General features: G+C 72.6%; 46 protein-coding genes and 3 pseudogenes (1 of these 49 running past the window's edge). 25 read left to right on the top strand and 24 right to left on the bottom strand.

The window, feature by feature from the left end:
• Positions 1-272: 272 nt before the first annotated feature.
• Entirely contained in the window at positions 273-623 is a 351-nt protein-coding gene (locus tag ACGFZP_RS31550) for a hypothetical protein (protein ID WP_392939513.1), read from the bottom strand.
• 298 nt (positions 624-921) lie between these two features.
• Here ACGFZP_RS31550 and ACGFZP_RS31545 point away from each other — a divergent pair, with 298 nt between their 5' ends.
• The 3 genes from ACGFZP_RS31545 to ACGFZP_RS31535 all read left to right on the top strand — a co-directional run bounded on the left by ACGFZP_RS31545 (position 922) and on the right by ACGFZP_RS31535 (position 6,365).
• Positions 922-1,308, top strand: coding sequence for a transposase (locus tag ACGFZP_RS31545; RefSeq protein WP_392939512.1), 387 nt, complete (start codon positions 922-924; stop codon positions 1,306-1,308).
• A 297-nt stretch (positions 1,309-1,605) separates the two neighbouring features.
• On the top strand, positions 1,606-5,874 hold the full coding sequence (locus tag ACGFZP_RS31540; protein ID WP_392939510.1) for a trypsin-like peptidase domain-containing protein: 4,269 nt from the start codon (positions 1,606-1,608) through the stop codon (positions 5,872-5,874).
• Between the two features lie 107 nt (positions 5,875-5,981).
• Positions 5,982-6,365 carry a CU044_2847 family protein gene (locus ACGFZP_RS31535; RefSeq protein ID WP_392939508.1) on the top strand — a complete coding sequence of 128 codons (384 nt, stop codon included), beginning with the start codon at positions 5,982-5,984 and terminating at the stop codon, positions 6,363-6,365.
• Positions 6,366-6,695: 330 nt separating this feature from the next.
• On the opposite strand, the gene ACGFZP_RS31530 is transcribed toward ACGFZP_RS31535, so the two are convergent.
• The 3 genes from ACGFZP_RS31530 to ACGFZP_RS31520 form a co-directional block, all read right to left on the bottom strand.
• Positions 6,696-7,781: a hypothetical protein gene (locus tag ACGFZP_RS31530; RefSeq protein WP_392939507.1), complete on the bottom strand. Its 1,086-nt coding sequence runs from the start codon at positions 7,779-7,781 to the stop codon at positions 6,696-6,698.
• A gap of 124 nt (positions 7,782-7,905) precedes the next feature.
• Positions 7,906-10,023 (bottom strand): polymorphic toxin-type HINT domain-containing protein, encoded by a 2,118-nt coding sequence (locus ACGFZP_RS31525; protein ID WP_392939505.1) that lies wholly within the window; start codon positions 10,021-10,023, stop codon positions 7,906-7,908.
• Positions 10,020-10,784, bottom strand: coding sequence for a sensor domain-containing protein (locus ACGFZP_RS31520; RefSeq protein ID WP_392939504.1), 765 nt, complete (start codon positions 10,782-10,784; stop codon positions 10,020-10,022). The genes ACGFZP_RS31525 and ACGFZP_RS31520 overlap by 4 nt, the downstream gene beginning before the upstream one ends.
• A gap of 244 nt (positions 10,785-11,028) precedes the next feature.
• Here ACGFZP_RS31520 and ACGFZP_RS31515 point away from each other — a divergent pair, with 244 nt between their 5' ends.
• Complete coding sequence (locus ACGFZP_RS31515) at positions 11,029-11,310, top strand: hypothetical protein (protein WP_392939502.1); 282 nt, start codon at positions 11,029-11,031, stop codon at positions 11,308-11,310.
• A gap of 343 nt (positions 11,311-11,653) precedes the next feature.
• On the opposite strand, the gene ACGFZP_RS31510 is transcribed toward ACGFZP_RS31515, so the two are convergent.
• Together ACGFZP_RS31510 and ACGFZP_RS31505 are read right to left on the bottom strand one after the other, a co-directional pair.
• The gene (locus ACGFZP_RS31510; RefSeq protein ID WP_392939501.1) at positions 11,654-12,334 is read right to left on the bottom strand and encodes a response regulator; all 681 of its coding nucleotides are present in this window, start codon (positions 12,332-12,334) and stop codon (positions 11,654-11,656) included.
• Positions 12,331-13,521: a sensor histidine kinase gene (locus ACGFZP_RS31505; protein WP_392939499.1), complete on the bottom strand. Its 1,191-nt coding sequence runs from the start codon at positions 13,519-13,521 to the stop codon at positions 12,331-12,333. The genes ACGFZP_RS31510 and ACGFZP_RS31505 overlap by 4 nt, the downstream gene beginning before the upstream one ends.
• A gap of 262 nt (positions 13,522-13,783) precedes the next feature.
• On the opposite strand from ACGFZP_RS31505, the gene ACGFZP_RS31500 reads away from it, so the two are divergent.
• The 3 genes and pseudogenes from ACGFZP_RS31500 to ACGFZP_RS31490 all read left to right on the top strand — a co-directional run bounded on the left by ACGFZP_RS31500 (position 13,784) and on the right by ACGFZP_RS31490 (position 16,391).
• A complete protein-coding gene (locus ACGFZP_RS31500) occupies positions 13,784-15,064 on the top strand; it encodes an alpha/beta hydrolase family protein (RefSeq protein ID WP_392939498.1) in 1,281 nt (426 codons plus the stop codon).
• A 530-nt stretch (positions 15,065-15,594) separates the two neighbouring features.
• A pseudogene (locus tag ACGFZP_RS31495) lies at positions 15,595-15,735 on the top strand (IS110 family transposase); the annotation flags it as partial.
• Between the two features lie 119 nt (positions 15,736-15,854).
• Positions 15,855-16,391 (top strand): DUF1707 domain-containing protein, encoded by a 537-nt coding sequence (locus tag ACGFZP_RS31490; protein WP_392939496.1) that lies wholly within the window; start codon positions 15,855-15,857, stop codon positions 16,389-16,391.
• A 13-nt stretch (positions 16,392-16,404) separates the two neighbouring features.
• On the opposite strand, the gene ACGFZP_RS31485 is transcribed toward ACGFZP_RS31490, so the two are convergent.
• A complete protein-coding gene (locus ACGFZP_RS31485) occupies positions 16,405-17,046 on the bottom strand; it encodes an HD domain-containing protein (RefSeq protein ID WP_392939494.1) in 642 nt (213 codons plus the stop codon).
• Complete coding sequence (locus ACGFZP_RS31480; RefSeq protein WP_392939492.1) at positions 17,043-17,360, bottom strand: hypothetical protein; 318 nt, start codon at positions 17,358-17,360, stop codon at positions 17,043-17,045. The genes ACGFZP_RS31485 and ACGFZP_RS31480 overlap by 4 nt, the downstream gene beginning before the upstream one ends.
• Positions 17,361-18,004: 644 nt before the next feature.
• Here ACGFZP_RS31480 and ACGFZP_RS31475 point away from each other — a divergent pair.
• The 4 genes from ACGFZP_RS31475 (at position 18,005) to ACGFZP_RS31460 (ending at position 20,793) form a co-directional block, all read left to right on the top strand.
• A complete protein-coding gene (locus ACGFZP_RS31475; RefSeq protein ID WP_392939490.1) occupies positions 18,005-18,526 on the top strand; it encodes a hypothetical protein in 522 nt (173 codons plus the stop codon).
• Positions 18,527-18,845: 319 nt separating this feature from the next.
• A complete protein-coding gene (locus tag ACGFZP_RS31470) occupies positions 18,846-19,163 on the top strand; it encodes a hypothetical protein (RefSeq protein WP_392939488.1) in 318 nt (105 codons plus the stop codon).
• A 5-nt stretch (positions 19,164-19,168) separates the two neighbouring features.
• The gene (locus ACGFZP_RS31465; protein ID WP_392939486.1) at positions 19,169-20,332 is read left to right on the top strand and encodes a DUF6973 domain-containing protein; all 1,164 of its coding nucleotides are present in this window, start codon (positions 19,169-19,171) and stop codon (positions 20,330-20,332) included.
• Positions 20,332-20,793, top strand: a complete 462-nt coding sequence (locus ACGFZP_RS31460; RefSeq protein WP_392939484.1) for a hypothetical protein — start codon at positions 20,332-20,334, stop codon at positions 20,791-20,793. The genes ACGFZP_RS31465 and ACGFZP_RS31460 overlap by 1 nt, the downstream gene beginning before the upstream one ends.
• A 171-nt stretch (positions 20,794-20,964) precedes the next feature.
• Here ACGFZP_RS31460 and ACGFZP_RS31455 read toward each other — a convergent pair whose 3' ends face one another.
• Positions 20,965-21,396, bottom strand: a complete 432-nt coding sequence (locus ACGFZP_RS31455) for a hypothetical protein (RefSeq protein ID WP_392939483.1) — start codon at positions 21,394-21,396, stop codon at positions 20,965-20,967.
• Positions 21,397-21,827: 431 nt separating this feature from the next.
• Between ACGFZP_RS31455 and ACGFZP_RS31450 the strand changes: the two are divergent.
• The 3 genes and pseudogenes from ACGFZP_RS31450 to ACGFZP_RS31440 form a co-directional block, all read left to right on the top strand.
• A pseudogene (locus ACGFZP_RS31450) lies at positions 21,828-22,001 on the top strand (trehalase-like domain-containing protein); the annotation flags it as partial.
• Positions 22,002-22,008: 7 nt separating this feature from the next.
• On the top strand, positions 22,009-22,572 hold the full coding sequence (locus ACGFZP_RS31445) for a hypothetical protein (protein WP_392939640.1): 564 nt from the start codon (positions 22,009-22,011) through the stop codon (positions 22,570-22,572).
• Between the two features lie 136 nt (positions 22,573-22,708).
• Positions 22,709-23,476: a class I SAM-dependent methyltransferase gene (locus ACGFZP_RS31440; RefSeq protein WP_392939481.1), complete on the top strand. Its 768-nt coding sequence runs from the start codon at positions 22,709-22,711 to the stop codon at positions 23,474-23,476.
• 33 nt (positions 23,477-23,509) lie between these two features.
• On the opposite strand, the pseudogene ACGFZP_RS31435 reads toward ACGFZP_RS31440, so the two are convergent.
• Positions 23,510-23,638, bottom strand: a pseudogene (locus ACGFZP_RS31435) (AAA family ATPase); the annotation flags it as partial.
• A 472-nt stretch (positions 23,639-24,110) separates the two neighbouring features.
• Between ACGFZP_RS31435 and ACGFZP_RS31430 the strand changes: the two are divergent.
• Positions 24,111-24,530 (top strand): hypothetical protein, encoded by a 420-nt coding sequence (locus tag ACGFZP_RS31430; protein ID WP_392939480.1) that lies wholly within the window; start codon positions 24,111-24,113, stop codon positions 24,528-24,530.
• Between the two features lie 154 nt (positions 24,531-24,684).
• Here the strand turns inward: ACGFZP_RS31430 and ACGFZP_RS31425 are convergent, their stop codons facing one another.
• Positions 24,685-25,683: a helix-turn-helix domain-containing protein gene (locus ACGFZP_RS31425; RefSeq protein ID WP_392939479.1), complete on the bottom strand. Its 999-nt coding sequence runs from the start codon at positions 25,681-25,683 to the stop codon at positions 24,685-24,687.
• A 466-nt stretch (positions 25,684-26,149) separates the two neighbouring features.
• On the opposite strand from ACGFZP_RS31425, the gene ACGFZP_RS31420 reads away from it, so the two are divergent.
• Entirely contained in the window at positions 26,150-26,521 is a 372-nt protein-coding gene (locus tag ACGFZP_RS31420) for a hypothetical protein (RefSeq protein WP_392939477.1), read from the top strand.
• Between the two features lie 82 nt (positions 26,522-26,603).
• Here ACGFZP_RS31420 and ACGFZP_RS31415 read toward each other — a convergent pair whose 3' ends face one another.
• The gene (locus tag ACGFZP_RS31415; protein WP_392939476.1) at positions 26,604-27,809 is read right to left on the bottom strand and encodes an FAD-dependent monooxygenase; all 1,206 of its coding nucleotides are present in this window, start codon (positions 27,807-27,809) and stop codon (positions 26,604-26,606) included.
• Between the two features lie 125 nt (positions 27,810-27,934).
• Here ACGFZP_RS31415 and ACGFZP_RS31410 point away from each other — a divergent pair, with 125 nt between their 5' ends.
• Positions 27,935-28,921 carry a TetR/AcrR family transcriptional regulator C-terminal domain-containing protein gene (locus ACGFZP_RS31410; protein ID WP_392939475.1) on the top strand — a complete coding sequence of 329 codons (987 nt, stop codon included), beginning with the start codon at positions 27,935-27,937 and terminating at the stop codon, positions 28,919-28,921.
• 441 nt (positions 28,922-29,362) lie between these two features.
• Positions 29,363-29,944, top strand: a complete 582-nt coding sequence (locus tag ACGFZP_RS31405; protein WP_392939473.1) for a hypothetical protein — start codon at positions 29,363-29,365, stop codon at positions 29,942-29,944.
• A 291-nt stretch (positions 29,945-30,235) separates the two neighbouring features.
• Here ACGFZP_RS31405 and ACGFZP_RS31400 read toward each other — a convergent pair whose 3' ends face one another.
• Positions 30,236-32,983 (bottom strand): DUF6493 family protein, encoded by a 2,748-nt coding sequence (locus tag ACGFZP_RS31400; protein ID WP_392939471.1) that lies wholly within the window; start codon positions 32,981-32,983, stop codon positions 30,236-30,238.
• 403 nt (positions 32,984-33,386) lie between these two features.
• On the opposite strand from ACGFZP_RS31400, the gene ACGFZP_RS31395 reads away from it, so the two are divergent.
• Complete coding sequence (locus ACGFZP_RS31395) at positions 33,387-33,623, top strand: hypothetical protein (RefSeq protein ID WP_392939469.1); 237 nt, start codon at positions 33,387-33,389, stop codon at positions 33,621-33,623.
• A gap of 127 nt (positions 33,624-33,750) precedes the next feature.
• Here ACGFZP_RS31395 and ACGFZP_RS31390 read toward each other — a convergent pair whose 3' ends face one another.
• The gene (locus ACGFZP_RS31390; protein WP_392939467.1) at positions 33,751-34,920 is read right to left on the bottom strand and encodes an FAD-dependent oxidoreductase; all 1,170 of its coding nucleotides are present in this window, start codon (positions 34,918-34,920) and stop codon (positions 33,751-33,753) included.
• Positions 34,921-35,157: 237 nt separating this feature from the next.
• Here ACGFZP_RS31390 and ACGFZP_RS31385 point away from each other — a divergent pair, with 237 nt between their 5' ends.
• Positions 35,158-35,763, top strand: a complete 606-nt coding sequence (locus ACGFZP_RS31385; RefSeq protein WP_392939466.1) for a TetR/AcrR family transcriptional regulator — start codon at positions 35,158-35,160, stop codon at positions 35,761-35,763.
• Between the two features lie 118 nt (positions 35,764-35,881).
• Here the strand turns inward: ACGFZP_RS31385 and ACGFZP_RS31380 are convergent, their stop codons facing one another.
• Complete coding sequence (locus ACGFZP_RS31380; RefSeq protein ID WP_392939465.1) at positions 35,882-36,487, bottom strand: TetR/AcrR family transcriptional regulator; 606 nt, start codon at positions 36,485-36,487, stop codon at positions 35,882-35,884.
• Positions 36,488-36,578: 91 nt separating this feature from the next.
• Here ACGFZP_RS31380 and ACGFZP_RS31375 point away from each other — a divergent pair, with 91 nt between their 5' ends.
• Both ACGFZP_RS31375 and ACGFZP_RS31370 read left to right on the top strand, forming a co-directional pair.
• Positions 36,579-37,703 (top strand): FAD-dependent monooxygenase, encoded by a 1,125-nt coding sequence (locus tag ACGFZP_RS31375; RefSeq protein WP_392939464.1) that lies wholly within the window; start codon positions 36,579-36,581, stop codon positions 37,701-37,703.
• A 445-nt stretch (positions 37,704-38,148) separates the two neighbouring features.
• The gene (locus ACGFZP_RS31370; protein ID WP_392939463.1) at positions 38,149-38,550 is read left to right on the top strand and encodes a hypothetical protein; all 402 of its coding nucleotides are present in this window, start codon (positions 38,149-38,151) and stop codon (positions 38,548-38,550) included.
• A gap of 107 nt (positions 38,551-38,657) precedes the next feature.
• Here the strand turns inward: ACGFZP_RS31370 and ACGFZP_RS31365 are convergent, their stop codons facing one another.
• Positions 38,658-39,893, bottom strand: a complete 1,236-nt coding sequence (locus ACGFZP_RS31365) for a lipase (protein WP_392939461.1) — start codon at positions 39,891-39,893, stop codon at positions 38,658-38,660.
• Positions 39,894-40,140: 247 nt separating this feature from the next.
• Between ACGFZP_RS31365 and ACGFZP_RS31360 the strand changes: the two genes are divergently transcribed.
• Entirely contained in the window at positions 40,141-41,394 is a 1,254-nt protein-coding gene (locus ACGFZP_RS31360; RefSeq protein ID WP_392939459.1) for a sensor histidine kinase, read from the top strand.
• A complete protein-coding gene (locus ACGFZP_RS31355) occupies positions 41,391-42,095 on the top strand; it encodes a response regulator (protein WP_392939457.1) in 705 nt (234 codons plus the stop codon). The genes ACGFZP_RS31360 and ACGFZP_RS31355 overlap by 4 nt, the downstream gene beginning before the upstream one ends.
• 256 nt (positions 42,096-42,351) lie before the next feature.
• Here the strand turns inward: ACGFZP_RS31355 and ACGFZP_RS31350 are convergent, their stop codons facing one another.
• The 4 genes from ACGFZP_RS31350 to ACGFZP_RS31335 form a co-directional block, all read right to left on the bottom strand.
• Entirely contained in the window at positions 42,352-42,990 is a 639-nt protein-coding gene (locus ACGFZP_RS31350) for a DUF6461 domain-containing protein (RefSeq protein WP_392939455.1), read from the bottom strand.
• Positions 42,991-43,304: 314 nt separating this feature from the next.
• Entirely contained in the window at positions 43,305-44,288 is a 984-nt protein-coding gene (locus ACGFZP_RS31345; RefSeq protein ID WP_392939454.1) for a GNAT family N-acetyltransferase, read from the bottom strand.
• A 486-nt stretch (positions 44,289-44,774) separates the two neighbouring features.
• On the bottom strand, positions 44,775-45,437 hold the full coding sequence (locus ACGFZP_RS31340) for a response regulator (RefSeq protein WP_392939453.1): 663 nt from the start codon (positions 45,435-45,437) through the stop codon (positions 44,775-44,777).
• Positions 45,412-46,584 (bottom strand): sensor histidine kinase, encoded by a 1,173-nt coding sequence (locus ACGFZP_RS31335; RefSeq protein WP_392939452.1) that lies wholly within the window; start codon positions 46,582-46,584, stop codon positions 45,412-45,414. Before ACGFZP_RS31335 ends, ACGFZP_RS31340 begins: the two co-directional genes overlap by 26 nt.
• Before the next feature lie 175 nt (positions 46,585-46,759).
• On the opposite strand from ACGFZP_RS31335, the gene ACGFZP_RS31330 reads away from it, so the two are divergent.
• On the top strand, positions 46,760-49,030 hold the full coding sequence (locus ACGFZP_RS31330; protein ID WP_392939451.1) for an MMPL family transporter: 2,271 nt from the start codon (positions 46,760-46,762) through the stop codon (positions 49,028-49,030).
• Positions 49,031-49,303: 273 nt separating this feature from the next.
• On the opposite strand, the gene ACGFZP_RS31325 is transcribed toward ACGFZP_RS31330, so the two are convergent.
• The 4 genes from ACGFZP_RS31325 to ACGFZP_RS31310 form a co-directional block, all read right to left on the bottom strand.
• Positions 49,304-54,328, bottom strand: a complete 5,025-nt coding sequence (locus ACGFZP_RS31325; protein ID WP_392939450.1) for a glycosyl hydrolase family 18 protein — start codon at positions 54,326-54,328, stop codon at positions 49,304-49,306.
• Between the two features lie 84 nt (positions 54,329-54,412).
• Positions 54,413-55,678 (bottom strand): sensor histidine kinase, encoded by a 1,266-nt coding sequence (locus tag ACGFZP_RS31320; RefSeq protein ID WP_392939449.1) that lies wholly within the window; start codon positions 55,676-55,678, stop codon positions 54,413-54,415.
• Positions 55,679-55,682: 4 nt separating this feature from the next.
• The gene (locus ACGFZP_RS31315) at positions 55,683-56,453 is read right to left on the bottom strand and encodes a response regulator transcription factor (protein ID WP_392939448.1); all 771 of its coding nucleotides are present in this window, start codon (positions 56,451-56,453) and stop codon (positions 55,683-55,685) included.
• A gap of 122 nt (positions 56,454-56,575) precedes the next feature.
• Positions 56,576-56,670, bottom strand: the 3' end of a protein-coding gene (locus ACGFZP_RS31310) for an endonuclease/exonuclease/phosphatase family protein (RefSeq protein WP_392939446.1). The gene runs 781 nt beyond the window's last position; only the last 95 of its 876 coding nucleotides appear in the window; the start codon falls outside the window, past its right edge; its stop codon occupies positions 56,576-56,578.

Here is a 56,670-nt window from a genome sequence, read left to right as displayed (position 1 = left end):
AGCAGTGCAACAGATCCCCGTCCAACCCCAACCTGCTTGTCAGCCGATCCCGACCGGCCCCGCATGCCAGGCGCAGAGGGGCCGGACCCTGCGGGGCGGAGGACCATCAGATCCCCCGCCCTGTCTGCTACCCAAGCCCACAACAGCATGGCGGCGGCGGACCACGACGGGGCCCCCACCTGCCCAGCAGGCCCCCAGCGGCCCTCCGGCAACCCCGACGACTGGCACGGCGCCAGGCCCAGCCCGACAAGGCTGGCAAGGGGCTGCCGGGGTCAGTAGCCCTCGCGTACCTCGAAGGCGCCACTGTCCCAGTACACGGACGGCTCGTCGGCCTCGCTCGGCCAGTCGCTCTGCAGATGGCGGCGGCCGTGTCCCAGGGCCCCGACCCGGTGCGAGCTCAGCCGCCCCGCCATCAGGTCGTCCGCCTCAGCGTCCGTGATCGGCAGCACGGTCCGGTACTGCGCGTCCCTCGAGGCGACCCAGTCGACGTACTCGGTGAAGACGCTCACGAAGGCCTGCGAACAGAGGCCGCAGCGTTGGACGGAGACGATGAAGTGCGAGTCGTCCTGAATCATCCTCTCGACCCGGACCCCGGTGCGGCTCTGGTGGTGCGCCCGCGCCACCACGGCGTCCTCCGCACAGCACGCTGCACACCCGAAACCCGCGGACTCCATCACGTCACCCCCCATGAACGCGCCCCCCTTCGCCCGTGGTCCACATGCTACTTGGGCCCCCGGGGCCGATCTCCGCGGGGCACCGGGGGCGGCACCCGCAGGACCGGACCGGCGGGCATCCCCGGACAGACCCGGAAGAGGCCGCCGGGACGGACCCGGGTGGCACGGGCACGGGCACGGGGTGCGGCATCCGCCCGCGGACCCCACTCCAGACAGGACCTGCGTCAGCGACGGACAACAGGTCACCATGACCGCCTCCTCCCGCAACAGCGTCTTCTACCAACAGTTCCTACAAGTACTCGAGGACGCCAACCCCACCGGCGAGATCGTTGTCGTCACCGACAACCTGTCCTCCCACAACAGCCTGTCCACCCGCACCTGGCTCGAGGACCATCCCCGGATACGACATGTCCTCATCCCCGTCGGCGCCTGCTGGCTCAACCTCCAGGAAGGCTGGTGGCGCATCTTCCGCAGGGCCGCCCTCGCCGGCCAGTCCTTCGCCGGCCCCGACGAGATCGACCAGGCCACCCGCCTCGCAACCACCCAGCTCAACGCACGTGCCAAGCCCTGGATCTGGGGCGGACCGCTCCCACCAACCCGCCAATGCCGACGGCGATTTGTGTACCGCCTTTGAGGAATCCAGCACTAGGGAATCCCCTGACCTGCAGTTCCTGTGGGGGTGAGAAGGCTCCTCCCTAGCTTCTGAAGATCCTTTTCCCCGGCGGGGCCCTGCCGGGGGGGGTAGCGAGGGCGGAGGGGGCGTACGGGCGTACCTCTTGCGCCCTCTTGGCGCCCTCTTGGCGCCCTGGCTCATGCCGCCACCGCTGTGCTTGCCTGCGACTGGCATGGGGCAAGTCGGGTTGTGAAGGTCGGGCGTGCCGGTGCTGCTGGTCTTGGGCATGGTTGGGGACGCTTGTATACGGGGGATTTCATGGCCGCTGTGCGGGAGAGCGATGTGTTCGGGGCGTCGCAAGTGCGGGTCTTCTCGGCTGAGGGTGAGGTGGTCGGTGCCGGGTTTCTTGTTGCCGCCGATGTGGTGTGCACCTGTGCCCACGTCGTGGCCCGGGCGCTCGGAGTACCGGACAGTGCGCGGGCGGCGCCAGGTGAGCCAGTGGATCTCGACTTCCCACTGCTGGAGGGCCGCCCCAGGACGCGGGCGACCGTGGTGTCGTGGCGGCCCGGCGGGCAGGACACCGCACTGTTGAGGCTGGAGACGGCCGTGGAGGGCACGCGGCCGGTGAAGCTGGTCGACGGGACCGGCGTATGGGGCCACACATTCCGGGCGCTGGGCTACCCGAGTGGTGCCGATCGTGGGGTGTGGGCCTCTGGCACCTTGCGGGCCGGGCAAGGCTCGGGCTGGGTGCAGATGGAGGCGCAGGAGCCGGGGCCACGGATCTCGGGAGGGTTCAGCGGGTCACCCGTGTGGGACGACGCGCAGGACGGGGTCGTCGGTATGACGGTTGCCGCGCATGTGGGCGAGCGCACCGCCTATCTGCTGCCGTCGGCCGATCTGGTCGACGAGGAGACGCTGCGGTCGCGCTGCCCGTTCCAGGGCCTCGCGCCTTTCTCGGAGGTCGACGCGGAGTTCTTTCATGGTCGCGCAAGTGACATCGCGCGTGTGTGCGCGGCTGTACGCAAGCGGCCGGTGACGCTGGTCGCGGGGCCCTCGGGGTGCGGGAAGTCCTCGCTGGTAGGGGCGGGGGTGCTGCCACGGCTGCGGTCCGGGGGGATGGGTGTTTCCGAGGTTCGGCCTGTGCCCGGTGTGCGGGCGTCCGCGGTGTTGGCGAGGGTACTGACCGACGTCTTGCAGCCGGGGCTCGGCGAGATCGAGCGGCTCGCCGGGGCGGAACAGTTGGCAAGGCTGCTGGATACCGGCGACGGTGTCCCGGCCGAGTTGCGAAGCAGGATTCTTGCCCGTAGTGGCGAGGCCGGGCACGTGCTTTTCGTCGACCAGTTCGAGGAGTACGCGGCCGCCGAAGCTGCCGCCGCCCGTGACCTGCTGGAGTTGCTCGCCGCGCTGGCGGGCAAGGAAGGAGCGGCGGTGCTGCGGGTCGTCGCGACCGCGCGGCCTGACTCGCTCGACGTGCTGGTGACAGCCGTGACGTCCGATCTGGTGAGCGACGCCGTGGAGTTCCTGGCGCCGCTTGCCGCCGAGGGCCTGGAGCAAGCGGTGGCCGGGCCGGTCGATGACATGCCGGGGCTGTGGTTCGAGCCGGGGCTGCCGGAGCGGATCGTCGCGGATGCGGGCGACGAGCCCGGACGGATGACCCTGGTCCAGTTCGCCCTGACCGAGCTGTGGGGGCGTCGCAGCCGGTCGATGTTGACCCACGCCGCGTACGACGAGCTGGGCGGGGTGGCAGGGGCGCTGGTCGGGTACGCGGACGACACGCTCGACGGGCTGACACCGTCCCGGCGAGAGCTGGCCAGGCGGCTGTTTGTGCAGCTGGCCCGGCCGGACGGGGACGCCTTCCTCCGCCGGCCCACCCGTGCCGCCGACCTGACCCCGGAGCTGATCGAACTGGCGAGGGAGCTGGCGCCGAGCAAGCTCATTGTCCTCTCCCGAGGCCCGGGCGGTGCTGAGGAGATCGTCGATCTGGCACACGAGGCGCTGACCCGGCTCTGGCCACGCCTCCAACGCTGGCTGGCCGACTCGCGGGATTTCCGCGCGTGGCAGGAGCAGTTACGGGCCGACCTGCGACGGTGGCAGGCACAGCAGAGAGAGTCGCCCCGGCTGTTGAGTGGTACCGATCTCGCGGAGGCGGAACGCCGACTGGCCGCGCAGCCTGACGACATATCCGTTGACGAGCGCGGATACGTATTGCTGAGCCGGCGCCACTCCCGGCGCGGCGCCCGTATCAGGAAGGCTGCCCTCGGAGCGCTGTCCGTCCTCACCGCGCTTGCCCTCATCCTGGCCTGGTTCACGGTGCGCAGTCTCCGGGAGACCGAGGAGCAGCTTCGGATCCAGGCCGCGGCCCTGTTGGCCCAGGCCGCCGAGGACACTCCCGGCAGCAATCCGGCGACCGCGCTCCAGCTGTCACTGGCCGCGTGGAGCATCCAGCAGACCCCGAAGACCCGCGATGCGCTGATGCACCAGTACGCGCGGGGGCAGTACCTGGTGGGCGCCTATCCGTCCGTGTGGAAGGGCCAGTTCCAGGGCATGGAGGCCACAGCGGACGGCCGTACTCTCGTGGTGGCGTCGAAGCCGTCGGGCGGCGATGTGTATACGTTCACCGTCGTCACCGGCGTCCTCGAAGGAAAGATCCGGGCCTCGGAACTCGGCGGAGTCTCCGCCGGTGGTCTGGCGACTGCGCTCAGTCCTGACGGTAGCCTTTTCGCCTTGGCCGCGAGGGACTCGGTTCGGCTGTGGCGGTTGAACGACGGGAAGGGCGGGGAGCCCGTCGTCCTGGACCGAGGGGAGCACGGGATCGCCGAAGAGCCTGGGGCGAGCCTGGACTTCAGCAGCGATGGGAAGCGCTTGCTGCTGACGACGGGCGACCTCTCCATGGACTGTTACAAATACCCCGAGCGGTGTGTCCCGTCCTTCGCCGAAGCGTGGGAGGTGCATTCCGGTGACCGGCTGCCCGTCGCGGACAGCCTCGTGGCCGGCCTCAGGCTGAGCGGTGCGGCCTTCACCACGGACTCGGACGCGGTCGCGGTGACCTATTGGGGAAAGGACGTGCGGGAGGTCGCGGTCAAGGACCTCGTCACCGGCCGCGAGCTCTACCGTCCGGATCCGCCGCCCGAAAGCGTGTCCTCTTCCGCCCCGCTTGTCCGGTCGGGAGGCGAAGTCGCGCTCTCGGCGGTTGGTGGCCGTCCGTATGCCCAGGCACTCGGCCGCACAGCCGGACCCGGCGTCGCGTTGCCAGACACCAGTGCGTACGCCTCAGTCGATGTCACGGGGAACTACGGCGTCGAGGGCACTCCTGGCATCGGGGAGGTCAAGGAGGGCGGGTACGTCGAGTCGACCCTGACCGATGTGCGCACGGGGCAGGTATATCGCACGCGCGTACCCACCGCGCGTGAGATCAGCAACGGACGCCCGGAGGTCGCGGCGGTGCCGCGGGCGGACGGCACGCTCACCGTTCTCGTACCCGTCGGCACGACGCTGATGGCACTGCGGGCCGAGCGGTCGGGCCACGAACGGTTCCGGGCCGGGGACCAAGGGAGAGACAGATTCGCGCTGTCGCCCGACGGGAACCTCGTCGCCAGGCTCCGCGACAACTCCCTTGAAGTCCTGGACGCCTCCCGCACGGTCCTGCAGTCCGTGGAGGTTCCGGCCCCGGGAAAGGCCAACGACTCGAGGGTCACATGGACCGCCGACTCGCAGGCGGTCGTGGTCTGGGAACGCGACGCCGGCCTTCAGCGCGCCTACGAGGCATCCGACCTCAGGCAGAGCGTGCCGCTCCCCCGGGAAGCCCAGAAGGGGGAGAAGGTCGAGAGCATCGTCGGAGTACAGGGGCGCGAGATCGTCCTGCTGACCGAGAACGGCACGCTGGCACGGCTCGACGCCACCCGCGGGACCGTCCTCACCCAGCCCTTCCTCGCCCACCCCGGACCCAACACCAACGGGCTCGGCAGCATCTTCGTCAAGGGCCTGCTCATGGCCCGCCCCTCACACCCGGGTCAGGTCGCCGTCGTCACCAGGGCGGGAAGCGCCCTCGGCGAAGTCCTGCTGTGGGACGTCCGCGCGCCGGAGCAGGTCGCGACATTGACGGGCCCCGCCGTAAGCGCGCCCCCTTTCGGGCAGGAGTCCGACGGCAGCTCGCTCGCCTTCAACCGCGACGGCTCGCGGCTCGCCGTGCAGAACTCCGACGGAACGGTGCGCATATGGGACGTCGACCGCCGGGAGCGGCTGCGGGAGGAGGTGCCGCGCCCGACCTTGAGCCACCTGATCGGGTTCACGCCGGACGGCGGGCTCGTTATGTACCTGAACGGACTGATCAGGGTCCACGATCTGACGAACGGATCTTTCGTCACGCTGGCGGTTGCGGAGTCGTCCACTGAGGAGATCACCGACACCACTGCCCGGCTCACATCGGACAGCCGGCTGGTGATCGACAACAAGGCAGGCCGCCGGGCCTTCGACCTCCGCCCCGAAGCCCAATTCCGTACGCTCTGCGCAGGCGCCGGACGCGACTACACGAAGGACGAACGCAAGCTCCTCCCGAAGGGAACCCCCTCCAAGCCGCCCTGCTCCTGAAGGACCCATCGCACCGCGGGCAGCTCGCCAAGCTCCAACTGCCTCGATTCTGTAACCAAGTTGCTCACCACCACCGGCCTCCGGCACCCGTTGCCACAATGCTTTCCATGACCGGTTCAGAGAACGTTCGTCTCGACGATGGCACCACGGTTCGCTTCCTACTCACGAACGCCGGCCCACCCGCCTCGAAGCGCGACGACCCGGGCGACGGCCTCGGCGCGCTCGTCCCCGTGGGCCGGCGGGGAGACGCTGTCGCTGCTATCGCCGCCGACGCGTTGCGTGGCACGCTCAGGCCGCTCGGCGCCCTGGTCCAGGAGGTCCACGCCGCCATGACGACGGTGCCCGCGCCACCTACGGAGATCACCGTCACGTTCGGCGTGCAGCTGACCCAGGACCTGAAGCTGGGCATCGTCAACGGCAACGGCCAGGCCCACCTAACCGTCACCGCCAGCTGGAGCCCGGAGCAGGCCGCCCCGACCCCGCCAGCCTGACCGCAGCGGCAAGGCATACACGGGCAGCCGCCGAACCTGCTGCGGACAACCGACGGGACCCAGCAACAGTGCACCAAGGCCACAGCTCCCGGCGGTCCAGCAGGTCGAGGGAGGGCAGGTGGAAGTGGTCCAGGTGCTCGTGGGTGGGCACGACGGCGTCCGGCCGGGGCATCAGGCCGGTGTCGACCGGGCCGCACCGGCCATCGGGCGGCCGGTGCGAGCTGACCGCGCTACGACATCGGCCAGACCACCGGCCACTGGCCTCCCTGACCGCAGTGCGGGGCCATGATCGGCGGCTGGGTGACCGGCCGTCGGCTCAGAGAGGCGAGATCACTCCTCGTACCACTGCTCTGTCCCGAGCCTGGCCTCGCTGATGGCGGTGTCACCAACACGGGCGGCACGCACCCACACACCGAGGCCGTAGATCTCCATGTCCCCGCTGCTGGGAAACCGCAGGCCGAGGTCGTTGTCCGCGAGGTACCTACCGATGTCCGATTCGACGGCGGTGACCGGCCGGCCGACGAGCGGGATGCCGTCGAGGAGGACCTGGGGGCCGGATCGCCCAAGGGCGGTGACCGCAGCAAGGAGTGGGCCGCGTCCTTGCTCCCACCCCAGGTAGTGCGCGCGGACGCCGGCGGCCGCGAACCACTCATCGGTCAGCCGCTCCTCCGCAGGGTCGCCTTGGGCCGCCCAGGGGGTGCCTGCGGGGAAGGGGTGGTAGGTGCGGCGCGAAGATGCCGTCTCCCCGCCCAGGGCAGCCGACACCTGCTCCGGCGTCATCTCGAACCGCAGCGGCCCCACCCGCTCCAGCGGCACGCACTGCCACCGCGGCCGGTCCCGCTCCGGCCGTACCGTCCACGGCCCCGGTTCGGGGTCGGGGCGCCGGGAGTTGCTGCGCCAACTGGCCACGTTCGCGTCGCCGTACGGGTCCTCGGCCAGGCCGGGCCCGGTCACCAGCAGGTCGGTGATCATGGCATCCTGCCGCTGCTGGAAGCCCTCGGCATCCGGCAGCCACTGCTGGACCGCACCCACCGAGACCCCCCACGCCGGCACGTCCTGCTCCCCTTCGGCGTTCGGCACTTCCGTCACCCCGCACCGCAGCGCCAGGCGGCTGATGTCCGCGCGCACATCGGAAGGCGCCCGGCCGACCAGCACCACACTCTCCAGCCGCACCAGCGGCCCACGGTTCGCGTCGATCCCCACGGCCACCAGCTGCTCCTGCGGCCCGAAGATCGTGCTCACGCCGTGCTGGCGGTACCGGTTCCACCGCCGCAGGCCGCCGCTGAGGACACCGCCCGCGGCGTCCTCGCCCATTGCCACGTGAACCTGCTCAGGGGACATCCCGAACCGCAGCGGCCCCACCCCCACCAGCGGCTCCAGCACCCAGCTCGCCCGGCCGCCGACTCCGAAACCCATCCCGACCCCCATGCTGCGTCCGGTCACCGGCACAATCGGCCGGCAAGGAACACCAACCTAGCGATGACCTGGGACACTGGGTGCGGCTGCGGATCGGCGGCACAGGTGGAAGGCGCCCCGACAGTCAGCAGTTCCTCTTGCCCTTGATCGGGTCAGACTTAGCCAACTGGCCGGCCTTGTCGAGGTACCTCACCAGCAGCGTCTGGCCACTGCAGAGAATGTACGGGACGACAACTTCGCAGGACGCGCGGCCTTCGCACACTCCGTCCCGATTGTTGATGATCACCTCGGCGTTCGTGACGGTCTTGTTGTTCTGAGCCATCTTCCACGCGACCTTGGCCTCGACGTGGTCTGCACTCGGGTAGACGGGTGTCGCCTTTGGGTTGCGGAGTGCGGGTGCTCCTGACTCGGTGCTCTTGAGCCAGTCGCTGATCTTGGTGACCAGCTCCTTGTCCTGCCCCATGGTCGAACCGCTGTAAACGAGTCCGTCCCAACGCTCGGCGGCTCCGTTCTCGGTCCTGATCACGGGCTGGCCCGTGGTGTAGCCGTCGTCGTTGGGCCTGACGCGGAGCTGGCGGACGATCTCCCAGGTCTGCTTGTCGCAGTCCGCCGGGTCGGCGTTGTGCACCAGGACCGGGGTGTCACCTGCCAGCACGAAGTAGGTGTGCAGGCCCTCGACGGTGAGGTTGTACGCCGGCGCGAGACCGGTCCAATGCCGGATCGAGGCGACCTGGACGGTGGCGCCGGACTCGGTGCGCAGCGTGTCGCCGACGCGCACCGCCGCCGCGTCGGTCCAGGCCCGGGTGGTGTCGACCCAGAAGGGGTGGTGGTCGGTCGCGGTGATCACGCCGGTGGTGCCATCGTCGTGGCGGATCGTCAGTTCGGTGAGGTCGCGGTCGTCGGGGGTGCGGATGGTGCCGGTCACAGCCCGGGGGCCGGCGACGTCAGCGGTGGGGTCGGCTGCGGTGACGAGGTCGCCGATGCGGATGCTCTCGATGGGGCGTGTGGTGCCGTCAGCGAGGAGGACCCGAGTGCCCGCGGGGAAGCTGTTGGGCGGGCAGGTGGTGAGGGACTCGACTTCGTCGATGATCTCCTTGCCGCCGGCGACGGTGGCCTGGGCGCCCTTGGCGAGGGCTGCGTTGAACTCCTCCTGGCCGCCGGCCGGCCTGGCGCGCGGGTCCCACACCTCCAATGCCTTGTAGTGGCCGTTGGGCTTGCGCACCAGGGCGTCGTACGTGGCGACGGGAGAGAGCCGGGCGCGGTCGGCGGCGGTGAGCCGGTTGACTGCGTCGGGGGCCAGGTAGGCGGTGACGGGCCGCTTGACGACCTTGACGCCGTGCTGCTTGGCGTAGGCGTCGACGGCCGCGTTCTTGCGGCCCGCCTGCCGGTGGTCACGATCATCCACCGGCGCGCCGCTGCGGTCGGCGAGACGCTGCGGCCGCGCCGCGTCGGCGCCCTGCGCCATGGACGTGGTCGTCGGCGGCGGGCCGGCCGGAGCGTTGACGAGGGCCTGGTTAGAGGACGCCATCTGCTGGAGCAGCTGCTGCCGCTGGGAAGACAGTTGCTGCATCTCCTGAAGGAGCGCCGTGGCCTGCCGGGCCAGCGCGAGCGCGTCGGCGCTGACCTTCGACGCGTCCTTGGCCAGCTCCTGCTGCTTCGCGATCATCTGCGAGCGCTCCGGCTCGAGCGCGGCCCGTTCCGCGCTGAGCTGGGCGGCTTCGCCGTCGAGCTGTGCCTTCTCCGCGCTGTAGGCGTTCGCGGCCGCGGCCTGCGCGGGCAGTTGGAATTCGTGCGGAGCGGCGTTGTGCGCGGCGATCCGGCCGTTAAGGGCCTGGGACCTGGCGTTGAGCGCGGCGATCTTGGCGTTGACGGAGGCGGCGTCCCCACTCGCAGTCGTGGACCGTTCCTGCAGCGCCTCCGATGCCTGTGTCAGGTTCTGTGTGGCGCCCAGGAGCTCGCTGGTTCGCTGCGGCAGGGCGGCGGCCTGCTGGCTGAACGCGGCGACCCGGGTGTTCAGGGCGGGGGGGTAGGCCGGACTGGGCCGCAGCGGTTCGGGGGCGGACGCGCCGGATGCCAGCGCGGCAACGCCGGGGATCGGTGGGTCGGCCGCCGGGGCCGCGGTGCTCTCGCCGGTTGCGAGTGCCGGCACGAGCACGGTGAGGAGTGCCAGGCACAGACCACGTCCCACGGCGGCCCTCACCTGGGCGCTGACCGGGCGACGCACCGCGCCGCGCCCGGTCACTGGGTCACCTTCGCGCCGAGCCGGTCGGCGATCTTCGCCACGGCCGAGGTGCCGTCACCCCCTTCGCACAGTGCCACCTGTACCAGGGCCCGGCCGGTGGCCCGGGCCTGGCGATAGCACGCCCAGCCGTCCCCGGCATCCTGGACCGACGTCCAGATGACCGTTTCCGGAGCGACGGTGTCGGTCTTGTAGGTCCACTTCGAGGTCTGGCCGTCCGCCTCGGTCCGCTGGGCGGCCGGACAGTTCTTGAGCCCGTCTGCCAGCACGCGCAGCGCGGCCCCGGCGGCCTGCGCCTCCGGGTAGATGCCGATGACCTGGGTCGCCGTGTAGTCACCCGTTCCATCCGCATCGCCGTACGTCGCCGAGACGAAGGTTGTCCAGGCCTGCCCGTAGACGGCCTTGGTGGCCGGCCCCACTGCGGCCGCGCACGTCGACGGCTCGGCTCCGGGAGCGGCGGCCGGCTCGCCGACTCGTGCGCCGGCCACGAGCGTGGTCCCTGCCAGCGCGCTGACCTCGTCAGGGGAGAGCAGGTCCGCCTGGACCGTTCCGGCAGCCACGTGCGGCGACGTGTCCACCGCATCCGGCTCACGGAGCCAGAGCCAGCCCGCCAATGCCGCGAACCCGACGCAGAAGACGGAGACCAACGCCAGCAGCAACCACGGCACTCGCGGCGAGCGCAGCGGCGCACGCGGCCCCGGTGCCGTGGGCTCCTCCGGGCCGGACGACGGCGGCGCAAGGGTGTAGTCGGAGTTCTCTGTCACGCTGAGCTCCCCCAATGACGCGACTCGGGTTGCGTTCTGTGAACGCCTCGGACACCAACCGTCACCTACGCCGTCTTGCAGGGCAAGACCATCCAGCCCGACTTGAGGATCTGCAGAGCATTCTCGAAGTGGCAACTAGCAAGAAGTGAAAGAACTTTGCCGGGGTATGGGCAGTCATCGTTCGCCGTCCCACTCCAGCTGGTCCTCCCAGAGCCCGAGCGCGTCGGTGAACAGGTTGTCCGGCGTGGACTTCACCTCTGGCGGGACGGACGGCCCGCGTCTTGACGCCGCTGCCGTGGCTCAGCTCGATCTCGGCAGCAATGCCTGGGGATCTTCGACCGGGGCAGCCAACGCCCAGAGCGCGGCTGAGCTGTTCTTCCGCGCCGGCTGGCGGGTCCGGCGATCGAGCTGGACCGAGGTTCAGGTCGAGAACGAGTCCGCGGAACTTGAGCTGGTTCCGCAGGAGCCTGTCCTGTCCAGCGGGTTCGTGGATCCCGATCGCATCACTGACCTGCTGGGGGATTGAACGCGATGGGCTTGTCCTTCAGCGTCGAGTTCGAAGACCGCGAAGGGCGAGAGCACATCTTTCGCTTGGCCGACCGGCCCGGCTGACAGGCTCAGCCGCGGTGGGCCCGGTTCTCCTGCGCCAGGAGCTCGCGTCGTTGGCGGGTCCGGTAGGAGTTGTGGTCCGAGGCGGTGTCAGGGAGTGTCGCCCGCCCGTGCCCCTGGGGTGGGCAGGCAGCAGACGACCTGAACGCGGCCAAGGACCTCCACGGGCGCCACCAGCGCCGAGTACGCCACGGTCGACGCCGTCTGGACCGCCGTCAACGTCGCTGAGCCGCCGGCCCGCGCCCGACGGCCGCCCGCGCCTACCCCGGCCCGACCAGCCCGCACTCGTACGCGAAGATCACCGCCTGCACCCGGTCCCGCAGACCCAGCTTGGCCATGACCCGGCCGAGATGCTTCTTCACCGTGGGCTCCGCGAGACCGAGGGCGGCGGCGAGTTCCGTGTTGGTCAGGCCGCGGGCGGCCCCCAGCAGGACCTCCCGCTCGCGCGCGGTCAGCACGCGCAGCCGCTCCGCGTCGCCCCCGCCGCCGTCGCCGCCGTCGCCCCCGGCGGCGGGGAGCCGGTGCGCGAAGCGGTCCAGCAGCCGCCGGGTCACCCGGGGGGAGACCACGGCGTCCCCCCGGGCCACGTCGCGGATCGCCCCCAGCAGTTCCTCCGGCCGGCTGTTCTTCAGCAGGAAGCCGGAGGCCCCGGCACGCAGCGCCTCGAAGGCGTACGCGTCCAGGTCGAAGGTCGTGAGCACCAGCACCCGCGTCCCGGGCGCCTCGCGCAGCAGCAGCCGGGTCGCCTCGATGCCGTCGGTTCCCGGCATCCGCACGTCCATCAGCACCACGTCCGGCCGCAGCCGCCGCGCCAGCTCCACCGCCGCCGCCCCGTCGGCCGCCTCCCCGACCGGCTCCATGTCCGGCTCGGCGCGCAGGATCATGCCGAACGCCAGCCGCAGCAGCTCCTCGTCGTCCACCAGCAGCACCCGGACGCTCACGGCGCGCCCCCGGGATCCAGCCGTACGAAGACCCGCCAGCCGTCGCCCGGCCGCGGGCCCGCCTCCAGCACCCCGCCGAAGGCCGCGGCGCGTTCCCGCATCCCCGTGAGACCCAGCCCGGACCCGGCGGATCCCGTCCGCCCGGTCCCTCCGGCCCGCCCGTCGTCGGTCACCTCGACCGTGACCGCCCCCGGCGCGCAGAACACCCGCACCTCGGCGCGCGCCCCCTCCGGCGCGTGGCGCAGGACGTTGGTCAGCGACTCCTGGACCAGCCGGTGCACTGTCAGCTGCGCCGCGGCCGGCACCCCGGCGGCCTCACCGTCCACCCGCAGCCGGGTCACAAGGCCCGCCGCCTCCATCCGCTCGCACAGCGCCCCGAGCTGCCCGATCCCCGGCGGCAACCGCCGGTCGTCCCTTGGCCCAGCGTCGGGACCGGCGTCGGTACCGGCGTCCTGGAGCAGGCCCAGCGCCCGCCGCATGTCGGTCAGTGCCTGCCGCCCGGTCTCCGCGATCCGGGCCGTCACGGCGGAGGCGTCGGCCGGCCGCGCGTGCCCGAGCGCGTCCGCCAGCGCCACCACCACCGACAGGCCGTGCGTCGCGCTGTCGTGCAACTCCCTCGCGATCCGCGCGCGTTCCTCCTCCACCGCCCGACGCTCCCGCTCGTCGCGGTCCCGTTCCAGCCGCGCCAGCCGCTCCGCCCGCGCGGCCCGCCGGATCCGGGCGTTCGCCCCGAGCAGCGCGCTCGCGGCGACCGCCGCCGTCATCGCGGCGGCCGAGGCGAGGAAACGTCCCTCGGGCGCCCAGCGCGCCGCCGCCAGCACCGCCCCGGCCACCGCCACCAGACCCGCCGCCCACGCCGACCGGTACGGCGCCCGCGCGGTCACCGTCCCGAGGGCGACCAGCAACGCCGCGTCGGCCGGCAGCTGAACACCCAGCAGCCACTGCGCGAGCGCCGCGGCGGTGATCACGCCGAACGCGGACCGGGGCGCCCGCCGCCGCCACACCAACGGGAGCACCAGAGCGGCCTGCAGCGCGAAGCCCGTACCGTCCGCCACCCGCCCCGGCCCGAGCGTCAGCAGGAACAGGGCCGCCGCGAGCGCGGCGTCCGCCGCCAGGGGCGGCACCCGCCCCTGCAGCCAGGCGAGGGCGCCCGGCGGGCCCGTCCGTACCGCGCCGGTCTCGGTCATCGTGTCCGTCCTCGCGTCCGCGTCGTCCGGCGTCCTCGCCGGAGCCCCACGGTAGGGCCCCCGCGCCCGCGAAGGCGTCCGCCCACCGGCGGAGACCGGGGAGACCCCGGGACACCGGTGCCTCCTCCGTGCGAAGGAGCGGGCGCGCCCTGGGGCGACCCGCAACCACCGGCGGGATCGTCCCCCGGCAGGGCGCCCCGCACCCCCGGTGGCGAAACCCTGGTGGAGACCCCGCAGCCGTACCCGCCCGAGGAGCCCGCCCATGCCCCCGACCCGCCGCGCCCTGCTCGGCACGCTCGGCGCCGCCGTGCTCGCCACCGTGGCCGCCGCCCCCGGACACCGCCCGGCCGCCCCCGCTCCGGGAAGCCGCCCCGCCGCCCCGGCCGGGGGTGCCGGCCCCGCGCCCTCCCCCGGCACCCCCGTCCCGCTGCGGCTGCCCGCACCCACCGGGCCCTGGCCCGTCGGCACCGTCGCGCTGCACCTGGTCGACGACAGCCGCCCCGACCCCCTCCTGCCCGCCAAGCCCTACCGGGAGCTCATGGCCGGCCTCTGGTACCCGGCGGAACCCGGCGCCGGCCACCCGACGGCCCCCTGGCTGCCCCCGGCCGCGGCGGCCGACTGGGACGCGCACTCCGCGCCGGCCCTCGGTGTCCCCGCCGGCGCCGCCGACTGGCGGGGGATCAGGACCCACGCCCGCACCGGCGCGCCCGTCGCCCGCCGTGCCGGCCGGCTGCCCGTGGTGCTGTTCTCCTCCGGCGACGGCGGCTCGCGCGCCCTCGGCACCACCCTGGTCGAGGAGTTGGCGAGCCGCGGCCACCTCGTCGTCGCCCTCGACTCCACGTACGAGGCCGAACAGGTCGAGTTCCCCGGCGGCCGGGTCGAACGCGCCCTCCCGCTCCCCGACGACCTCACCCCGGAGGTCATCGCCGCCCTCCTCGCCGGGCACTCCCGGGCCCGCCTCGCCGACGCCCGCTTCGTCCTCGGCGCACTCGACCGGCTCGCCCGCGGGGACCGCCCCGACACCGGCACCGCCCCACTCCCGGACGGGCTCGCCGAAGCCGCCGACCCGGCCAGGACCGGCGTGCTCGGGCAGTCCCTCGGCGGCTCCGTCGCCGCCCAGCTCGCCCACGACGAGCCCCGCGTCCGCGCGGCGGCCGACCTCGACGGCGCCCTCCTCGGACCCGTCGCCGACAGCGGCCTCGCCAAGCCCCTCCTGCTGATGGCCTCCGGTACGAAGACCCTGCGCACCGAACCGAGCTGGGCCTCCTGCTGGGCGGCGTCCACCGGCCCCCGGCACGCTCTGCGGCTGCGGAACGCCGCCCACGGCTCGTACACCGACCTCCAGGTCCTCCTGCCCCAGCTCGTCCACGGCCTCCCGGTCCCCGACGCGGCCGGACTCATCGGCACCGTCGACCCCCGGCGCTCCCTGGCCGCCCAGCGCACCGCCGTCGCCGCCTTCTTCGCGCGGTACCTGACGGGGCGGCCCACCGGCTTCCTCGACCGGCCCGGCGACGACTGGCCGGAGCTGGAGGTGCTGCGCTGAACCGGCCCGCCCGGCACCCCTCATCGCGCCGGGCGGCACGGCCGTGCCGCCCGTGGCGGACGCGGGGCGGGCCCGGACACGGAGCCGACACGACCGGAGAACGGACGGGCCCCTGTGCCCTCCCGCGAGCCGGCGGTGGGCGGCGTCGGTGGTCCGACGGGCCCGGAGGGCGGCCTCGCAGGCGCATTCGGCGACGTCACGGCGGGGCGGTGGCACTCACGGCGCAGCGCGTGCTTGAGGGTGGTGTCGTGGTCGGGGTCGTAGCGCGCCGCACGGGTGGCGGCCTTGTGACGGGGCCATCTGTAGCGCGGCGATGTCGTCTGCGGGGCCTGCCCGCGCCGGCGGCGTGCGGGTGGAGCAGGTAGGGGCGATCGTGGTGATCAGCGCAGCGGTTGCCGAGGATGGAGAATCTGATGCGTCGTACGGTCGTGCTCGGGTGGGGTTTGCCGCTGGTTGTGCTGGCCGCGGGGCGTTCGAGCGGGCAGTCGGTGGTCACATCGCCGCAGAGTAGTTCGGTGACATCGCCGGTGTCCGGGACGAAGTCCAGCATCACCCGCCGATGGGTCAAGAACGACCGGCTCAACCACGCCGGCTATCTATGGGCATTCTCCGCACTCACCGCCTCACCCGGCGCCAAAGCGCACTACCGACGCCGACGCGACGCCGGAGACGAACTCACCGGCTGGCTTTGTTCACGAGAACGGGTTCTGGCGCAGCCACCTGAGCCAGAACCCGTTCTCGTGAACAAAGCCACCACGCCGAAATCCCCTGGCTTGCTAGCGTGGCTGCCATGTCGAGGGATCTGCCCGAACTGCGGGCGTCACACGAGGATCGTGACCGCGTCGTAGACGCCCTACGGCTCGCCGGAGGTGATGGCCGGCTCACCTCCGAGGAGCTCGACGCCAGGGTGGAGCGCGCGCTGTCGGCGCGGACGCAGGGCGAGTTGGCCGCACTGGTGGCCGACCTGCCAGCCGCACTCGAGACGAACGACGTCCTCGTGGTCGAGCAATCCGGCGGCAAGTGGTCGCGGGCCGGGCGCTGGACGGTGCCGAACCGCATCGCGCTGCGAACGAAGATCTGCCGGGTCACCTTCGACTTCACCGAGGCGGTGATCACTTCGAGGACGCTGCGAATCGAGGCGGACATGAAGCTCGGCAAGCTGGTCATCGTCGGCGGACCCGGCATCGTGATCGACACCAACGGGCTCAATCTCAGGTTCTCCAAGGCCAAGCTGCTCCGCTCGGGCCGTGTCGCCGCCGACTCCCGGCTCCGCATCGAGATCACCGGAACGCTCAACAACGCGAAGGTCATCGAGCAGTGGCCATGAGCCCGGCCATCTGTCAGCGGGGAGCCCCGCTCGTATCGAGTTCGCCGCAACTGTCGCTTTCCTGCCCTCTGGTGGACGCCTCTGACGTGGTGCACAGCACCGCGTCCGGGGCCACATTCAGGCACCAGCCGCAGGGCACTGCGTACGGAGGCCTGCACCGTTGCGGAGCGCTGGGAGCGTAGTCGTTCGATCTCTTGGTGCTGGACGGCGATCCGGGAGAGAGCGAGCTGTTTGAAGTCGGTGTCCAGGGACCAGCCGCAGGCGGGGCATTCGGCCCGGCCCTCCCAGCCGATCTCGGGCCCGTCGTTCTGGTCGCAGTCCGGCCTCGGTGAGTACCTCGCGGACGGCGACCTGGTCGGCGGTGACCGTGCGGGGACCGGCGGCGGTGACGTAGCGGCGGGTGAGGGGGGTCAGGTCGCCGATGCGGGCTTCGTGGAGGTCGTGGAGGGCGCACAGCAGTGCGGTTTCGGGCGGGGTCTGCGCCCTCCGTCGCCGCCAGGATGATGCCGATGACGGTGGTGCGGTGGCTGTGTTCGGCGACGGTCTCAGCGCCTCGGATGCCGTCGTAGCTCCATCCGGTGCGGTGGATGTCGCGGAGGGTGCCGGTCTCGAAGATCAGAGCTGCCGTGCCGGCGGCGTCCTGGTCGGGGTTCATGTGGTCCTCTGTTCGTTGGCGGTTGCGAGGGCGGCGGGCCGGGGTCCCGTCAGATGCCCGTCCACGACGGCGAGCAGGGTCGCCTGCCCGTGCTGCTGGGCGACGGCGTGCTGGCCGCTGTCGAACGCGGACCAGGCCACGACCCGGGCGAGTTCGGCGGTGGCGGAGAACAGCTCGCGGCCGATCTCGTCGGTGTAGGTGCCTTCCAGGAGTGGGATGGCCTGGTGGGTGAGGCACTGGGATACGGAGCTGGAGCGCCAGTCCCGCCGCCGAACTTCGAGTCCCAGAGCCGGGCTTGGTCGGCGGCCTCCCACAGGTCGGCGAGGTCGGTGCGGCCGACCCGCCGTCCGCCGGCAGTGTGCTCGGTGGTGCGGTCGGAGGGGGCGACGATCCAGCGGGTGACGGGGGTGGTGTAGGCGGCGGCGGTGAAGCTGCCGCCGCTCAGGAAGCTGCGTCGGTTCACTGTGCTGGAGCTCCAGTAGTCCAGGACGCCTCGGATGGCGTCGGTCCGGTCCCCGGGGAAATCCCATCCCCAGCGGGAGGCGGCGGCGCTCGGCACTGCGGCAGGACGGTGCGGACGTACGAGGCCTGCGTCCAGGGGGTGCCTCCGAAGCCGTCGCCTGCCTGGGCGTACCAGGCGTACGGGCGACTCGACGGCGGCCAAACACTTCGACGCCCCGGCCGGCTGACCCGTACGGCCCCAGGACGGTGGACCCCGCCATTCCACCTGTACCGAACGCCCTGGCAGAGCGGTGCGCCCCGGTCAGCCCGCAGGTCGGCCGGGGCGCCGGTGGCGGCCGGAATACAGCGGACCGCGCGGCACCGGCCTTGCCGGGGACCTGTGCCCCTGACAGTCTTCCGGCACGTGCCCTGCGGTGGCCGGGGCACGGGCCAGACCCCCGGTCGGCCCCGACCCGTTGACTCTGCCCGATGGACGAACCGACCAGGAGTGCCCGCCATGCCGCGTACGACATTCCATGTGCCCCCCACGCTGCTCGCCACCACGGCGACGGCTGCCCTCGTCCTCGCCACGGCCCTCACCGCGGCGACCGCCCCGGCCGCCGAAGCCGGGACCATCGCCCAGGCCCCCAAAGCCGGGACCACAGGGGCCACCGCGGCCACCTCAGGCTGGACCTGCTCCGTCCCGTCCGGCTACACGTACACCTCGTCCCGCAGCTCCTACGCCTGCTCGGGAGGCAGCAGCTACCGGACCACCGAGTTCTACGCCGAGCCGCCCGCCAACGGCCTCTGGGCCTGCACCACCATGCCCGGCTACACCCACACCGGGGTCATGAGCAACTACACATGCTCCAGCGGCGGGAGCTACACGACCAACCAGTTCCTGCTCTACAAGCCCGTGACCGGCATGTGGGCCTGCTCCGTGCCGTCCGGGTTCACGTACACGGCCACCCAGCAGAACTACACCTGCTCCGGCGGCGCCAGCTACACCACCACCCAGTTCCTGCTGCGCGCCCTGTAGACGCCGAGGGCCCCGGGCCCGAACGCGCGCTGGCTCACGAGCCCGGTCTCCAGCCCGAGGGCTACGGGTGCTGATCCGGCTGCTGCTGCGGGATCCGGGGCTGCCGCGGAACTCGGTGGCGAGTCAGCTGCGGTGCGGCCAGGCCGCGGGCGCACCCCGTGCGGCCAGGCCGGAGCCCGTGCCCGGACCGTTCAGCTCCGCCCGTGATGACGGATCGTCAAACACGTTGGCAGGTGGCCGCTTCGTGGGAACCGCGGTGTTCCGCCGTTCGTCTCCTCTGGCGCACACTCCGCAGAGCGACTCGACACGAGGAGTAACGGTGGACGTGACCGACCTGAACGGGAGTACCGTTCGCGCCGACCCGCAGGCGCTGGCGGGGGCGGGCAAGATCGCGCTGGACTTCCGGCAGATCGTGCTGGCGACCTCGGGAACGCTGGAGACCGCGGCCAACAGCGCCGCCGGCGGCCTGTCGGGCTGGCAGACCGCCTCCGCGCTGACCCGGCTGGCCCAGGTGTGGGAGAAGCAGTCGGACGCGCTCGCGGAGCGGCTCGGCCGCACCGGCGGAAACCTGGAGACCACCGCCCAGCAGTACCGTTCGACCGAGGCCGCCAACCAGGCCGCCTTCGAGGGGCGGTGAGTGCGATGCTGACCGTCGATCAGGTCCGTGACGCCAGGCTCGGCCCGCTGCGGTCGGCCGGGCAGGGCTGGTTCACCCAGTCCCGCTTCCTCGCCGCGCTGGCCGGCCGCTACCGCACCGAGGTCGCCGACGCGACGGCCCGCAGCGGCTGGGCGGGGCCGGCGGCCGATGCCGCGCGGGCCGCGATGGCCGACGACCAGCGGCAGCTGGACGCGGCCCAGCGGGAGGCGGCGGCGCTCGGCACCGCGCTGACCACCGCCGCGGCCGAGTTCGACGCCGCGCAGCGGGCCCTGGTCCAGGCCCTGGACGACGCCGCCCGCCTGGGCGTGAACGTGACTCCGGACGGCGGGGTGAACTGGCCGGAGTCCATGCGCAACGATCCCGACACGCGGTCCGGCGAGCTCCCGGAGAAGGCCCGCGAGGTGCACGGGCGGATCAACGACGCCCTGCAGAGGGCCACCGCGGCGGACCAGGCGGCCTTCCAGGACATCACCGACGACCTGGGCATCCGCGAGGACGCGTTCAACGCCACTGCCCACGACGGGCGCCGGGCCGACCCAGGCACCATCCTGGCCGGCTACCAGGTCAAGGACGATCCGCACGGCACGGTGAAGTACCCGGACGCGATCACCGCCTGGGTGCTCGGCACCGACCGGCAGAAGATCACCGCAACCGAGGCGGTCATGCTGGACGGGCTCACCCTGTTCGCCCGGATGGATTTCGCGGACATCAGGGAAAAGGCGTTCGACGTCTCGGGTGAGAAGTTCTCCCCCGTCAACGGCGCGAACGACAGTCATCGGGACGCGTTCCGGCACGCGTACTGGAATGCGCTGATGACGAAACGCTTCGGTGAGGACTGGGCCAAACGCTATGCGAGCGCGCACGAGCAGTTGCCAGGAAATCCCGGTGACCGGGAATCCATGGACCTCTTCAACAACGAGGTCGGCCGCCGGATCGCCGCGGCGAATCCGCACGCCTCGGACAAGGAGCTGGAGCGTTTGGTGGAGGAGGCCGTGCGGCGCGGTGACACGGTGGTGATCAAGCCGGAGGGCGGTGCCCTGGCCTACAGCGACCAGGTCGAGGACGGCCAGACCGGCGAGAGCAACAACAAACCGTTCGAGGGCAAGGGTCAGGACCCGGGCGGAGTGCCGTCGGAGCTGAAGTCCTGATGGCGGCCCGCCGCGTTCCGGCCCCGGTGCTCACCGGACTGCTCGCAGCCGTCCTCGCCGGGGTGCCGGTCGCCGGGTGCGCCGCGGGCGAGGATCCGGTGCAGGCCGTGATCAGTGCGGAACTGGACCGGGAGCTGAAGGCGTTGGGGCCGGCCGGCCCGGGCGAGGTGACGCTGACGTCACCGGGGGGCCTCGGCTGGGACACGGTGTACGTGTTCGGCCGTGGCACCCGGGACGAGGAGATCTCGAAGGTGGTCGGCGACCCGGTGCGCTGGGAGGAACAGGACGCCAGCCGGTCGTCGTCCGAGCTGATGGTCTTCGTGGCCGGGGGTGAGGCCGTCGGTGCCTACGAGATCGCCGTCGGGTTCGGCCGGGTCGACTACCGGCGGCCGCTGCACCGGGAGGTGCGGCTGGCGACCGCCACCGGGGCCGACGCCGCGGTCCGCGTGGTCGGTCAGTAGGGGATCGGCAGTAGGGGATCGGCAGTAGGAGATCGGCCGGTGGGGGCCGGCCGGCGCCCTTCTGTCGGGGTTCGTTCGGACGGGCTGCCGAGTCGGCGGCCCGTCCGGCCGTCGAACCCGAGCCCGGTCGACCCGGTACGGTCCCGGGTCGACCGCGTCATGGGCTCACGGTCAGGTGGCGACGACCTTGGCCGTGGTCCTGGTGCGATTGAGCTCGCCGTCGGCGATGGACGCCGAAAGGTCCACCGCGGACCTGGTCCACGCGCCGTCGGGCGAGGTGATGCTCACCGGAACGGTCGCGATCGCCTGAGCGTCGGTACAAGGGACGCGGACCGAGCCGCTGCCCGATGCGGTGGACTGTGCGGCCTGCACGGTGATGGCGGCCCACTGGAAATCCGAGTGGCACCGGTAGGTCACGGAGACGTTCAGCGTCCGGCCGGCATCCGCGACGGTGGCGCCGTTGACACCTAGCGAGATGTACGCGGCGTGCGCGGGGGCGGTCGCGAGGATCGCACCGGCCGTGGCAAGGGCGGGGACGGCCAGGAACCGGGTGAGTTTCGTGCGAACGGATGAGCGCATGAGGATCTTCTCCAGTCGTCGCATCGGACAGGGTGAGGTGAGTGCGGGGATTTCCCGCACACCCATGGTGAGGTCCCGTCCCGGTCAGGGCGCCAGGAGAGTTGGCGGACGTCTGAAATGACACGGCGATCTGGCGTGGAGTCGCCCTGGTCCCATATTCCCGGTGCCGCCGTGAACGCCGTGTATATCGGACGTCGACCGCATCCGTATATGGTTCGCCGCGCATTTCCGTCCGCCGGAAATGAGGTGCGGGAATATGCCGGTCGTCGTCGACGGGATCGCCCACGGTCGTCGTCCGGAGGCCGCGAGCCGGGCTGCCCGGATCAGGCGCGCCCTGAGTCACGCGGTCGGCGGATACTGCCCGGTTCGGCCCGTTCGCGGCGAGTTGGCCGCTTCTTCCTGCCAGGCGTGTCCGATAGCGGGTCGCGGTGCAGCCGCTCGGGGATTGGACACTGATGGACCGCTATCCCCCGATCGCCGACCACGGCCTGGTCGGCGACCTGCAGACCGCCGCCCTGGTGTCGCCCCAAGGCGTGGTGAACTGGTTCTGTTCACCGCGGTTCGACTCGCCGAGTGTGTTCGCCTCGCTGTTGGACCACGAGCAGGGCGGGTACTTTCGGCTGGCGCCGCGGAGCCGTGCCCGTAGTCGGCGTACATCGCGCGCAGCAGCCGGCCGCCGGCCTGAACGCGCTGAGGAGCGTCTCGGGGTACTCGATCCAGCAGATCATCAACCTCGGGGAGCAGCAGGTTCCCCGGGCCGCGTTCAAGAAGGCGTCGCTGAGCGACTGGTTCAACGGCAGGGCCGTGCCGGGCGACGCCGCCCGGTTCCGCCGCCTGGTCGAGCTGCTGGAAGCCCGGGCCGAAAGGTCGCCCGGGCACCACGCCAGGACGGTCCGCGACTGGGAGCAGCTGCGGAAACGGGCCCGGGACGAAAGCCGGCCCCGCCCCGCAGCGGCCCCAGCATCGCGGACCCCCGCCGCCCCGCCGCAGCAGCTCCCGCCCGCACCCGGCGACACCGCCAAAGCCGGCCGCGTCCTGGCCGCCCTGCCCCCGGGTGCGCCGTGGCTGCGCAGCCTGCGGACGAACCCGACGGACCGGGTCCACATCACGCACAGCGCCGCGTTCGACAACGCCTGCGACCGGCTGCGGGCCGAGGTCGTGGTGGCTTCGTCCACGTTCAGCAGCAGCGTTTGTCGATGAGTTTCAGCAGCAGTTGGTGATCAGCGCGCTCGCAGATGTTCACGAGAAATGACGGCACCGTCGTCAGCTGGGGCGTTCGTGCCGATCACCAGGGCGACCAGCGCATCCATGGAATCTGGCACGGTAATCTCAGGTCATGCCCGAGACGTCAGTGGCGCACTTCTATGACGAACTGGCCGACGACTACCACCTGATCTACTCAGACTGGGACGCGAGCATCCGTCGGCAGGGGGACGCCCTGGACGCACTGATCGGACAGGATCGCGCGGCGGTGCTCGACTGTTCCTGCGGCATCGGCACCCAGGCCATCGGCCTGGCGCTGCGCGGGCACCGGGTCACCGGGACCGACATCAGCCCTCGCGCCGCCGCCCGCGCTGCCTGGGAGGCTGCCCGCCGGAGCCTGAGCCTGCGCACGGCCGCCGCCGACATGCGGCGCCTCCCGTTTGCCGATGGCCAGTTCGACACTGTCGTCTGCGCCGACAACTCGCTGCCTCACCTGCTGACAGAGCAAGATGTGAACGCGGCCCTGGCTGGGATGCGCCGGGTCCTGCGCCCCGGCGGCCAGCTGCTGATCAGCACACGGCCCTACGACGACCTGCTGCGCGATCGTCCGGCGTCGGCACCTCCGCAAGTCTCCAGGGTCGCCGACGGCGGAGAGCGAACCGTCACCTTCCAGCTCTGGCACTGGCACGACGACGGGGAGCACTACGACTTGGAGCACTTCCAACTCCTTCCGGCAGGCGGAGAATGGCGCGTCCAGGTCCGCCGGACGACCTACTGGGCACTCGGCCATGACCGGCTGGCCGGCCTCGCAGCCGAGGCCGGGTTCGTCGACCCTCGGTGGCGGATGCCACAGGAGACAGGCTTCTTCCAGCCGCTGCTTGTGGCCCGCGCCGGCGGGTAGGCGGTTCCATCGCTCGGCGCGGGACGGTTGATGTCAGCCGGCCTTGGCTGCCTGCTCGGCGCGGGCTCGGGTGCTGGCGAGGCGGTAGGAGCCGGTCCCGGTTTCGATGATGGTGCCGTTGGAGGTGAGGCGGTCGACGATGGCCGCGCAGAGGCGGGGGTCGAGCCGCGGAGCCCCGCAGGGGCCGTGACGGAACATCACGGGCCCTTGCGGCGCCCGCAGCAGGCCTGGCCCGCGCTCGCCCCCTTGGTGTGGGGTGCGGGGCGTCTACGACGGCCGCACCGGGGCGAACTGCTCGACGCCCGCGAGGGTGGTGAGGACGGGACCTCCGCCCTCGGGTGAAGCGTGCCGATCTGCGCCGGGTGGTGGGTGATGGGCGATGGGCGGGTGGTGCGCTCGCGGACCGGTCCGGAGCGCCCTTGCACACCTGGCCAAGTTCTCTGCAAGGGCAGCACAGTCGGCGCGGCCCGGCAGACCTAGGGTCATGGCACGGCGAAGCCCGATCGACGCGGCGAGACGACAGGGGCGAATCCTCCCTGATCAGCCACCGGACGACGGGCCTGTCGGTCACCGACCCGTGGCCGACCCCCAGATGGTCCGCACCACCCGACTCCTCCCCCAGGAAGGCACCACTATGCGTATCCGCAAGGCGATAGCGGCTCTCTCCGTCACGGCCCTCGCGTCGCTCGGCACCATCGCGGCCGCCCCGGCTGCCCAGGCCGCCCTGACCGGCGGCTACGGCTGCTCGGGCTCCCACATATGGTCCGGGAACGTGGGCGGCGCGGGGACGGTCCACACCTACTACGACGGCTCCACCAACTGCTCGGTCTTCGTCAAGGACACCTACGCGGGCGTCAAGACGTACACCGACATCTACATCCAGAAGAGCGGCGACTCCGGATGGATCGACGGTGGCGGGGGCTACTACACCACCTACGCCGGGCCGGTCAGCATCTACGCCCCCGGCGCCTGCATCCGGGAGTGGGTCATCGAGAACAACCCCAGCGGCGACAACATCGTATACGGGCCCACTCCCTGGCACTCCTGCAGCTGACACCGTCCGGCGGCCGTCGCCGGCCCGGCCAGGCCAGGATCCGGTCGGCCGGCCGGCCGGCGGGGGCATCGGACAGGCAGCCACCGGTGAGAGGGCGGGGGGTGGTCCCGGCGGAGTGCCTCGGCCCCACGGCCGCCCCCTGCCCACGTCTCGATCACCTCGCGGGCCGGTCCTGCGGGTGGTCACCTGCCGGGTCGCAGGTGCGGTCGAGGTCGCGCCAGGCGCGCGGGGAGAGGCCGTACGCCTGTTTGAAGGCCCTGCTGAAGTGAGTCGCGTCCACGAAGCCCCAGCTGTGCCCGATCGCGGCGATCGACCGGTACCGCGCCTTCGGTCCGGCCAGTTCCCGCCGGCATTCCTCCAGACGGTTCGAGCGGATCCAGTCGCCCGGGGTGACCCCTGACCGGGCCAGCAGTGTGTAGAGGTGCCGAACCGAGACGCCGTGTGCGGAGGCGATCTGCGCTGCGGACAGGTCGCGATCGCGCAGGTGCGCCCGCATGTACCGGAGGATCCGGAGGTTGAGCGTCGCCTCCGCCGATTCGCGGGCCAAGGGCGAGTCACCGAGCCGGGAGGTGACGGCGGCGCGGATCAGATCGAGGCTGGGTTCCGTGACCGCCTGGGCGTACCGGTCCTGGTGGAGGCCCTCGGTGGCTGCCAGTTGGGAGAAGTAGGCGTAGGCGAGGGCGGCGACGGGGCTGTCGGCGCGGAACGTGACGGCGGTCATCCCCCTCAGTAGCGGTTCGGGCAGCGCGAGCGCGGCGCGCGGGAAGCGCAGGAAGTGGTGGTCGACACCGCCGTCGAAGCCGAGGGCGTACGGCACGGACGTGTCGTAGAGGGCGAACTCCCCCGGTCTCAGCACGGCCTCGCGATCGTTCTGCGTCACCACGCTGGTACCCGTCACCTGGAGGCCCAGGAAGATCTCCGGCTCGGTGTCCTCCCGCGCCAGCCGCGGTGTCCGCCGTATCGTCAGGCCGGTCGCCCGTCCCGAGCAGACACCGATGCAGCCGACCGTGTTCAGCGTGACCTGGACCGAGATGTTCTCCGGCGCGTGGTGGTGGTCGATCTCGATCCGTACGACGGACTCCCAGACCGCGGACCGGACCGCTTCCTCCCGGTCCCCCGGTGGAAAGGCTGCCGTGTCCAGGGTCGCGCTCACAGAGCAGAGCCACCCGGCGACCGCACGGGTGCGGCGCCGAGAACCGCAGGGGACGGACAGCGCGGCTCAAGGCGGCCGTCCCGGTGCTGTCTCCGCACTGAGTGTCCTCCCCCCGAAGGCCCGTTCCGTGCCCAGGATGGCAGGGCCGGTCGCGGCACGCAACGGGTTCCGACGCGGCTGGTTTCCCAGCCGGCTACCCACCGCCGCGAGGCCTGACGGAGCACCTGCCCCAGGCCCGACGGCGTGCCCTCCGACGGCCCGACTCCGCAGGGACCGCCCGCTGGGCCTACACCCGCGTCAACACCGCAGCACAGTTCCTCACCTTCACCGCAGGGCTGGGCGCGCACTCCACGACGTCGCCCAGCACCACGTCGACCAGTGGCTCACCGGCGGTGCGAGCACCCGTCGGGAGATCAGAGGCTTCCTCACCTGGACCGCCCGCCACGGACACAGCCGCGAACCCACGGTGCCGCACCGCACCTCCGCCGAACCGGTCGGCCTGAGCGAACACGGGCACCGGACCCTGCTCAAGCGGTGCCTGCACGACGACAGCCTGCCTCTGGACGTCCGGGCGGCCGGCGCCCTGATCCCGCTCTACGGGCAGCGCCTCAGCCTCCTGGTCCTGGACGAAGCGGAGCTCCGGCCGGGTGGGCAGGTCGTCCAGGTCGAGATCCTCACCCGGCGCACCCGCATCGGCGGACTCCTCGGACAGGTCCGCGACCTGGAATCCGAGCGGGCCCAGGACGCCGTCCAGCGGAACTCCCGCCCCCGGGGCGCAGCACGGGACGGGGGCGGGGGCTGTGGCGCGGCTCGACTGGTTGCCCCGATCACCAGCTGAGGCGGTCCGGTGGACGATGAAGGCCCGGGCCGCGCGGTCCGGGCCTTACTGCGTCCTCGACGGGCCCTGTCGAGGGCTGCCGTCAGACGGTACCCGCGGCCACGGCGGCCGCCGCCGGCTCGGGTGACGGCGATGCGCTGTAGTCGCGCAGCCGGATCGGGGTGGTGCGGGTGTTCTCGGGTGCCTGGGCTGCCAGCATGTCCAGGATCTCCTGGGTGGGGGCGGGCATGAAGAACCGCTCCGCGCCCTCGCGACCCAGGCTCTGGTGCTCCGTCGCGTAGCCGCGCATCTCGCGCTCGTAGGCGGCGAATGCCGTGGCGTGGTCACCACCGGAGGCGGCGAGTTCACCGGCCAGGATGTAGGCGCCGATCAGGGCCTGCGAGGTGCCGCGGCCGGAGGTCGGGCCGGCGCAGTACCCGGCGTCGCCGAGCAGCACGACCCGCCCCTTGGACCAGGTGTCCATCTCCACCTGGGCGTTGGCGTCGAAGAAGAAGTCGGGTGCCTGCGCCATCTCCTGGAGCAGGCGCGGGATCTCCCAGCCGTCGTCCGCGAAGCGTTCGGCGATGATGCGCTGCTGCCCGGCGCGGTCGTGGCGGTCGTACTCCAGGTGCTCGGCGGCGAAGTGGAAGGCGGCGCGGGCCTCGGTGTTGGCGCGGGCGGTGAAGATGTTGGCGGCCTTGCCCGGGGCGGCGTAGAGGCGGCCGGTGTTCTTCAGGCCGAGGTAGTTGTCCAGGCTGAAGATGGCGGTGTAGATACCGAGGTGGCGCACGAACTGCTCTTCGGGGCCGAAGGTGAGTGCCCGGGTGCGCGAGTGCAGACCGTCGGCGCCGACGACCAGGTCGAAGCGGCGGGCGGCGCCGCGCTCGAAGGTGACCTCGACGCCGTGCTCGTCCTCGGTCAGGCTCGCGATGGAGTCCCCGAAGACGTACTCGACGTCGTCGCGGGTGGCCTCGTACAGCATCCTGGTCAGATCGCCCTTGAGGACCTCCAGGTCGCCCGCGAAGATCACGGCCGGCAGGGTCGCGTACTGGCGGCCCTCGGCGTCCACCATGGCGGCGTCGCCCATCTCGGTGTCCAGCTCGCGGATCTGCTCCAGCAGGCCCATCCGGTCCAGCACGTCCAGGGCCTCGCCGCGGAAGTCGACCGCGTAGCCGCCCTGGCGCACCGCTTCGGCGCGCTCCACCACGGTGGGGACGAAGCCGTGGCGGCGCAGCCAGTAGGCGAGGGCGGGGCCGGCCACGCTGGCGCCGGAGATCAGCACGGTGCGGGAAGCGGTGGTGGTGGTCATCTCGGGTTCCTCTCTCAGGTCGATGCGTACAACGTATGGGCGTCAGATTCCCGTGTGAAGTGCGAAATTGAGGAAGGAATCCTAGTGCACTAGGCTTCATGTACTAGTACACCAAGGAGTGCCTCATGTCCGCAGAGCCGCCGTACGCCAAGATCGCCGCCGAGCTGCGGCACCGCATCGGGACCGGCGAGCTGCGCCCGGGTGACCGGGTGCCCTCCACGCGGGCGCTCACCCAGCGGTGGGGGGTCGCCATGGCCACGGCGACCAAGGCACTGGCCGTCCTGCGGCAGGAGGGCCTGGTCCGAGGGGTGCCTGGGGTGGGCACCGTGGTCTGCGCCGTCCCCCGTGCGTCGCGGACGGAGGGGCCGGCGACGGGCCGACGGACGGACGGACCGCCGGAGGAGTCGACTGCGCGCCGGCGCCTGGTGCGGGCGGGGATCGCGATCGCCGACGCGGAGGGGGCGGCCGCGCTCACCATGCGGCGGCTGGCCGCCGAACTCGGCACCTCGGCGATGTCGCTGTACCGGCACGTGCAGAACCGGGACCAGCTCCTCGCGTTGATGGTCGACGCGGCCTACGCACAGGCGCACCTGCCCACCCCGGCCCCGCCCGACTGGCGGTCCCGCCTGGAGCTCTCGGCCCGGGCCCAGTGGCGGCTCTACCAGGAACACCCCTGGCTGGCGGCCACGATGAACCTCGCCCGCCCGCTGCTCGCCCCGAACGGCATGCGCCATGTCGAATGGGCCCTGGCGGCGCTGGAGGGCCTCGGCCTCGACGCCGGCGCCCGGATGCACGCGGCGGTCTCGCTCTTCGGGTTCGTCCGGGGCTGCGCGGTCGACCTCGCGGCGGAGCAGGAGGCGGGTCACGCCAGTGGTGTCAGCGGCGACCAGTGGATGCAGGTCCAGGAGGCCCGGATGGCCGCGCTGCTGTCGGACGGCACCTTCCCGGCGTTCACCGCCGCCCGCACCGACCCCGGCCTGGACCTGTCCGCCGAATCCCTGTTCACCTTCGGCCTCGACCGCCACCTCGACGGCTTGGCGGCCCTGATCGCCGCCGCGGGCGACCAGTCGAACTCCGGCGAGACGGGCAGCACGGTCGTCAATCCCCAGTGAGACTGGGGAAACCTCACCGAGACAGGACAGCCCTGGCGGGCCCTACCCCGAACCTCAGTCACTTCAGTCCCTGACAGGCCCCCGACCAGCACAGACACCCAGTGCCCACACAACACAACGACAACAGGGGACAGCGGCACAGCCGGGCCGGGAGCAGCAGCCCTCGCCACCAGCCGGCCACTGCGGGGCCGCAGGCCGGACCGGCGCTCAGAGCGACGGGCGACACAGACGACACGGGTGGGGCGCACTGGCAGGCGCCGCCCGGGCCCGGTGGCCGCTGCCCAAGGCCGGGACCCGGCCACCAGGAACGGCCGCCACCACTGACCCGTACCCACCGGGCACCGCGGCAGCAGGGAAGTCGGGCCCGGCGGCGGCGTGGGCGGCGCCCGGCGACGCGATATCGGCTTCGCGGGCGCCGGCGGCGCGTGGCACCATGCCGCCATGGCGACGAGCGAGGCCCCCGCAACGGTGGACGAGGCAGTGCGTGAGCTCCGGGGGCTGGCCCACGAGTGGGTCGACGGCCGGCGCGCGGACCCGGACGTTCTGATCCAGGCCGCACTCCGCGCCCTGGTCGCCGAGGTCGACACACCGTCGCTGTGGCTCCTCGCCTGGCTGCTGAGTGGTGAGGAGGACCAGGCCTCGGAGCTGTTCGGCCAGGTGATGGACGAGCTCGGGTTCGGCTTCCACCCGCCCGAGGACTACTGGGAGGGCCGGCTGGCGCTCGCCCGCTGGTGGGCCGCCGAAATCGTCGGCGGATGGCTCGACCCCTTCGAGGGCGCCGAACTCATCATCGAGAACGTCGCGGAGGCTTACGGGCCGGCCGAGGAGTTGGCGCCCCTGGTCGACGCGCTGGACGCGCTCTGGGACCGCGGGCCGCAGACGCCTCCGGACGAAGCCGTCACGTACGTGATCCGGGCCGCCCACGAACTCGTGGCCCGCATCCCGCCCCCTTCTTCCGCCCCTTCTGACAGCACGGCGGCGCCGACAGTGCCGCGACCCGATCCGTGCAGGACCCGGCCGTAACTCCCGCGCGGTCGCCCGCCCACCGGCCCGGCCGCCTCCCCCGGATGCCGGCGCAGCCCCGTCGTTCGGGCCGCTGCCCGGCCGTGGCTTCCCAGGCGTGCAACCACAACGGCGCGGCGGGTCAGCCGATGAGGACTTCGGAGGTCCGACGGGGGTCCGGATGCCGTCGTGGCCGGACCGGCGCAGCCGGATCGCGCCGCGCACCGGCGGCGAGTCCAGGACCGGGCGGACAGCGGCGTCGGACCCGGCAGTGGCTCCGCCGGTACATCGTCGTGGGGGCGTTCGGCGTGGTCACGTCGTGAGGATCCTGGCCAGGCGTGCCGATTCCGCTCGGACGCGCTGGGGTGCGGCCGGTGCGGCCAGGGCGTCGAGGGCTGGGACGGCAGTGCGGATGCCTTCGGCTGCCGCGCACTCGGCGGCGAGTACGAGGGCGTCGGCCAGTCCGCGCCTACCGGGCTCGGCGGCGAGCTCGGTGATCACGGCCGTGAGAATGGCCCATACCGTCGGGCCCGCTCCGCTGCGCGCGGCATCGGCCAGGGCGCCCAGGATCCGGTTCGGCTTGGCCACGGACAGTCGCCAGAGTGCCGCAAGCCATTCGCCGAGTACGTCCGGCCGGAGCCGACCGCGTGCGGTCGCCGTCAGCAGGAAGTCCAGCGCGGCGGTGCGGTCCGCTGCTCGGGTGGCGCTCAGCCCGTAGGCGAGCAGGAGGTGGCTCACCGGTCCGAACTCGCCGGGGACCTCCGCGAGGCGGGGCAGCAGGGGGTTGGTTCCCCGGGGGCCGGCTGTGTCCGCCTGTTCCACCGCGACGGGGAGGACGTGCGCGGCGACGGCCTCCGGGTGCCAGGGCGCCAGCCAGGCCAGCTGGGCGAGCTCGGCGGGCGACATCCCCGGCACGCCCATGAACCGGCAGGTCTCGGTGGGGTCGGGGAGGCGGTGGAGGAGGCCGGTGATGCCCTCGGGTACCGGCGCGGCGCCGACGGCCAGCGGTGCGATGCGCGGGACTGTGGGCAGCGCCCGGCCCTGGACGCCGACCCGCTCGGGCAGCTCCAGGGGTTGGATGTGGAACCGCTGGGATGCGGGCGGTGCCGTGTCCTGGGGCAGGTCGTAGCCGAGGCCGGCGGCGGCTGCGCGGACGGACGGTAGCGCGTGCGGGGCCACCCGGAGCAGAGCCTGGGCCAGGTCCCCGGGCCAGGGACGGGCACCGGCGGCCCGGTACGCCGTGAGCCGCTCGATGAGCGCGGCCGGATCGATCGTGCCGTCGCCAGCCGTGGGCGTGGCGAGCAGGAGCGGCACCGGCGTGTCGGTGATCCCGCACGCCGCCTCGTGAACGCGCAGTGAGGGGATCACGGCGGGGGTGCCCAGGTGGGCGGGGCGGTCCAGCAGCGTGGTCGTGTACCGGCCGGACTCGTGCGTTCGTCCGGTCAGGGCGTCGAGCAGGAAGCCGAGCGCTCCTCCGATGCTGCGGAAGTCCCGGACCGGGGCCGGATTCGCGTCGCGCCGTGCGGCGAGCGGGGCCAGCGCCGTCCGAAGGGCGGCCGCGTCACGGTGGTGCTCGATGACGAGGGCGGCGAACACCGTTTCGAACTCGGCGGGGTCGGGCACCCCGGTGGCCATCACGGCGCCCAGCCGCTCGGCGAGATCGAACGGTCCGGCGGGTGCGGCCGGCAGCGCGGCAGGCCCTGTGTGTGCCGGCGCGGCGGACGCGTCCTCCTGCCGCTCGGCGGCCGGGGTCGGGATGGCCAGCAGGCGGTGGGCATCGGCCTGGAGGGCGGGGCTGAGGGTGGTGGCGGCGGCGCGCACGGCCTCAGCGGTGGAGGGGGCGGCGTGGGGCAGATGGCGGGCGGCGAGTCGCAGGGCCTGTTCCTGGATCGCGGGAGCCGGGTGGGTGAAGGCCTCTGCGACGGCGGGCAGCAGGCCGTCGGATCCGGCCGGGTCGCGGCGCAGCGCGGCGTCGACCCGGCTCAGCTGGGCGGTGGCGAGGGCTTTCTCCGGGCGGGCCAGCACCCCGGCCGTCAGTTCGGCGAACAGCTCGGCCGGCAGCCGCGCGTCCACGGAGCGCAGCGCCGCCTGGGAGACCTTGGCGGCGCCCGGCGCACCGTCGGCGGCCAGTCGGACGTGGTCGCGGGCCCGGGCGAGGATCTCTTCGGCGTCGGGGGCCAGCGCCGTGTACAGCTGGAGGAATCCGCGCAGGTTTCCGGGCCGGTCGCCGCGCAGCAGTCGGCCGAGGCAGAGGTCGATCAGTTCGGCGCGGTCGAGCAGGCCCTCGCCCGCCAGGGCGGTGAGCACCTTGGGCCACTGGTTGTCCGGCCCGGAGTTGGCGGCGTACGGGTGGGCGAACTCTGCTCCGGCGTCGGGGACTTCGAAGAGTCGGCGGACGAACTCGGCGATCCGGGGCTGCGCACGCAGCCAGGAGAGCAGCGAGTGGTGACGCGGCACCGGCTCGCGCAGACCCTGGTCGGCGAACCACTCGCCGATCTCCCGGTGGTGGTGGTGGATCAGTCCGCCCTCGCGCACCCAGCCGATCATGTAGCCGTCGGTGGTGGGGAGTTCGGTGCCGGACCAGACGGCGAGTCCGTGGGTGATGAGCCAGCGGGGGCGGTCACCGCGCGCGGGCAGCCATTCGGCGAGCCGGACCGCGAGTTCGCGGTGGAACGCCGCATCACGGTGCGGTGGGAGCAGGGCCAGCAGGAGGGTGTGCGGGTCGGGGTCGGTGGAGCCGCCGCCGGGCAGCGGCCAGGTGATGCGGAGGAGGCGGCGGGCAGTCAGCCAGTCCAGGGCCTCGGCCGGGGTGGCGGCGGAGAGGATCCCGGCGAACTGCAGGGCGGCGAGCTGGTCGTACGCGGCGGCGAACCGTCGGGCGTCGCCCGAGGAGAGCTCGCGCACCAGCTCGGTGCGGAGCTTGCGCAACGGGGTGCGCAGGTGGCGCAGCTCGGCGGCGGGCACGGGGCGAAGGCGGTCGATCACCCCTTGCGGAATCCGGGCGGCGATGAGCGCGCGCGCCTCGTCCCAGTTGATCGTCTCGCTTGTACGGTCGGTCACGACGCCCCCACCCGGTCCGGCTGATGATCGCAACCTAGCGCGCCTCACCGACAGCGCGTGGGGACGGCGGGAGCACCCGCCCCCACCTGGCGGCCAGGTCGGCGATGCGGGCGGCCCGGGTGGACACCTGGGCGTGGACGCGGCCGCCGGCCTCGGCGGCCTGGGACTGCCCTGACGAATCGGTCGAAACGGATTGTCAGGTTCCGAACAGCGCAAGAACTGTCCGGAAGATGATCGTCAGCCCGCCAGGCAGGTCCGTGACCTGCACCGCCACAGAAACACCACATCGCTTCCGGTCGGAATTGGTCTCGACCATTGCTCCGCCTTCACATTCGGAGGAGGCTCCTCGGCGAAGCGCAGGGGCACGGACCCCGGCGCTCGCCAAGTGGGAGGAAGACCACTCATGTCGCTTCGCAAGGCATTCTCCGCCGCGGCCGTGGCCGGGCTCGTGGCCGGCGGCGCCCTGATCGCCGCCCCGGCCGCCCAGGCGTCCACCTACACCTACATCGGCATCTACCCGACCGCCGCCGCCTGCCACGCGGCCGGCCAGGCGTATGTGAACAGCCACCAGGCCATCGTCTACTTCTGCGACACCACCACCGAGACCGGCCCCGCGCGGCTCTCCGCAGTCCTCTACTGAGCCGCCGGAACGCACCGGTGGTGGGCCGCACGACCGGCGGCCCACCACCGTCCGAAGAGGTGGAGGAACGGGCGCGGCGGCCGTCCTTGAAGTCGTGGTCGCCCGGCCGGCACGTTGTCGGCCGGGCTCAGCCGGTGTGAGCGGGGCGCGGGTCGGGGAGGGTGCCGGTTGGCCAGAGGCTGTCGGGGAAGGCGGCGTCGTCGGAGTCGCTGTCGGGCATGAGGGTGGTGAGCATCTGCTGGGCGGTCTTCGCGTTGTCGGCGGCGCGGGGCAGCATGACGCTCTCGTAGGCGTCGAGGGCCTCGTCGACGGTGGAGTGGTCGATGACGGCTCGGGCGAGTTCGGCGCCGTCGAGCAGCGCGAGGTTGGCGCCGACGCCGACGGGCGGCATCAGGTGGGCGGCGTCGCCGAGCAGGGTGATACCGGGGACGCGCTGCCAGGAGTGGGGCACGGGAAGGACGAACACGGGCCGGTTGACGAAACCGCCCTCGTTGTCGCGCAGGATGTCCAACAGGCTCTCGTGCCAGCCCTGGTACTGGGCGAGGAGGCGCGCGCGCACTGCCCGGGTGTCCGCGAGGTCGAGGCCGGCGTGCCAGTCCTGGGGGCCGCGGAAGTTGATGTAGGCGCGGACGTGTCCGTTGCTGTTGCGCTGCAGCACCAGGCTGCGGCGGCCCGCCTTGGCCGACATGGTGCCGCGACCGACCAGGTGGGCGATGCCGGGGTGACGGTGGTCGACGTCGTCGAAGTGGGCTTCCACCAACGTGACACCGGAGTAGGAGGGTTGGGCGTCGGAGAGCGCTGGGCGCACCCGGGACCAGGCGCCGTCGGCGCCGATGACCAGGTCGAAGTCTTCGCCCGTGCCGTCATGGTGGTGCAGGCGGGCGGTGCCACGGGGCAGTGGGGTGACGGCCCGTACGGAGTGGCTCCAGCGGACCGTGCCGGGGGCGAGGGAGTCCAGCAGGAGTGCGCGCAGCTGTCCGCGGTCGATCTCGGGCCTGCTCAGATCGTCGCTGCCGGCCTGGTCGTGGCGTATCAGGGTCGCCTGGCGGTCGTACAGGCGCCACTCCTGGCTCTCGGGCCGGGAGAGGGCGAGGAACTGGTCGAACAGGCCGGCTGCGTGCAGGGCTGTCTGGCCGGTGTCTTCGTGGATGTCGAGGGTGCCGCCCTGCGAGCGGGAGTGGGGGGCGCTCTCGCCCTCGAAGACCGTGACCGGCACGCCGTGCTGTTGCAGGACACGCGCGCAGACGAGGCCGCCGAGGCCTGCGCCGGCGATCGCAATGCGGGGGGTGGTGGACATGGGGGTCACGCTCCGTTCAACGGTCGGGGAGGGTGCTGGCGCCTGGTGGCGGCGCCCTGTTCCGGGCATGGCGGATCAGTCGTTCCGGTGTGGGGACGCGCCCCGGGGTTCCGGCAGTTGAGTGCCCGTCAGCCGCCTCCACTCACAGAAGCACAGCAGCTTCAAAAGTACAACTGCTCCGACTTTCCAGTGGATAGCCTTTGCGATCGAATCCCCGTAAGGGGGTAGGGTGGGGGCATGGCCGAGACGACGACAGGACGCCGCGAGCGCAAGAAGGCCCAGACGAGGCAGGCCCTGACGGACGCCGCAGTGCGGCTGTTCACCGAGCGCGGCTTCGACAACGTCGGCGTACGCGAGGTGGCGGAGGCGGCCGACGTCTCGCTGAGCACCCTCTTCAAGCACTTCCCCAGCAAGGAAGCCCTCGTCTTCGACCTGGACGCGGACATCGAGAGCGCCGTGGTCGCCGCCGTTCGCGACCGAGCCCCCGGTCAGCCCGTGCTGCACGCCCTGCGCGACCACATGGTGCGCACTCGGACCTCCCTGCGGACCGACGACCCCACTTTCGTCCTCGTCGAATCCACCCCCGCGCTGCGGGACCACGCCCGGCGCATGTGGTCACGCCACGAGAACACGCTGGCCGCCGCTCTCGCCGAGGCCACCGGGCTCGCCCCGGACGCCCCCGCCGTCACCGGCCTGGCCCGCTTCGCCCTGGAAGCCCCCAGCATCGCCCGCACCAGCGACGACCCGGCCCGGACCATGCGCGACCTGTTCACCCTGCTGGAACACGGCTGGGCCGCCACTCCCCTGGCGCGACAGGACGACCGCCCCGGTCGGGACGGGTGACCGCGACCTCCCGGAGGGGCTTCGCGTAGGCGAACGCCCGGTTGTACTCCACCAGCGCCGGGAGCTGCTCCGGCGAGCACCGCGTCGTCCCAGTGGCGGCGCGGCGGCGGCCGCCCCCTCACGCCCCCGGGCGCAGCCAGGGGGCGAGTGCGGTGTCCGTTGCCGTCCGGACGGCGGCGTGCAGGGCTGCGGGGGTGGCGATCCGGTCCGGGCCTTCGAGGAGTACCTGCAGGACGCCGGTGATGGCGCCGATGAACGCGCCGGTGAGCGCTGCCGCCTGCACCAGGTCGAGCCGGTCCGCGAAGGCCTCGGCCAGCCGGCGCGCGATCTCCTGCTGGGCGTCGAGCTGGATCTGCAGGGCGCGGCCGCGTACCGCCGGCACGGTGCGGGTCAGTTCGAGGCGCAGCGCGGCCAGTGGGCCGACCATGTCGTCGCCGGTGTCCGGGACGGTGCTCAGTGCGCGGAGCAGGACCTCGGCCGGGCCCTCCTCGGGGGTGCGGGAGTCGATGGCGGCGATCACGGCCTGCACGCGGGTGTCGGCCTCCGGGAACAGCAGTTCCTCCTTGCTGGCGAAGTAGCTGAAGAACGTGCGCGTGCCGATCTCCGCTGCCGCGGCGATGTCCGCCACCGTGGTCCGGTCGTAGCCCTGTCGCTCGAACAGTTCGGTCGCCGCGTCGACGAGGGCCTGGCGGGTGCGGGCACGTTTGCGGTCGCGAAGGGACATCCGGCCACCTTAGCGCGCGTGATGCGGGTCTGCGTTCGCTGCAAATCTGCATCCATTGCAGATATGCACTGAGTGCATCTATGGTGGCGGCATGACTCCTCGGAGCGTTCTCATCTCCGGGGCCGGTGTGGCCGGCCCCACCCTCGCCTACTGGCTGGCCCGCCACGGCTTCCGTCCGACCGTCGTCGAGAGGGCCGCGAACCTTCGCTCCAGCGGGAACCCGGTCGATGTCCGCGGCGCCGCGCTCCCCGTGGCCGAGGCCATGGGTGTCCTGCCTCGGCTGCACGCCACCGCCACCTCGGCCACCGGGATGCTCCTGCTGGACGCCGCCGGGCGCTCGATCGCCCGGCTCCCCCTGCCCGGCAGCCGGGCGGGCGCCGGGCAGCGGGAGGTCGAGGTCCCGCGCGGCGACCTGGCCGCCGTCCTGTACGAAGCGGCCCGGGGCGACGCCGAGTTCCTCTTCGGCGACAGCATCGCCGCGCTCCACCAGGACGGGCACGGGGTGGACGTCACCTTCGACCGGGCGGCGCCGCGCCGCTTCGACCTGGTGGTCGGCGCGGACGGGCTGCACTCCCACGTGCGGCGCCTCGCCTTCGGCCCGGAGCGCGACTTCGTCCGGCCCACCGGGATACTGGTCGCCACCCTGCCGCTCGGCGAGCCCGCGGACGACCCGAGCGAGGTGCACGTCCACAACGCCCCGGGCCGGCTGGTCTCCGTCCATCCCTCCCGGGGGTCCGCCGTGGCCGCCTTCGTCTTCCGCAGGCCGGACATCACCGCTTTCGACCACCACGACACCGGGCTGCACAAACGGATCGTCACCGAGTCCCACGCGGGTCTCGGGTGGCGGGTGCCCGGCCTGCTCGACCGGGTGGAGAGCACCGACGAGCTCTACTTCGATGCCGTCAGCACCGTCGACCTCCCCTCCTGGTCGCGGGGTCGCATCACCCTGCTGGGCGACGCCGCCTCCTGCGTCTCCCTGCTCGGGGACGGCTCCAGCCTCGCCATGGCCGGGGCCCACGCCCTGGCCGCGGCCCTTGCCGAACACCCGGCCGATCCTGGCACCGCGCTGGCCCGCTACGAGGCCGCCCACCGCGCCCGGGTGATCGCCAAGCGGCGCGGCGTCAAGCGCTCGGCAGCCCTGCTCGTCCCCGCCACCCGGCTCGGCCTCGCCACGCGCAACCTCGCCGCCCGTCTCTGGCCGGCCGGCCGTTCCTGAAGCTGCGCCCCGCTGCCCTGCGGCCGGTCACCTGCGCTGCGGTGCACCCTGGTCGGCCCGGTGGCGCGCGGGCCGGACCCCGTGGCGGCTGACGACGGGTCCGCGGCGCAATGCCGGCGGCCCGAGAGCGCTCGCGAGCCGCCGACCTGCGACGGTGCTCAGCCTGGAGCCTGGAGGGCCGCGGCAGGCCACCGGGCCAGTGGTACCGGTTCTGGGCGGGGAACGCCGCGACGGCGACCGTGAGGCGGCGACGCCGCAGGGAACCACGGCTCGCCCGCGCACGGCCGGGCGACCTCGCGCCGGTCCGCCCGGCGATCGGGATGCCGACGGCGCGGGTGCCCGCCGGCCCTGAGGGCTGCACCGATCGCGCACGGCAGTGCCGCAGGCGTTCTACCGGCCTGCAGGCAGCGGGTGTGTACTGGAGGGTGCCGCTCGAGGGGGACGTATGCCGCGAACGCCGGATCCGGGAACACCTGAGTCAGATCACGGGGAGGAGCCCTGGCTGGGCAGTGACAAGGTCTCCGAGCTGTGGCAGGTACGTGGGCACTGGCTGCCGAGCGCCGCCGCTCTTGCGGATGTCCGCGTCCGCAGGTACGGCGGGGAGAGCCGGGGCACGTGGGGGGCAGCACTGACCTTCTACGACTATCACCCCGGGGACGCGCGGCGGGCCGCGGCGGATATCGCCGAAGGCCGCGTCGACATCCCCTCGGTCTGGCGCCTCAACACTCCTGGCGGTCGGCTGGCGGAGTACGGGGGCCTGTTCGCGTTCCGTCTCGGCTGCTTGATCCTCCTGGCCCTGGTTCTCAGCGGCATGTGGATGCTGGTCCACGAACTGGCGTCCTCCTGAGTCGGCGGCGGCGGGCCCAGACCGGCCGGGCGGGGCAGAACTGCGCGGCACGACCGGAGCAGTTCGGATCCCGCCGGCGGCGGGTTGCGGGACCGCTGCTGCGGGGGTCAGCGGCGGCGGACGATCTCCGGGAAGAGCGGGGACGGGCTGTCGAGGAGCGTGGTCGGGCGGTGGCGCAGGTGGAGGTCGAAGAAGGCGGCGAGGTAGGCGCGTTGGGCCGCGACGGCGCGGGAGCCGTCGATGCTGCCGAGGAGCTGGTCCAGTTGCTCGTCGGGCCAGGTGAGAACCGGGCGGGCGGCAGGCAGCAGGACCGCGAAGTCGCTGAAGGAGAGGTGGCCGGAGCCGCTCAGGGTGAACTGTCGGCGCCAGGAGGTGAGCCGTGGCCAGAGCGCGTCCCACATCGCGTCGCGGGCGGGGCGGACGTCGGAGGCGCCGATGAGCAGCAGCGGGCGGGCCAGGCCGTCGGTGGCGGCGGTGCCGAGGACCGGGCCGTCGAGGGTGACGCCGGCGAGGACGCGCGGTTCGTCGTGCAGGGTCTGGACGGCGGTTGCGCCGCCCATGGAGTGGCCCAGCATGCCGACCGCGGTGAGGTCGAGTGCCCCGCCGAGGCCGGATGGCAGCTCCCGCCGCTCGGCGTCGGGGTTGCCGCCGGCCGCGAGGTCGGTGAGGCGGTCCAGGACGAAGCGGGTGTCGGTGGTGCGGTAGGCGACGATCTCGTCGTCGGTCATGGCGTGTACGGCGGGGGTGTTGCGGACCTCCAGCCGCCCGTCGGGACCGCCGGGGAAGAGCACTTCCCCGGCGTCGAAGGTGTGGTCGATCCCGACGACCACGTACCCGCGTGACGCGAGGTCCTCGGCCTCCGCCGTGCCGAAGGAGCGGTCGCCGCGCGAGCCGGGTGAGTACAGCACGACGGGGCGGCGGCCGGTGCGGTCGGCGGGCGCGTCCCGGAGGGAGTGGGTGAGCGGCCAGACGAGGTGCCCCGGGGTGGTACCGAGGAAGTCGGACTCCAGCTGGGCCTGCTCGGCGGTGCCGGTCCAGGGCGCGCGGGGTCGGCCGGACGAGCCGCAGCCGGCGGCCGGGTACCAGAGCTGCACCATCAGTTCCCGGGGGCGGGGGGTGGGCGCCCACAGGTCGGTGCGGTGCTGGTCCACGAGGTGCAGCGCGGTGGTTGCGACGGGGTGCGGGCCGGTGGGCGCGGGCAGGGAGAGGCGGATGGGTACGGGAGCGGTCGTGCCGGGTGGGGCGGGCGAGGCGGCCTGCACGGCCGGGGCGGTGGCGACGAGTGCGCCGGCGGTCAGCACGGCGGCGAGCGTCGCGAGGACCGGGCGGTGGCGGATGGTCATCCGGACTCCTTCGTGGGGTTCTTCGCGGGGTTCTTCGCGGGGTTCTTCGCGGGGTTCTTCGCGGGGTTCTTCGCGGGGTTCTTCGCGGGGTGCTCATGCCCCCGTCGCCCGGTCCCCGCAGAGGTGGGGGCGGGGACCGGGGTGGTTGCGCCTCCACAGTGGCCGGCCCGGCCGGCCGCCGCGTCCCGCTACGGGCATACGACCCTGGGCGGATGTCCGACGACCGACCCGTGGCTAGCCTTGCCGCGTGGAGATCGCCGAGCCGTTCGCCGCTGCCCCGCCGCCGACGCCGACCCCGTGGACCCGCCGGACGGCCCACTGGGCCCTGGCCGACGTCTTGGCCGCGCTGGCCGGTACCGCCGCGACCGGCGCCCGCGTACTTGCGGCGGTCCGCGAGTTCGACCCGCACGGGCGCGGCAATCCGCCGCCCGAGGCCGCGGCCCTTCCCGTGGCACTGCTCGCCGTTGCGGTGCTCGGCAGCGCGCTCGCGCTGCGCCGTCGGAGCCCGGCCGTGGCGTGCGGGCTCGTGGTGGCGGCCTGGGTCGGCCTGCTCGCCGCCTGTCGGCAGCCGGCGATCGGGCTGGTCGTGGGGTTCTGGGCGGTGCTGGTAGGCCTGCTGGTGGCCTACACGGCGGCGGCCCACGACCGGCGGACCGGCCGGATGGCTCTCGGCGCCGCGGCTCTCGGCTGGACGGTCACCCTGGCGGCACCGGGCGAGGTCCGGGGAAACGTCCTGCTCGCGGTGGTCGGGCAGTCGGCCGCCTGGGCGGCGGGCGACGCCGTGCGGCGCCACCGGGTGCACGCGGCTGCCGCCGCTGCGGACCGCGCGGCGCTGGAGCGTGCCGCACGGGACGGCGAACGCATGCGCCTGGCCCGGGAGGTGCACGACATCGTCGCGCACAGCCTCGGGGTGGTGAGCGTGCAGGCGGGCTTCGGCCAGTACGCGCTGGAGCACCGGCCGCAGGAAGCCGCCGCCGCGCTGGCCGCCATCCGCACGGTGAGCGCGGAAGCCCTGCGGGAGACCCGGGCGCTGCTCGCCGTCCTCCGCGAGGATGCCGGGCCGGTGCCCGCCGTCCCGCCGCCGGCGCCGGCCCTGGCGGTGTCGGACCTGGAACGGCTGGCGGCCCGGACGGCGGCGGCCGGGGTCGCCGTGGACATCCGGGTACGCGGTCCCGAACGTGAACTTCCCCCCGGCGTGGGCCTGTCGGGGTACCGGGTGGTCCAGGAGGCGCTGGCGAACGTGGTGCGCCACGCGGGCGCGGCGCGGGCCCGGGTGGAGGTGGAGTACCGGGACGGCGAGGTGTGGCTGGAGGTCACCGACGACGGCCGCGGCAGCGCCGGTCCCCGGGATCCGTCCGGCGTACCGGGCGGCGGCACCGGCCTGGCGGGCATGCGCGAGCGCGTCGCGCCGTACGGGGGGTGGTGCACCGCCGGCCCGCTGCCGGGCGGCGGGTTCCGGGTGACGGCCGGCCTGCCGCTGGCCGAGGCGGCGGGGCGGTGACCGTTCGGGTGCTGGTCGCCGACGACCAGACACTCGTCCGCGCCGGACTCGTCGGCATCCTCCGGCTCGCCCCGGGGTTCGCCGTCGCAGGGGAGGCCGCGGACGGTGCAGAAGCGGTGGAACTGGCCTGTCGGGAGCGGCCCGACGTGGTGCTGATGGACATTCGGATGCCCGGCCTGGACGGTATCGAGGCGACCCGCCGGATCACCACCGGCCCATCCGGCAGCCGGGTGCTGATCCTCACCACCTTCGAGCTGGACGAGTACGTGCGCGGCACGCTGCGCGCGGGGGCGAGCGGTTTCCTCCTGAAGGACGCGGAACCGGCCGAGCTGCTGGCCGCGACCCGTGCGGTCGCCGCGGGCGGGGCCGCGCTCGCGCCCACCGTCGCCCGCCGCCTGATCACAGACCTCCTCGCCGCCGGCCCGACCGACCGGCCGAGAACGGGGCCCTCCGCCGGCACGACCGCTTTCCCCGACCCCGCCCGGGAACGGGCCCGCACCGCCGTGGCGGCTCTCACTGCCCGGGAACGCGAGGTACTCGCCCTCGTCGGCGACGGTCTCACCAACCCGGAGATCGCCGCCCGCCTACGCATCACCGAGGGCACCGCCAAGACCCACATCTCCCGCCTGCTCCACAAGCTGGCCGCCCGCGACCGCGTCCGCCTCACCATCCTCGCCCACCGCGCCGGGCTCTCCCGCTGAGTGTCCGTCCCGCTGCCACCGCCCGCCCGCTGTACGGCCGTTGCACGGCACCGTGCTGGAGGCCTCGACAGTCGGCGCGATCGCCGGTTCTCCGCCTCGGAGACCGCCAGGAGGCACGTCCCCGGCCGACAGGGAGGGCGGAGCGTGACCACCCGCTCGGCTTGCTCGTGCGGCGGGCCGGGGACGGGCGGGGTGGAGTCCGGTCAGCGACACTCGCCCCGGACACAGACACGGACACGGACACGGACCCGGCTGGCTAGGCGAGCAGGACGGCTGGCAGCGAGGCCTCCAGCACCAGGGCCCTGGGGAGTGTCAGACCGAAGTGCCGCCCCAGCACCCCCAGGGCGGTCCGGTGCACCTCGCGGTTCGCTCGCTCCTCGTCCGGCAAGCCTTCCGCGCTCAGCAACTCCTTGATTCTGTCCGCGACTTCGGGGTCTCCAACGACCTGGCCGTTGCCCCAGGAGTCGTCCAGGTGCAGATTGAACGAGCACACCGTCCGGCCGTCCCGGTAGTGGTGGAAGGTCGGCGGCACCGGCTTGCCGTTCTCCTCCTCGTACTTCAACAGGAAGACCTCGGCCCCGCCCCGGGAGATCGCCGGATCGTTCCGGAGCTCCCCGAACCAGCCCCCGTACGCCACCGCGAAGGTCCACCCGCCGCTCACCCCCAGCCTCAGTCCGATCCCGTCCCAGGCGTCCCCGTACTCCGAGTCCAGCGCCTGGACCAGCCCGTCCCCGGTGAGCTCCCCGACCGGCTCCACCGTCCGCTGCGACCACTGGGCCGAGGCCGCGATCCGCGCCGCCAGTTCCTCGGCCCCGAGCCCTCGGGCCAGCGTCACGCTGTAACCGCCGAAGGCGATGCTTTGTGGCTCCGCGAGCCAGGCGATTCCGTCCGTCATGCAGGTGATCCTTTCGCACGACACCGACAGACCCCCGTCCCGGGCCGCCAGACTGCTCCGATCTGGCCCCGAGGGGCCTTTGCCGCGCTCCTTCACCAGGCGGCTGGTGCCCCTGCACTGCCGGGAGTCGTGGCTGCCGCTCCGGCACGGGCCGAAGGACCGCGGGGACAGGTCTGACTCCTGCTGGGGTCGTGCAGGTGGGGCAGATCGGCCTCGTCCAGGGGGTCGAGCTTGGGACCCCCAGGCGTGTGGCGGTCCGGGGGGAGGCATTGTCAGATCCTGTGGACTGACCGGGCCGTCCAATGACGGGTCGATCAAGCAAGCGACTTGCGGTAACGGACGTACTCGTTCCGTCGCCGGAACCCCACACTCTCGTAAAGGTCGTAGGACCGGTGCGGATTTGCCGTGCCGGTGAACAGCCGGGCGGTCGTTGCACCCTGCCTGCGAAGGCTCCGCAGCCCGTCCAGCAGCAGGACCCGGCCGATTCCGAGGCGTCGCTGATCCGCCCGGACACTCAGTTCTTCCACCTCGCCCACCGTAGGGTCGTGACGACGGATGGAGCAGAGGGCGACACCGACCATGTCCTGCCCGTTCCACGCAGCCCTCCAGCACGCCGGATCGGCGGTGTCGACGAAGTCCTGGAAAGGCCATCTCTGAGCGAAGCAGGTGTCCGTGTATGAATCGACGACCGTCCTCCAGGCTGCACGGAAATGGACTGTCCCGATCGGCCCTGTCCTTATCCCGGCTGGCAGTTCGCCGCCCGGCTCGGGCACCTGCTGCAGATCGCCCAGCTCCAGCTCAACCAGACTGAAGACACGTCGGTAGCCGGCTGCGCGCAGAAGTGCCGTGGCGTCCTGCTCGGAGGCCATGGCGTTCGCACCGACCACTGCCGTCCGCGCCGTTCCGTGCTGTTTGACGAGCTGGCGGATCCGTTCTTCGGCCCAGCTCAGCATGGCTGAGCCGATGCCCTGACCGCGATGCTCGGGCAAGAGGTGACCTCGGTGCAGGTACAGCCACGTATCGTCCCGCTCCTGCCACCACCGGATCGTCGAGTAGCCGACGACGACCCCGTCGAGCAGCACCAGGATCTGGTTCTTGGACGGCTCCTCCAGTTCGGCGGAGGCCTCGGCGACCTCGGCCGCTGTCGGGAGCCCTTCCACAACCGAATGGGAATCGACCCGATCCCGTTCAGCACAACCCAGCCGCACCGCGGCCATGGCGCCGTGGTCTTCGTCGCCGCGATACGGCCGGAACCCGAAGCCGACCGGAAGGTCCTGTCCTGCCATGCCATCCGACATGACCGGATGGTCTCGAACCTCGAGGCAGGTCCGCCACCCTATTCACGCCACGGTCGTCTGCGGCCAGACGCCGGCCGACGGCGGCAGCCCCGGCCGGGCGTCAGCGCACGCCGACCCGCGAGCCGACCACCCCGACGGCGGGTTGGACCGGCTACCGGTGGCACCGCCAGGACGCAGCGGCAGGGCCTGGACGGCGCAGGCCGGGAAGCAGCCGGATCCCGGTGGCAGGGCCGGACCGGCACAGGAGGCCGAACCACGGCGGCCCGGGCCGGCCGGGGGTTTCATGGCCCGGGCCGGTGGCGCAACCACCGTTCATCGCCGACCTGCTGACGAATCCCCTCTGGACGCCGCCGGACGCCAACCGCGGACGTGAGGAGCCGAGCTGGTACCTCAACCCGTGGAACGCCCTGTACGGCGACAGCATCCACAGTGTCTCCAACGCCAGTGGCTCCAACGCCGGCGCCGCCAGATGGCCCGGCACCCGGCTCAGGTTCCGGGGAGGATACGGCGCGTTTCGTAGGCCCACATCGCGATCTCGACCCGGTTGCGGGCGCCGAGTTTGGCCATCAGGCTGGCCAGATGGGTCTTCACCGTGCTGAGGCTGATGTGCAGTGCATCGGCGATCTCGGTGTTGGTCAGCCCGCGAGCGACGGCGAGGAGCACCTGCTCCTCGCGGGCGGTGACGGGTGAGACCGGCTGGGCCACGGGCCGGCCGGCCGGCAGGTCCGCGAATGCCTGGAGCAGACGGACGGTGACGCTGGGCGCGATGAGCGCCTCACCGCCGGACGCCGACCGTACGGCCTGGGCCAGAAGGTCTGGCCCAGTGTCCTTGAGGAGGAATCCGCGGGCGCCGGCACGCAGTGAGCCGTAGACGTACTCGTCGAGGTCGAACGTGGTGATGACGACCACGGCCAGCGGGTCGGCGACGCCCGGGCCGGCGACCAGCCGGGTGGCCTCGAGCCCGTCGATTACGGGCATGCGGATGTCGAACAGGCAGACGTCGGGGCGTAGTTCGCGGGCCAGCCGTACCGCTTCCCGCCCGTCGGCGGCCTCGCCGACCACCTCGATGCCGGGCTGGGCGTTCAGCATGATCCGCAACCCGGTGCGGATGATCGTCTGGTCGTCAGCGACGAGGACGCGAATGGACACCGCTCTCGCTCCTCGCTCTCGGCAGTTCGGCTTCGACATGCCAGCCCCGGTCGGTACCCGGGCCGGCTCGTAGTGTGCCGCCGAGCAGGGTCGCGCGCTCGCGCAGTCCGGTAAGTCCGTATCCGTCGCGACCCCGGCCAGTGCGCCGGCCGTTGTCGCGCACGCTCACCCGTACCGTGTGCCGCTCCGCGGCGACCCGAACGACGAGCTCGGTCGCGTCGACCGCATGGCGCAGCGCGTTGGTCACCGACTCCTGCACGATCCGGTAGACGGCCGCGTCCACGGCCGGGGGCAGCGCGTCCAGTTCGCCGTCGAGCCCCAGGTCGACCCTGAGGTGACCACCCGGGGTGCGCACCAGGCGCTCCAGATCCGCGACTCCGGCAGGGGGCGCCAGCTCGGCGCCGAGCCCGCGGTCGCGCAGCGCGGCGACCATGGCGCGCATTTCCTCCAGCGTGCGCGCCCCTTCCTCCTCGACCCCCTCCAGCGCCTCGACGGCGGCGGACGGGTCGGTGCCCGCGAGCACCCGGCCCGCCTGGGCGATGATCACCATGGCCGACACGTGGTGGGCCACCGTGTCGTGCAGTTCCCGGGCGAGCTGCTCGCGCTCGCGGGAGCGCACCTGCTCCAACTGCCGCTCGCGGGCGGTCACCCGGAACCGCACGGCAGCCCCGACCACGCCGGGCAGCAGCAGGAAGACGAAGCCCACGACCTTTTCGACGACCGGGGTCCCGTCCGCGGCGACACACAGCGCGCCGGCCGCGAGGATCACCGCGCCGCCCAGCACGATCTCGCGTCCCGATCCCCACCGGGGCAGCGCGTACACCAGCACGAGCACGACCGAGCCGGTGTACAGGCCGACGGGCTCGCGCGGTGCGGCGACGAGCGAGGCCACCGGTAGCAGGACCACCGAGCCGAACGCCAGCGTCACCGTCGCCAGCGGGCGGGTCCGGCGCCACAGGGGCAGCAGGCACAGCCATACGGCCAACACCACCGCCACCGGCCGCCACACGACGTTCTCGCGCAGGGTGGCCTCCAGCGCCACACCGGCAAGGCCCGCGGCGAGCAGCGCCCAGTCCCGCCGCACCCGGGCGGGTGCGTCGGGCGGCCGGGGTTCGGTCCACAGGGTTCGCAGGTCGTCTCGGAGCACGGTTCTCAGCCTAGGGATCGCACCGTGCCGCGCATCGGCCGAAAGGACGGGTCGTCACTCCGCCCCGGGGCCGACGGATCCGCGGCCCGCGGGCCGATGCCGCGGAGCGCCGTGGCGACGAGCCTCGGGATCGGCGGCCGCACTAGGACGGCCGCCGAGGTGGTTGGAGGACCCGATGCTCTCGAAAGCCCTGTTGCGCCTGGGCGCAAGCGCCGCCCGCCATCCCTGGCGGGTGATCGCGGCATGGCTGGTCGCCGCCATGCTTGCCGTCCTCGCCGCCCTCGCCTTCGGCGGGCGGACCGCGGACTCGATGACCGCTCCGGGACTGGACTCCCAGCGGGCCGCGGAACTGATCGAGCAGGCCGGCACCGGCCAGGAGGGGATGACCGCCCAGGTCGTCGTCACCCCCCGCGACGGCGGTGCGACGTTCTTCGACGGCGACGGCGCTCGCACCGCTCTCACGCGGCTGCAGACCGAGGTGAAGCGGCTGCCGCACGTGCTCGGCACGAGCGACCCGGCGGGGGCACTCGACGCAGGCCGGGACAGTGCCGTGCGCGGCGGACTCGTCTCGGCCGACGGGCGGATCGCGGTCGTCCGGGTGCAGTACCCCGACCAGAGCCGGCTGTCGGCCGAGGACCTCGACGCCCTCGTCGGTCTCGGCGACCGGCTGCGCGCCGAGCTGCCCCTGCGGATCGAGATGGGCGGGAGCCTCTTCTACGCCTTCTCCGATCCCGACGGCGGCGCAAGCGAGTTGATCGGGCTCCTTGCCGCCGCCGCGATCCTGTTCCTGGCGTTCGGTTCGCTCGTCGCCGCCGCGCTGCCGATCGGCATGGCGGTCTTCGGGCTGACCGTCGGGGTTGCCGCGATGACGGTACTGGCGGGGGTGACGGACGTCCCCGCCTTCGCACCGGTCCTGGGCAGCATGGTCGGGCTCGGAGTGGGCATCGACTACGCGCTGTTCGTGCTCGCCAGACACCGGGAGTACCTCGCGCGCGGGCTCGATCCACACGAGGCGGCCGGACGGGCGGTGGCCACGGCGGGGCGGCCCGTGGTCTTCGCCGGCGGCACCGTCGTCGTGTCGATCCTCGGCATGGCGGTCGCGAACGTGCCGTTCATGACGGTGGGCGGCCTGGCAGTCTCGATCGTCGTCCTGACCATGGTGCTCGCGTCGGTGACGCTGCTGCCGGCCTTCCTCGGCGCGGCCGGCCCGCGCCTGGCCCGGGCCGGCCGGATCGTCCGGGCTCTGCAGACCGGGAGGCCGGGCCGACTCGCACGGCGGCGGGACCCGGCGGCAGGCGCCGCCCACGCCGCCGGGTGGCGTCGCTGGATCGGGCACGTCAGCCAGCACCCGGTGCCGTACGCGGTCGGCGCGGCGGGGCTGCTGCTGACCGCGACGCTGCCCGTGCTCGGCCTGCGCGTCGGCCTGCCCGACGACGGCTCACTGCCGCAGAGCCGTACCGAGCGCCGCGCCTACGACCTCGTCGCCGAGGGGTTCGGCCCGGGCACCAACGGTCCCCTCGTCATCGCCGCGGACCCCTCCGGTGATCCGGGAGTAGTGGACCGTCTCGTCACTGCGGTCGCGGCGGATCCGGGCGTCGCATCCGTCGCGCCGACGCACGTCGATCGGGCCACCGGCATCGCGACCCTCGTGGTGTTCCCGACCACCAGCCCTCAGGACAAGGCCACGGCCGGCACCATCGCCCGGCTGCGCACCGACGTGCTGCCCGCGGCGATCGGGCACGGCCCGGCCAGGGCCCACGTCGGCGGCGCCGCCGCGAGCCTGTCCGACGTGGGCCAACGCACCAGCCAACGCCTGCCGGTGTTCGTCGCCGCCGTGCTGGCGATGTCGTTCCTGCTGCTGATGCTGGTCTTCCGCTCGATACTCGTACCGCTCAAGGCGGTACTGCTGAATCTGCTGAGCATCGGCGCGGCCTACGGCATCATGGTCGCGGTCTTCCAGTGGGGCTGGGGAGGCGCACTCATCGGGCTGGAAGCGACGGTTCCGATCGTGTCGTTCATCCCGATGTTCCTCTTCGCCATCCTGTTCGGCCTGTCGATGGACTACGAGGTGTTCCTCCTCTCCCGCGTACGCGAGGAGTACCTGCGCACCGGCGACAACGGCACGGCGATCGTTGAGGGCGTCTCCGGCACCGCCCGGACCATCACCTCGGCCGCCCTCATCATGGTGGCGGTCTTCCTGTCCTTCGCCGTCGCCGAGGACCCCTCCGCCAAGATGTTCGGGCTCGGCCTGGCCACCGCGATCTTCATCGACGCCACGGTCGTACGCATGGTGCTGGTACCGGCGACCATGACGCTCCTCGGCCGGGCCAACTGGTGGCTGCCGACGTGGCTGGACCGGATGCTTCCCCGCGGCCCGGTCGCCACCGACGGCACCGGCGCGGAATCCACGGGTGAAGCCCCGCGTCCACGGCTGGTCGACCGTTGACTCAACTCCTGCCCGCCCTTGGCGTCCGGCACCTCAGCGCGTCACCTGGGGCATACCGAGTCGTGATCATCGGGTGGTCCTGGCGAGGTCCTTGATCCAGATCATCGAGGCGCGAGGGTGGAGGCCGGCGGGGTGGCTCGCCGGGGTCTTGTCGAACCGGGTGGCGATGCCCCGCGGGGCGGCGGCCGGGGCGGGCGCCCGCCGAGCCGTGGCGGACCGCCGGAGCCCCGGTCCGGTCCGGTGCGGACGGACCGGGGCTCAGCGGTCGACGGCTCAGGCCGTGGGGCCCAGACGGGTCCACGGGTTCTTCGGGTCGGACGCGTTCGGCGTGTCGCCCTTGGTCCAGTACTTGGCCCTCCAGTAGTAGCCGCCGTACGAGACGGCCGTGCGCGTGCTGCCGCCGGGATCGCCCGCGACGACCGGGGTGCCGGGTGCGGTGCCGCTGTTGCGGGGCTCGGCGACGTAGTCCGGCTTGCCGTAGTCGCTGCCGGGGGCGAAGGACTCCAGGCCGTACGAGGCGCCGTGGGTGATCGAGGTGACGGCGTTGCCCTTGTCGTCGCGCAGGTGCCACCACTGGCCCGGGGACATGTCGCAGTCGCGCACGCTCAGGGCGGCCTGGGGGGCGCGGGCGTCGAGGCACTGTTCGTGGCCGCTGGTGGTGCTCTTGATCCGGTACCAGCCCGGGAAGTCGGGCCACTCGGCGGCGACGGTCCACAGCTGGTTGGCGTTGTCGTCCTGCCTCTCGACCAGGTGCGCGGTGTCCCGGCCGCCGGGGTGGTCGAGGAGGTTGCCGCTGTTGACGTCCTCGACCTTGTACCGGTCCCCGGTCTGCCACAGGGTGAACGGGGCCCACGCCGGGTTGTAGGTGCGCCCCGGGTCCCAGGCGTCGGCCTGGCAGCGGGCGCCGTCGCCCTGCGGGGCCTCGGCGGCGGTGGTGGCGCGGCGGTGGTCCTGGGCCAGGCCGTACTCCGTCCCGTTGAGCCCGATGGTGAAGTTCGCCGGGCCGGTGATCGGCAGGTAGTACTTGATGCCGATGTCGCGCGCCTTGCCCGGCGGGAGCTCCTCACAGGTGCCGAGGGTGAGGGTGACGCGGTGGAAGTCGGCCTTCAGCCCGCCGGCGTTGGGGCCGGTGCGGCCCGGCTGGACGGCGTCGGTCAGTTCCTTCCAGGCCTCGTCCTTGAGCAGGGGCGTCGTCGAGGTGGGGATGTCGAAGGAGATCCGGGTGCCCGCGGGCAGCGTGGCGGCGGTGTTGTTGGTGATCCGCAGCTTCGGCTGGATCGGCCACATGTCCTTGACGTCCGTGGGGTAGTCGACGAGTTCGGCGCTCACGTCGAGGACCTGCTGCGGCAGTGCGGTGTCGGCTCGTTCGGCCTTGGCGGGGCCGGCCTGGCGCAGCGCCGTGTCCAGGGTGGTGGTGAGGTCGTACCCCATGCCCCACTCGCCGGAGGGGCGCTTGGCGTAGTCCCCGGCGAGTTCCCAGATCATCGCGCCGCCGATGCCCTGGTCACCGATGTACTGGGCCTTGGCCCGGATGGAGCGGTCGTTCTCAGTGGAGAGGAAGACCTTCTTGTCGGGGTTCCACAGCCAGGAGGACTCCAGTGCGTCGCTGTACTTCTCCTGGTAGGTGCCGCGCAGCTGGACGGACGCCCGGGTGGTGTCGAGTCCGTACGCGGCGAGGTAGCCGGGGGTGCGGCCGTCCTGGAGGTTCTTCGCATGCCACAACGGGTTGGAGCCGGCCGGCACCTCGCGGCCGTTGTCGGTGTCGTGCCAGAGGTTGTCGATGCCGATGGCCCCCTCGCCGCAGGGTGCGCTCGCGCCGCTGCCCTGGGCGCCGTTGCCCTTGCCGCCGGTGCCCGGCGGGCAGGCCTGCTGTTCGGCCATCGTGGCGTGGCCCCACAGCCCGTCGGTGCCGCCGGTGACGTCCTGCCAGCCGCGGGTGTAGTAGGGGATGCCGAGGTTGATCCGGGACGGGGGCAGTGCGCCGCGGTAGTAGTGGTAGGCCCAGTCGGTGTTGAAGTAGCCGTGCTTCTGGAAGTCCTTGGTGTCGGGGGCCTGGTCGTCGTAGATGCCGGCGGCCGCGAGTTCGGCGTCCCGTCCGTCGTCGTAGAGGGGGGCCTGCGGGCCGACGAAGTCGTTCCAGGAGCCGTGCAGGTCGTAGGTCATGACGTTGACGAAGTCCTGGTACTTCAGCGCGGACTGGGCCTCCTGGCCGCGGACGAGGTAGCCGGAGCCGGAGACCGCGGAGGTGAGCAGGTAGTAGCGGCCCTTGGCGGCGCCGGCCCGGTCGAGGGCGCCGCGCAGGGTCTTCATCAGCGCCTCGTATCCGGCGCCGAGCCCCTTGCGGCGGGCGTCGGCGACCGGCCAGTCCCGGGGGTTGCCGGCCTGCGGGAGCGCGGTGGGGTACTCGTAGTCGATGTCCGCGCCGTCGAAGCCGTACTGGTCGAGGAACTCCGCCACGGAGGCGGCGAAGGTGTCGATGGCGGGCTGGTTCACCGAGCCGTCGGCGCGGGTCGTCAGGGTGTAGAAGCCGGAGGACTCCGCCCAGCCGCCGACCGAGATCAGGGTCTTGACCGCCGGGTGCTCCCGCTTGTAGCGGGTGAGGAGGTTGAAGTGGCCCTGGTAGGGCAGGGCGGGGTCCATCTCGGCCCCGGCCGTGCCGGGCCAGGTCGTCCCGGTGGCGGGGTTCCTCGGGTCGGCGGTGTCGCCGACGGAGATCCGGTCGTTCTCGACGTGCGCGAACGCGTAGTTGACGTGGCTGACCTTGGACCAGGGGATGTTGTTCACCAGGTAGGGCGCGGAGCCGTCGGCACCGGTGCGCCAGCCGGTGAAGTAGCCGACCGTGCGGCGGCTGCGGCCCTGGCCGACCCACTCCCGGCCCGATCCGTCGTAGACGTCGCAGTAGCGCGGGCTGGTGCCGTCGACCGGGGTGAGGCCGTCCGGGCGGCAGTCCCCGCTGGACGCGGGCTTGGTGCCGCGGTCGTCCGGTGCGGTGTCGACGGGCGAGCCGGCGTCCGCGGACGCGGGGGCGTTCCCCCCGTCGGAGGCCAGGACGGAGAACTCGGCGGCGGCGGTGCTGGTCGGCACCTCACCGTCGAAGACCGTCCCGCACAGCCCCCGCCAGCCGGCGCAGATCCGCTCCGGTCCTTCGAGGACGCGGTCGTTGGTGCCGCCCGGGTCCAGGGCGAGCTTCACGTACTCGTTGCCCTTGAACAGGTAGGCCGTGCCCGGATCGCGCGGGAGGCTGAACGCGGCGTCGATGTTCTCGGTGAACGCGGGTGCCTTCCGGGCGAGTTCGCCGAAGTTCTCACTGATGGGCTTGGGCCCGTTGACGACCTGGTCCTTCGTCCCGTCGATGGCGACCTTCATGCGCAGGTAGCTGTCCCCGCTGAACATGTACATCTCGTCGCGGGTGCCCGGGACCGGAAGCACCGCGTCGACCTTGGCGCGGAACGCCGCGAACTGCGGCCCCGCCAAGGGGAGGAACGCGTCCTCGACCGGCTGCGGCTGCACCACCCGACCCACCTTGCGCAGGCCGTCCACGGGCTTGAGGCGCCAGTAGCTCGGCAGTCCGGTGGAGCTCGACGGGAGCGTGAAGCCCAGGACCGTCCCCCCGCTGCTGGGCAGCGTCGTCAAGGCGTCGGAGGTCCCGCCGGGGATCTCACCCGAGGCGATCGACGTGACCCTGGCTTCGGCCTCCTGATGCCGGTCCGGGCCGAAGGTCATCGTCGTGGTGAGGTTGCCCTTCTGCAATTCCACGCTCGCCAGGCCGGAGCCGCGGCCGTCCAGGGAGACCGCGGCGTCGATCCCGGACGACGACTCCAGCACCATCGGCGTCGGGTGGCTCGTGCCGTCCACGTTGCAGGACACCTCGTCGAACAACACCACGTCCGGCCCTCGGGAGTTCAGCTTCCACGCGCAGTGCCGCCACTCGTCGGAGGGCGGCTCGGTGCCCTCCGCTCCCAGGTAGAGGATGGGATTGCCGTGGTCGGTGAACACGGCGCGGTCCGTGGCGTTCCACGGGGTCCCGTTGGCGTCGAACCGCCAGAGCTGTTCCTTCGGCGGCCTCCCCTGCGCGCAGCGCTTCTGGACGAGGTCCGGACGGTCCGAGGGCCCGGTCTCGTCCGGGGTCGTCGCGGACAGGCACATTTTCGAGTGGAGATCCATCAGCCCCGTGTACAGCAGGCCGTCCGGCTCGCGGAACGGCGAGAGCTCCACGAACATCCCCGACATGGCCATCCCGCTGTCGCGACTCTCCCGGAACCGCGAGTACGTCTGGTTCTCGTACACGGGCACGACGAGCCGCCCGTCGCCCCGGTGCTGGAGCGAGTGGATCGGAGCGCGCTCGCCCCCCGCGACCATGGGGGCGAAGAACACCGCGTCGTGGTCCCGCCCGGTGCCGTCGGTCATCCAGCCGGTGACCTCCTGGCGGACGGCCAGGACCATGGCCTCGTCGTTGGTGACCATGTAGTCGAGTTCACGGCCCCGCACCTGGGTGGCCTCGTCCGTGTGGACCAGGTGCAGGTCGCCGGCCGCTGCGCCCATCTCGTCCCGGGCCTGGCGCATGGTGGTCCCGGGCAGGGTGTTGAAGTCCCCCATCACCGCCCAGCTCCGGCCCTGCACGGCCGGTGCCGTGGCCACCGCCTGGAGGATCCGACCGGTGTCGTTGCGACCGGCCTGCTCGTTGTTCGCGTGGATGTTGAAGAACCAGGTGTCACCGAACCGGACTCCCAGGACGGGGCGCTCACTGCCCGGCGGGTGCAGGAGGAGGTAGGCCTCGGGCTCCTCCTCGGTGACGAAGACCAGAGCGCGGTTCTCCATGTCGTTGTTGATCTGGGCGACGTGGTAGGTGCGGGGGTTCGCGCGGTCGGGGACGGTCCAGCGGAACCGGCTGAGGATCTCGCCCTCGACGGCATCGGGATCCCACGGGGCACCGGGGCGGGTCTCCGCTCCCGGCTGCAGGAAGTCGCGGCCGAGCAGCGAGAAGTCCTCCGGGCTCTGGTTGGGATCGTCCCACCTGCCCACCCCGGGGTCCGTGTCGGGATGCTCCTGAAGGGCCAACACGTTGTCGCCTGTCGCCAGTAGTCGCGGTATGACGTCCCTCCAGCGCCTCCCGGTGGCCTGCATGTTCCAGGTCGCCGGCCGGAACTCGTGCACCGCCGCCTTGGCGGGCTTCGCCGCCACCACGGCCAGCAGTTCGGCGAGCAGGGTGAGGACCAGCAGCACCGGGAGGAGTCTCGCCGGGAGTAGCCTCGCCGCGGTCGGTGCGGGCCTTGGGCGCTGTGCGCGCGTGGTGTTCATGCCATCCCTCCTGTGGACGAACCTCGGAGGGGGCAGCATCACCGGAGCTGGTTGACACCCGATCAACGGCCCGCCGGCCGGGGTTCAGGGCCCGGGGAGGTCGAGGGTGGCGACGGCTCCGCCGTCGGGGGCGTTCGCGAAGGTCAGCCGGGCGTTGAGGACCACCGCCTGCCCGGTGGCGATGGTGAGGCCGAGGCCGTGCCCTTGGCCGCGTTCGGCGGCCCCGGTGCGGAAGCGCTGCGGCCCGTCGGCAAGGAGGGCGTCCGGGAAGCCCGGTCCGTGGTCCCGCACCGTGATCCGGCTGCCGGTGACGGTGACCTCGACGGGGGCGGTGCCGTGCCGGTGGGCGTTGGCGAGGAGGTTGGTGAGGATCCGCTCCACGCGGCGCGGGTCGGTGCGGACGGTGGCGGGCGCCGTCAGCCGCAGCCGGACACCGCCGTCGCCCTTCCTGCCCACCTCGTCGATGAGATCTCCCAGGGGGACCTCGTCGAGCCGGGCGCTCTCGGCGCCGGCGTCGAGGCGGGAGACCTCCAGCAGGTCCTCCACCAGGCCCCGCAGGGCGCGGACCTGTGCGCGGACCAGGTCGGTGGCCTCATCGTCCTCGGGCAGCAGACCGGCGGCCGTGACCAGGCCCATCAGCGGGGTGCGGAGTTCGTGGGCGACGTCGGCGGTGAAGCGCTTCTCCGCGGCGAGCCGGCCCTGCAGCGTCGCGGCCATCTCGTCCACGGCCGTGGACATCTCGGTGATCTCGTCCCGGGCGCGGCCCCGGCGGCCGATCCGGGCGTCGAGGTCGCCGTCCGCGATCCGGCGGGCGGTCCGGGACCCGTGGCGCAGGCGCCGGTTCATCCGCTCCGCCGCCAGCACGGTGACGGGGACGGCAACGGCCAGGGCTGCGAGGGCGGCCTTGACGATGCTGCGGTCCAGCAGTTGGAGGCTGCGCACGGTGGCGCTCATGTCGGTCCGGACGGCGAGCACCTGGCCGTCGCCGACCGGGACGGCTGCCCACATCCAGTACCAGTTCGGTGCTTTGACGTCGTACCACAGGGCGTACTCCCCCGGAACCTTCGAGCCTTCGAGGGCCTGGGCCAGCGGCTGGGGCAGGTCGGTCCGGGGCTGGAGGGAGGCGTTGTCGGGGCGGCGGCCGGTGCGGGAGAACTCCTGCTGGGCGGCGCCCAGTTGGGCGATCGCCAGGTCGCGCCCGGTCCGGTCGCCGCGCTCCGCGGTCGCCTGGTGGACGAGCACGCCGATCACCACGGCGACCGCACCGCAGGCGAGCGCGACCAGGGCGGTGATCTTCCAGCGCAGGGAGCGCGGGTCCAACGGGTGCGGGCCGGTGCGTCGTGTGGTCATCGCGTCAGCTCCGCAGGAGTTTGTAGCCGAAGCCCCGGACGGTCTCGATGCGGTCGGCGCCGATCTTCTTGCGCAGCCGTACCACGCACAGGTCGACCACCCGGGTGTCGCCCTCCCAGCCGTAGTCCCACACCTCGCGCAGCAGGCGGCGGCGGTCCAGGACCGTGCCGGGGTTCTCCGCGAAGACCAGCAGCAGGCGCAGTTCGGTGGGCGTGAGGGCGACGGCACGGCCGTCCAGGCAGACGTCCAGGCCGCGCGGGTCGATGGTCAGGCCGCCGAAGGTGAGCAGGTCCGGCACGTCCTCGGCGGGCAGGTGCCGGTGGCGACTGCTCGGCTCGCCTGCCGCGATCGGCTCCTGCCGCACGGGCTCCGCAGCCGGGTGGTCGCGGAAGGTGGCGCGGCGCAGCAGGGAGCGGATGCGGGCGACGAGGACGGGGATGTCGACGGGCTTGACCACGTAGTCGTCGGCACCGGCCTCCAGGCCGGCCACGACGTCGAGGGCGTCGCCGCGGGCGGACATCATCAGGATGGGGGTGAGGGTCTCCTCGCGGACGCGCCGGCACAGGCTGATGCCGTCGAGGCCGGGCAGCATCACGTCCAGGATCAGGACGTCGTGTGCGCCGGCCCGGACGGCGTCCAGGCCGTCGAGCCCGTCCCCGGTGACGTCGACCTGGTAGCCGTAGCGTTCCAGTGCCAGTTGGACCGAGCGGCGGATGACCGCGTCGTCCTCGACGAGGAGCACGTTGACCGCTTCGGGTACTCGGGTGGCGGACAAGAGCTCTCCGGTGTCGTCGCCTGGGGTCGGGTCATCATTCCAGCACGTCCGGGGCCGGTTTCCATTGCCGGGGGCTGCCGTGCGGAGGTCGCCACCGGGGGCGGTGCGGGCGGGCGGGGTTGTCACAGCCGCAGGGACGCCGCGACCGGGAGGTGGTCGCTGCCGGTGTCCGGCAGGGTCCACGCGGAGCGCGGGGTGATGCCCTTCACCAGGATCT

The sequence above is a fragment of the Kitasatospora sp. NPDC048239 genome (assembly GCF_043202015.1).
Taxonomy (GTDB): domain Bacteria; phylum Actinomycetota; class Actinomycetes; order Streptomycetales; family Streptomycetaceae; genus Kitasatospora.
The sequence above is the reverse complement of the archived record's forward strand: the minus strand, read 5'-3'. Positions and strand labels throughout refer to the sequence as shown.

Bases quoted from the DNA above. Each gene is read 5' to 3' on its own strand.
- ACGFZP_RS31545 (WP_392939512.1), top strand. From the start codon at position 922: ATGACCGCCTCCTCCCGCAACAGCGTCTTCTACCAACAGTTCCTACAA.
- ACGFZP_RS31540 (WP_392939510.1), top strand. From the start codon at position 1,606: ATGGCCGCTGTGCGGGAGAGCGATGTGTTCGGGGCGTCGCAAGTGCGG.
- ACGFZP_RS31535 (WP_392939508.1), top strand. From the start codon at position 5,982: ATGACCGGTTCAGAGAACGTTCGTCTCGACGATGGCACCACGGTTCGC.
- ACGFZP_RS31530 (WP_392939507.1), bottom strand. From the start codon at position 7,781: ATGGGTTTCGGAGTCGGCGGCCGGGCGAGCTGGGTGCTGGAGCCGCTG.
- ACGFZP_RS31505 (WP_392939499.1), bottom strand. From the start codon at position 13,521: ATGACCGAGACCGGCGCGGTACGGACGGGCCCGCCGGGCGCCCTCGCC.
- ACGFZP_RS31500 (WP_392939498.1), top strand. From the start codon at position 13,784: ATGCCCCCGACCCGCCGCGCCCTGCTCGGCACGCTCGGCGCCGCCGTG.
- ACGFZP_RS31490 (WP_392939496.1), top strand. From the start codon at position 15,855: ATGTCGAGGGATCTGCCCGAACTGCGGGCGTCACACGAGGATCGTGAC.
- ACGFZP_RS31485 (WP_392939494.1), bottom strand. From the start codon at position 17,046: ATGAACCCCGACCAGGACGCCGCCGGCACGGCAGCTCTGATCTTCGAG.
- ACGFZP_RS31475 (WP_392939490.1), top strand. From the start codon at position 18,005: ATGCCGCGTACGACATTCCATGTGCCCCCCACGCTGCTCGCCACCACG.
- ACGFZP_RS31465 (WP_392939486.1), top strand. From the start codon at position 19,169: ATGCTGACCGTCGATCAGGTCCGTGACGCCAGGCTCGGCCCGCTGCGG.
- ACGFZP_RS31460 (WP_392939484.1), top strand. From the start codon at position 20,332: ATGGCGGCCCGCCGCGTTCCGGCCCCGGTGCTCACCGGACTGCTCGCA.
- ACGFZP_RS31455 (WP_392939483.1), bottom strand. From the start codon at position 21,396: ATGCGACGACTGGAGAAGATCCTCATGCGCTCATCCGTTCGCACGAAA.
- ACGFZP_RS31440 (WP_392939481.1), top strand. From the start codon at position 22,709: ATGCCCGAGACGTCAGTGGCGCACTTCTATGACGAACTGGCCGACGAC.
- ACGFZP_RS31430 (WP_392939480.1), top strand. From the start codon at position 24,111: ATGCGTATCCGCAAGGCGATAGCGGCTCTCTCCGTCACGGCCCTCGCG.
- ACGFZP_RS31415 (WP_392939476.1), bottom strand. From the start codon at position 27,809: ATGACCACCACCACCGCTTCCCGCACCGTGCTGATCTCCGGCGCCAGC.
- ACGFZP_RS31410 (WP_392939475.1), top strand. From the start codon at position 27,935: ATGTCCGCAGAGCCGCCGTACGCCAAGATCGCCGCCGAGCTGCGGCAC.
- ACGFZP_RS31405 (WP_392939473.1), top strand. From the start codon at position 29,363: ATGGCGACGAGCGAGGCCCCCGCAACGGTGGACGAGGCAGTGCGTGAG.
- ACGFZP_RS31395 (WP_392939469.1), top strand. From the start codon at position 33,387: ATGTCGCTTCGCAAGGCATTCTCCGCCGCGGCCGTGGCCGGGCTCGTG.
- ACGFZP_RS31390 (WP_392939467.1), bottom strand. From the start codon at position 34,920: ATGTCCACCACCCCCCGCATTGCGATCGCCGGCGCAGGCCTCGGCGGC.
- ACGFZP_RS31385 (WP_392939466.1), top strand. From the start codon at position 35,158: ATGGCCGAGACGACGACAGGACGCCGCGAGCGCAAGAAGGCCCAGACG.
- ACGFZP_RS31380 (WP_392939465.1), bottom strand. From the start codon at position 36,487: ATGTCCCTTCGCGACCGCAAACGTGCCCGCACCCGCCAGGCCCTCGTC.
- ACGFZP_RS31375 (WP_392939464.1), top strand. From the start codon at position 36,579: ATGACTCCTCGGAGCGTTCTCATCTCCGGGGCCGGTGTGGCCGGCCCC.
- ACGFZP_RS31370 (WP_392939463.1), top strand. From the start codon at position 38,149: ATGCCGCGAACGCCGGATCCGGGAACACCTGAGTCAGATCACGGGGAG.
- ACGFZP_RS31365 (WP_392939461.1), bottom strand. From the start codon at position 39,893: ATGACCATCCGCCACCGCCCGGTCCTCGCGACGCTCGCCGCCGTGCTG.
- ACGFZP_RS31350 (WP_392939455.1), bottom strand. From the start codon at position 42,990: ATGACGGACGGAATCGCCTGGCTCGCGGAGCCACAAAGCATCGCCTTC.
- ACGFZP_RS31345 (WP_392939454.1), bottom strand. From the start codon at position 44,288: ATGTCGGATGGCATGGCAGGACAGGACCTTCCGGTCGGCTTCGGGTTC.
- ACGFZP_RS31330 (WP_392939451.1), top strand. From the start codon at position 46,760: ATGCTCTCGAAAGCCCTGTTGCGCCTGGGCGCAAGCGCCGCCCGCCAT.
- ACGFZP_RS31325 (WP_392939450.1), bottom strand. From the start codon at position 54,328: ATGAACACCACGCGCGCACAGCGCCCAAGGCCCGCACCGACCGCGGCG.
- ACGFZP_RS31320 (WP_392939449.1), bottom strand. From the start codon at position 55,678: ATGACCACACGACGCACCGGCCCGCACCCGTTGGACCCGCGCTCCCTG.